General features: G+C 71.1%; 51 protein-coding genes and 1 pseudogene (2 of these 52 cut by a window edge). 34 read left to right on the top strand and 18 right to left on the bottom strand.

Annotation, left to right across the window (positions count from 1 at the left end; genetic code table 11):
- The 3 genes from FHR82_RS30470 to FHR82_RS30460 all read right to left on the bottom strand — a co-directional run.
- Positions 1-1,706: the 5' portion of an ABC transporter ATP-binding protein gene (locus FHR82_RS30470; RefSeq protein WP_311771343.1), read on the bottom strand. Its footprint begins 43 nt before the window's first position; 1,706 of the gene's 1,749 nt are visible here — the first part of the coding sequence; the start codon lies at positions 1,704-1,706; its stop codon lies beyond the left edge, outside the window.
- 73 nt (positions 1,707-1,779) lie between these two features.
- On the bottom strand, positions 1,780-3,453 hold the full coding sequence (locus tag FHR82_RS30465) for an ABC transporter ATP-binding protein (protein WP_184813991.1): 1,674 nt from the start codon (positions 3,451-3,453) through the stop codon (positions 1,780-1,782).
- Between the two features lie 47 nt (positions 3,454-3,500).
- Positions 3,501-4,346 carry an imine reductase family protein gene (locus FHR82_RS30460; RefSeq protein ID WP_184813990.1) on the bottom strand — a complete coding sequence of 282 codons (846 nt, stop codon included), beginning with the start codon at positions 4,344-4,346 and terminating at the stop codon, positions 3,501-3,503.
- Positions 4,347-4,388: 42 nt separating this feature from the next.
- Here FHR82_RS30460 and FHR82_RS30455 point away from each other — a divergent pair, with 42 nt between their 5' ends.
- Entirely contained in the window at positions 4,389-4,784 is a 396-nt protein-coding gene (locus FHR82_RS30455; RefSeq protein ID WP_184813989.1) for a MerR family transcriptional regulator, read from the top strand.
- A gap of 47 nt (positions 4,785-4,831) precedes the next feature.
- A complete protein-coding gene (locus FHR82_RS30450) occupies positions 4,832-5,506 on the top strand; it encodes a Clp protease N-terminal domain-containing protein (protein WP_184813988.1) in 675 nt (224 codons plus the stop codon).
- A gap of 9 nt (positions 5,507-5,515) precedes the next feature.
- Here FHR82_RS30450 and FHR82_RS30445 read toward each other — a convergent pair whose 3' ends face one another.
- A complete protein-coding gene (locus FHR82_RS30445) occupies positions 5,516-5,947 on the bottom strand; it encodes a hypothetical protein (RefSeq protein WP_184813987.1) in 432 nt (143 codons plus the stop codon).
- 92 nt (positions 5,948-6,039) lie between these two features.
- On the opposite strand from FHR82_RS30445, the gene FHR82_RS30440 reads away from it, so the two are divergent.
- Both FHR82_RS30440 and FHR82_RS30435 read left to right on the top strand, forming a co-directional pair.
- Positions 6,040-6,723 (top strand): response regulator transcription factor, encoded by a 684-nt coding sequence (locus FHR82_RS30440; RefSeq protein ID WP_184813986.1) that lies wholly within the window; start codon positions 6,040-6,042, stop codon positions 6,721-6,723.
- A gap of 1 nt (position 6,724) precedes the next feature.
- On the top strand, positions 6,725-7,990 hold the full coding sequence (locus FHR82_RS30435; RefSeq protein WP_184813985.1) for a HAMP domain-containing sensor histidine kinase: 1,266 nt from the start codon (positions 6,725-6,727) through the stop codon (positions 7,988-7,990).
- On the opposite strand, the gene FHR82_RS30430 is transcribed toward FHR82_RS30435, so the two are convergent.
- Positions 7,987-8,349 (bottom strand): hypothetical protein, encoded by a 363-nt coding sequence (locus FHR82_RS30430; RefSeq protein ID WP_184813984.1) that lies wholly within the window; start codon positions 8,347-8,349, stop codon positions 7,987-7,989. The genes FHR82_RS30435 and FHR82_RS30430 overlap by 4 nt on opposite strands.
- Here FHR82_RS30430 and FHR82_RS30425 point away from each other — a divergent pair.
- Positions 8,348-8,593 carry a PepSY domain-containing protein gene (locus FHR82_RS30425; protein WP_184813983.1) on the top strand — a complete coding sequence of 82 codons (246 nt, stop codon included), beginning with the start codon at positions 8,348-8,350 and terminating at the stop codon, positions 8,591-8,593. The genes FHR82_RS30430 and FHR82_RS30425 overlap by 2 nt on opposite strands.
- 20 nt (positions 8,594-8,613) lie before the next feature.
- Positions 8,614-9,195 (top strand): GNAT family N-acetyltransferase, encoded by a 582-nt coding sequence (locus FHR82_RS30420; protein WP_184813982.1) that lies wholly within the window; start codon positions 8,614-8,616, stop codon positions 9,193-9,195.
- Here the strand turns inward: FHR82_RS30420 and FHR82_RS30415 are convergent.
- Positions 9,137-9,685 (bottom strand): carboxymuconolactone decarboxylase family protein, encoded by a 549-nt coding sequence (locus FHR82_RS30415; RefSeq protein WP_184813981.1) that lies wholly within the window; start codon positions 9,683-9,685, stop codon positions 9,137-9,139. The genes FHR82_RS30420 and FHR82_RS30415 overlap by 59 nt on opposite strands.
- Positions 9,686-9,756: 71 nt before the next feature.
- Here FHR82_RS30415 and FHR82_RS30410 point away from each other — a divergent pair, with 71 nt between their 5' ends.
- Entirely contained in the window at positions 9,757-10,224 is a 468-nt protein-coding gene (locus tag FHR82_RS30410; RefSeq protein ID WP_311771342.1) for a MarR family winged helix-turn-helix transcriptional regulator, read from the top strand.
- A 3-nt stretch (positions 10,225-10,227) separates the two neighbouring features.
- On the opposite strand, the gene FHR82_RS30405 is transcribed toward FHR82_RS30410, so the two are convergent.
- Together FHR82_RS30405 and FHR82_RS30400 are read right to left on the bottom strand one after the other, a co-directional pair.
- The gene (locus FHR82_RS30405) at positions 10,228-10,617 is read right to left on the bottom strand and encodes a DUF5313 family protein (protein WP_184813980.1); all 390 of its coding nucleotides are present in this window, start codon (positions 10,615-10,617) and stop codon (positions 10,228-10,230) included.
- The gene (locus tag FHR82_RS30400) at positions 10,614-11,414 is read right to left on the bottom strand and encodes a hypothetical protein (protein WP_184813979.1); all 801 of its coding nucleotides are present in this window, start codon (positions 11,412-11,414) and stop codon (positions 10,614-10,616) included. The genes FHR82_RS30405 and FHR82_RS30400 overlap by 4 nt, the downstream gene beginning before the upstream one ends.
- Before the next feature lie 152 nt (positions 11,415-11,566).
- On the opposite strand from FHR82_RS30400, the gene dinB reads away from it, so the two are divergent.
- The 5 genes from dinB (at position 11,567) to FHR82_RS30375 (ending at position 16,273) form a co-directional block, all read left to right on the top strand.
- On the top strand, positions 11,567-12,760 hold the full coding sequence (dinB, locus tag FHR82_RS30395) for a DNA polymerase IV (protein WP_184813978.1): 1,194 nt from the start codon (positions 11,567-11,569) through the stop codon (positions 12,758-12,760).
- Positions 12,761-13,262: 502 nt separating this feature from the next.
- The gene (locus FHR82_RS30390) at positions 13,263-14,960 is read left to right on the top strand and encodes a sodium:solute symporter family protein (RefSeq protein ID WP_184813977.1); all 1,698 of its coding nucleotides are present in this window, start codon (positions 13,263-13,265) and stop codon (positions 14,958-14,960) included.
- A 10-nt stretch (positions 14,961-14,970) separates the two neighbouring features.
- Positions 14,971-15,234: a hypothetical protein gene (locus tag FHR82_RS30385; protein ID WP_184813976.1), complete on the top strand. Its 264-nt coding sequence runs from the start codon at positions 14,971-14,973 to the stop codon at positions 15,232-15,234.
- A gap of 9 nt (positions 15,235-15,243) precedes the next feature.
- Positions 15,244-15,606: a DUF1304 domain-containing protein gene (locus FHR82_RS30380; RefSeq protein ID WP_184813975.1), complete on the top strand. Its 363-nt coding sequence runs from the start codon at positions 15,244-15,246 to the stop codon at positions 15,604-15,606.
- A 34-nt stretch (positions 15,607-15,640) separates the two neighbouring features.
- Complete coding sequence (locus FHR82_RS30375; RefSeq protein ID WP_184813974.1) at positions 15,641-16,273, top strand: UdgX family uracil-DNA binding protein; 633 nt, start codon at positions 15,641-15,643, stop codon at positions 16,271-16,273.
- On the opposite strand, the gene FHR82_RS30370 is transcribed toward FHR82_RS30375, so the two are convergent.
- A complete protein-coding gene (locus FHR82_RS30370) occupies positions 16,258-16,698 on the bottom strand; it encodes a hypothetical protein (protein WP_225943925.1) in 441 nt (146 codons plus the stop codon). The two genes, FHR82_RS30375 and FHR82_RS30370, sit on opposite strands and share 16 nt — an antisense overlap.
- A 583-nt stretch (positions 16,699-17,281) precedes the next feature.
- Between FHR82_RS30370 and FHR82_RS30365 the strand changes: the two genes are divergently transcribed.
- Positions 17,282-18,307 carry an FUSC family protein gene (locus FHR82_RS30365; protein ID WP_225943924.1) on the top strand — a complete coding sequence of 342 codons (1,026 nt, stop codon included), beginning with the start codon at positions 17,282-17,284 and terminating at the stop codon, positions 18,305-18,307.
- Here FHR82_RS30365 and FHR82_RS30360 read toward each other — a convergent pair.
- Both FHR82_RS30360 and FHR82_RS48075 read right to left on the bottom strand, forming a co-directional pair.
- On the bottom strand, positions 18,297-18,953 hold the full coding sequence (locus FHR82_RS30360) for an NAD(P)H-binding protein (RefSeq protein ID WP_184813972.1): 657 nt from the start codon (positions 18,951-18,953) through the stop codon (positions 18,297-18,299). The genes FHR82_RS30365 and FHR82_RS30360 overlap by 11 nt on opposite strands.
- Positions 18,950-20,082 (bottom strand): annotated as a pseudogene (locus tag FHR82_RS48075) (YbfB/YjiJ family MFS transporter). Before FHR82_RS48075 ends, FHR82_RS30360 begins: the two are co-directional and overlap by 4 nt.
- 70 nt (positions 20,083-20,152) lie before the next feature.
- Here FHR82_RS48075 and FHR82_RS30345 point away from each other — a divergent pair.
- A complete protein-coding gene (locus FHR82_RS30345; protein ID WP_184813969.1) occupies positions 20,153-21,100 on the top strand; it encodes a GlxA family transcriptional regulator in 948 nt (315 codons plus the stop codon).
- Here FHR82_RS30345 and FHR82_RS30340 read toward each other — a convergent pair.
- Positions 21,064-21,927 (bottom strand): DMT family transporter, encoded by an 864-nt coding sequence (locus tag FHR82_RS30340; protein ID WP_184814163.1) that lies wholly within the window; start codon positions 21,925-21,927, stop codon positions 21,064-21,066. The genes FHR82_RS30345 and FHR82_RS30340 overlap by 37 nt on opposite strands.
- Positions 21,928-22,007: 80 nt before the next feature.
- Here FHR82_RS30340 and FHR82_RS30335 point away from each other — a divergent pair, with 80 nt between their 5' ends.
- From FHR82_RS30335 to FHR82_RS30315, 5 genes are all read left to right on the top strand, one after another.
- Positions 22,008-22,901: a LysR family transcriptional regulator gene (locus FHR82_RS30335; RefSeq protein WP_184813968.1), complete on the top strand. Its 894-nt coding sequence runs from the start codon at positions 22,008-22,010 to the stop codon at positions 22,899-22,901.
- Between the two features lie 180 nt (positions 22,902-23,081).
- Positions 23,082-25,679, top strand: a complete 2,598-nt coding sequence (lanKC, locus tag FHR82_RS30330) for a class III lanthionine synthetase LanKC (RefSeq protein ID WP_184813967.1) — start codon at positions 23,082-23,084, stop codon at positions 25,677-25,679.
- Positions 25,680-25,704: 25 nt separating this feature from the next.
- Complete coding sequence (locus FHR82_RS30325) at positions 25,705-25,851, top strand: SapB/AmfS family lanthipeptide (protein WP_184813966.1); 147 nt, start codon at positions 25,705-25,707, stop codon at positions 25,849-25,851.
- 130 nt (positions 25,852-25,981) lie between these two features.
- On the top strand, positions 25,982-27,592 hold the full coding sequence (locus FHR82_RS30320) for an ABC transporter ATP-binding protein (protein ID WP_184813965.1): 1,611 nt from the start codon (positions 25,982-25,984) through the stop codon (positions 27,590-27,592).
- A 402-nt stretch (positions 27,593-27,994) separates the two neighbouring features.
- Complete coding sequence (locus FHR82_RS30315; RefSeq protein ID WP_184813964.1) at positions 27,995-29,683, top strand: ATP-binding cassette domain-containing protein; 1,689 nt, start codon at positions 27,995-27,997, stop codon at positions 29,681-29,683.
- On the opposite strand, the gene FHR82_RS30310 is transcribed toward FHR82_RS30315, so the two are convergent.
- Positions 29,669-30,322: a response regulator transcription factor gene (locus FHR82_RS30310; protein WP_184813963.1), complete on the bottom strand. Its 654-nt coding sequence runs from the start codon at positions 30,320-30,322 to the stop codon at positions 29,669-29,671. The two genes, FHR82_RS30315 and FHR82_RS30310, sit on opposite strands and share 15 nt — an antisense overlap.
- Before the next feature lie 282 nt (positions 30,323-30,604).
- Positions 30,605-31,414 (bottom strand): SGNH/GDSL hydrolase family protein, encoded by an 810-nt coding sequence (locus tag FHR82_RS30305; protein ID WP_184813962.1) that lies wholly within the window; start codon positions 31,412-31,414, stop codon positions 30,605-30,607.
- A gap of 166 nt (positions 31,415-31,580) precedes the next feature.
- Here FHR82_RS30305 and FHR82_RS30300 point away from each other — a divergent pair, with 166 nt between their 5' ends.
- From FHR82_RS30300 to FHR82_RS30265, 8 genes are all read left to right on the top strand, one after another.
- Positions 31,581-31,859 carry a DUF2277 domain-containing protein gene (locus FHR82_RS30300; RefSeq protein WP_184813961.1) on the top strand — a complete coding sequence of 93 codons (279 nt, stop codon included), beginning with the start codon at positions 31,581-31,583 and terminating at the stop codon, positions 31,857-31,859.
- Between the two features lie 185 nt (positions 31,860-32,044).
- Entirely contained in the window at positions 32,045-35,869 is a 3,825-nt protein-coding gene (locus tag FHR82_RS30295) for a Pls/PosA family non-ribosomal peptide synthetase (protein ID WP_184813960.1), read from the top strand.
- Entirely contained in the window at positions 35,860-37,131 is a 1,272-nt protein-coding gene (locus FHR82_RS30290; RefSeq protein ID WP_184813959.1) for a M1 family metallopeptidase, read from the top strand. The genes FHR82_RS30295 and FHR82_RS30290 overlap by 10 nt, the downstream gene beginning before the upstream one ends.
- Before the next feature lie 71 nt (positions 37,132-37,202).
- A complete protein-coding gene (locus tag FHR82_RS30285) occupies positions 37,203-37,808 on the top strand; it encodes a hypothetical protein (RefSeq protein ID WP_184813958.1) in 606 nt (201 codons plus the stop codon).
- 86 nt (positions 37,809-37,894) lie between these two features.
- Positions 37,895-39,676 (top strand): ATP-binding protein, encoded by a 1,782-nt coding sequence (locus FHR82_RS30280; RefSeq protein WP_184813957.1) that lies wholly within the window; start codon positions 37,895-37,897, stop codon positions 39,674-39,676.
- Positions 39,677-39,790: 114 nt separating this feature from the next.
- Complete coding sequence (locus tag FHR82_RS30275) at positions 39,791-40,936, top strand: exonuclease SbcCD subunit D (protein WP_184813956.1); 1,146 nt, start codon at positions 39,791-39,793, stop codon at positions 40,934-40,936.
- A 63-nt stretch (positions 40,937-40,999) separates the two neighbouring features.
- Positions 41,000-43,435 carry an AAA family ATPase gene (locus FHR82_RS30270; RefSeq protein ID WP_184813955.1) on the top strand — a complete coding sequence of 812 codons (2,436 nt, stop codon included), beginning with the start codon at positions 41,000-41,002 and terminating at the stop codon, positions 43,433-43,435.
- A gap of 10 nt (positions 43,436-43,445) precedes the next feature.
- Entirely contained in the window at positions 43,446-44,390 is a 945-nt protein-coding gene (locus FHR82_RS30265) for a hypothetical protein (protein ID WP_184813954.1), read from the top strand.
- Here FHR82_RS30265 and FHR82_RS30260 read toward each other — a convergent pair.
- The 4 genes from FHR82_RS30260 to FHR82_RS30245 all read right to left on the bottom strand — a co-directional run bounded on the left by FHR82_RS30260 (position 44,337) and on the right by FHR82_RS30245 (position 46,582).
- A complete protein-coding gene (locus tag FHR82_RS30260; protein ID WP_184813953.1) occupies positions 44,337-44,930 on the bottom strand; it encodes a hypothetical protein in 594 nt (197 codons plus the stop codon). The two genes, FHR82_RS30265 and FHR82_RS30260, sit on opposite strands and share 54 nt — an antisense overlap.
- Before the next feature lie 5 nt (positions 44,931-44,935).
- Positions 44,936-45,505, bottom strand: a complete 570-nt coding sequence (locus FHR82_RS30255) for a TetR/AcrR family transcriptional regulator (protein WP_184813952.1) — start codon at positions 45,503-45,505, stop codon at positions 44,936-44,938.
- Between the two features lie 91 nt (positions 45,506-45,596).
- Positions 45,597-45,899, bottom strand: a complete 303-nt coding sequence (locus FHR82_RS30250; RefSeq protein WP_184813951.1) for an iron-sulfur cluster biosynthesis protein — start codon at positions 45,897-45,899, stop codon at positions 45,597-45,599.
- Between the two features lie 29 nt (positions 45,900-45,928).
- Positions 45,929-46,582 (bottom strand): TetR/AcrR family transcriptional regulator, encoded by a 654-nt coding sequence (locus FHR82_RS30245; protein ID WP_184813950.1) that lies wholly within the window; start codon positions 46,580-46,582, stop codon positions 45,929-45,931.
- 60 nt (positions 46,583-46,642) lie between these two features.
- Here FHR82_RS30245 and FHR82_RS30240 point away from each other — a divergent pair, with 60 nt between their 5' ends.
- The 7 genes from FHR82_RS30240 to FHR82_RS30210 all read left to right on the top strand — a co-directional run.
- A complete protein-coding gene (locus FHR82_RS30240) occupies positions 46,643-48,187 on the top strand; it encodes a flavin-containing monooxygenase (protein ID WP_184813949.1) in 1,545 nt (514 codons plus the stop codon).
- 253 nt (positions 48,188-48,440) lie between these two features.
- On the top strand, positions 48,441-49,262 hold the full coding sequence (locus FHR82_RS30235; RefSeq protein ID WP_184813948.1) for an alpha/beta fold hydrolase: 822 nt from the start codon (positions 48,441-48,443) through the stop codon (positions 49,260-49,262).
- A 122-nt stretch (positions 49,263-49,384) separates the two neighbouring features.
- Positions 49,385-50,272 (top strand): SRPBCC domain-containing protein, encoded by an 888-nt coding sequence (locus FHR82_RS30230; protein WP_184813947.1) that lies wholly within the window; start codon positions 49,385-49,387, stop codon positions 50,270-50,272.
- Positions 50,269-51,630, top strand: coding sequence for an MFS transporter (locus tag FHR82_RS30225; protein WP_311771341.1), 1,362 nt, complete (start codon positions 50,269-50,271; stop codon positions 51,628-51,630). The genes FHR82_RS30230 and FHR82_RS30225 overlap by 4 nt, the downstream gene beginning before the upstream one ends.
- A complete protein-coding gene (locus tag FHR82_RS30220) occupies positions 51,627-52,556 on the top strand; it encodes a phosphotransferase (RefSeq protein WP_184813946.1) in 930 nt (309 codons plus the stop codon). The genes FHR82_RS30225 and FHR82_RS30220 overlap by 4 nt, the downstream gene beginning before the upstream one ends.
- A 110-nt stretch (positions 52,557-52,666) precedes the next feature.
- Positions 52,667-56,170 (top strand): ATP-binding protein, encoded by a 3,504-nt coding sequence (locus FHR82_RS30215; protein WP_184813945.1) that lies wholly within the window; start codon positions 52,667-52,669, stop codon positions 56,168-56,170.
- A 16-nt stretch (positions 56,171-56,186) separates the two neighbouring features.
- Positions 56,187-57,132, top strand: partial view of a DNA gyrase/topoisomerase IV subunit A gene (locus FHR82_RS30210; protein WP_184813944.1) — the beginning only. Its footprint extends 1,544 nt past the window's final position; 946 of the gene's 2,490 nt are visible here — the first part of the coding sequence; the start codon lies at positions 56,187-56,189; its stop codon lies off the right edge, out of view.

Genomic DNA, 57,132 nt, shown 5'->3' with positions numbered 1-57,132 from the left:
AGCTCAGCGTAACGCCCGCCTGCGGCGACCAACTCGTCGTGGGTGCCGCTCTCGACCACCTTCCCGTGGTCCAGCACCAGTATCCGGTCCGCCATCACCGCCTGCGTCAGCCGGTGCGCCACGATCACCGTCGTGCGGCCCTCGGTGGCCGCGAGCGCGGCCCGCTCCAGGTCACGCGCACCCGCGCTGCCCGCCTCCGCGGTGGCCTCGTCGAGGATCGCGACCGTCGGGTCGGCCAGCACGAGCCGCGCCAGCGCCACCTGCTGCGCCTGCGCGGCGGTGAGCGCGTGCGCGCTCTCCCCGACCACGGTGTCCACACCGGACTCCAGTGCCCGCGCCCAGCCGTCCGCGCCCACCACCGCGAGCGCCGCCCAGACCTCCTCCTCGGTCGCGTCCGGTTTCGCGAGCCGCAGGTCCTCGATCAGCGGCCCGGAGAACACGTGCACCTCCTGGCTCAGCATCGCGACGTGCCGCGCCCGGTCCAGCTCACCGATCGGCACCCCGCCGAGCACGACCGTGCCGCGTTCCTGCTCCAGCAACCCGGCCGCGATCCCGGCGAGCGTCGTCTTGCCCGCACCGCTCGCACCCACGACCGCGAGCCGCGTCCCGGCGGGCACGGTCGTCGACACGTCGTCCAGCACGAGCGGTTCCTCGTAGCGGTGGGCGATCCCGGTCAGCGCGAGCGTGCCGTCGGCGGGCTCCCGGACCTCAGCCGGTCCGGTGGGACGGTCGAGGTCCGCCACCCCGACGAGCCGCGCGAGGCTCGCACCCGCGGCCTGCACCTCGTCGAACTCCATGATCAGCGCGCCGACCGGGTTGAACAGCCGGTGGAAGTACAGCGCCGCCGCGGTCACCGCGCCCACCGTCACCAGGTCCTCGCGCACCAGCAGGAACCCGGTCGCGAGGATCACGCCGAGGCCGACGAACTCGGCCCGGTTCATCCGTGCGACCAGCCGTGTGAACAGCCGGAACACCCCGATCGACAGGTCCATCGCGGCGCGGGAGCGGTCGTTGATCGCGGCCGTGTGACCGGCCTCGAGCCGGTAGGCGCGCACGGTCGGCGCCGACTGCAGCGCGGACACCATGGCCTGTGCGCGGTCGCCGATCGCGACCCTTTCCTTGGCGTAGAAGGGACCCGAGCGCGGCAGGTACCAGCGGACCGCGAGCACGTAGAACGGTGCGGCCGCCAGCCCGGCGAGGCCGAGGCGCCAGTCGAGCGCGAACATGCCGCCGCCGGTGAGCACGACGGTCAGCAGCGCGGCCGCGAGCGTCGGCCCGGTCTGGCTGATCGCGGTCGTCACCACCGACACGTCGTCGCCGACGCGCGACAGCAGGTCACCGGACTTGACCTTGTCGAGCGTCGGCGCGGGCAGGTGCAGCGTGCGGTCGAGGACCCGTTCCCGCAGCCGCGCGAGGACCGTCTCGCCGAGCCGGGAGATCAGGACCGCGGACAGGCCGGTCAGCACCCCGGCCAGCAGTGCAGCGCCGCCGATGACCGCGGCGTAGGTCAGCACGTCGCCGCGGTCCGCGCCCGCCGAGATGTCGTCGACGAGCAGGCCGAGCACCCAGGGCGCGACGAGCCCGGCGGCACTCGCGGTGACGGCGGCGACCGCGGTGAGGACGCCCAGCACAGGAAGAGCGCGGACCTCGGTCCACAGCGCGGCGGCGGTCCGCCGCGCGGAAGCGATCGGGAGAAGCTCGCTCACGACCGCTCCTCGCAGGCTCCGAGCCGCCGCTCGCGGCCGCCCCGCAATGTCTGGTTCACTCCGCAAGCTCCGTTCACCGCAGCACGGCCTCCTGGTAGCGAGCGTCCACTTCGGACAGCTCGGTGTGCGTGCCGGACGCGATGACGTGGCCGTCGGCGATCACCACCACCCGGTCGGCGACGGCGAGCAGCGCGGGGCTCGACGTGATCACCACCGTGCTCGCGTCCCGGCGCAGCTCCGCGATCCCGTGGGCGATCCGCTCCTCGGTCATGGCGTCGACGGCCGTGGTCGGGTCGCGCAGCACCAGCACCGGCGGGTCCGCGGCGAGCGCGCGGGCGAGCCCGATGCGTTGCCGCTGCCCGCCGGACAGCGTGGTGCCGCGGTCGGCGACGGGGTGGTCGAGCCCGTCGGGGTGCGCGGCCACGATGTCCTCCGCAGCGGCCGCCCGCAGCGCGGGCGCCGGGTCCTCGACCATGAGGTTCGTGCGCAGCGTGCCCTCGAACAAGGCCACGTCGTGGTGTTCGACCAGCACTTCGCGCCGTCCGGTGGCGAGGTCCAGCTCCGGCGCGGGCACCCCGCCGACCGTGATCGTGCCCTCGTAATCCTCCGGCGGCACCGCGCCGGACAACAGCTCGACGAGCGCGTCGCAGTCGCGTTGCTCGTAGCCGACGACGCCGACCGTCTCGCCTGGTCCGACCGTGAGGTCGAGGCCGGTCAGCGTGCGGTAGGTGACGCCGCGGAGGGTGACGCCGCGGTCGGGGAGCGGTCCGGTGCGCGTGCCCGGCGTCAGGACCGTCGGCGCGGACAGCAGGTCGGCCACCCGGTTCGCCGACGCGCGGGCGTTCGCGAGCATCTGGCCCGCGATGGCGAAGAGGCGCACCGGCTCTGCGATGAACTGCGCGAGCCCGACGACCGTGATCAGCTCACCGATCGTGAGCGTCCCGTCGACCGCCAGCCAGCCCGCGAACCCCGCGACCGCGGCGAGGAACAGCCCGCTGACCGCGGCCGACGTGCCCTGGTAGACGCCGTTGGTGGTGGCGGCACGCAGGCTCGCCCCCAGCGTGGCGCGGCTGGAGCGGCGGTACGAGGCGGCGGCGCTGTCCTGCGCGCCGATGCCCCGCAGCGCACGCACCCCGCGCACGAGGTCGGTCGCGAGCGCGGTGGTGTGGCCGGCCGCCTCCTGCGCGGCGGTGGCGCGGCGGGTGAGCAGCGGTCCGAGCACCTGCAGCACCGCGACCAGCACCGGCACCCCGATGAGCACGGCGAGCCCGAGCGGGACGTGGATCGTGAGCAGTACGACCGCGGCGACGGCCAGCGCGGTCGCCGCGGCAGGCACCAGCGTGAGCGCGTGCATGGCGTACATGGCGCGTTCGGCGTCGGACGTCGCGACCTGCATGATCTCGCCCGCGCGCCGGCCGGTGCGGTGGCCGCGCGGGTCCAGCACCCGCGACACCACCTCGATGCGGAGCTGGTGGGTTTCCCGTTGCTGTGCCACCACACCGAGCCGTGCCCCGAACCGCCAGCACAGCGTGAGACTGGTGAACAGTGCGGCCAGCACTCCGAGCCACAGCAGGATCCGCGTGGTGTCACCGGTGCTCACGGCCTGGTCGATCGTCACGCCGATCAGCACCGGGACCAGGGTTTCCGCCGCCTGGTGCCCGCAGAGGAGGGCTGTCGTCGCGGTCAGCCTGCCCCGGTGCCGTCGGAACGAACGGCGGAGCAGTTGCCCGCCCGTGAGTGCTGTCATGATCCCCCTCCAGGTGTTAGGTCACCCTAACCCGGTGGGGCCATGGGTCAGGAACCCGACGTGCGCTCCAGTTCCCGTGTCAGCCGGGACACGTCGTCGGCGCCGTGACCCGCGTCGATGGCGCGCGTGGCCAGTGCGTGCACGGCGCGCAGGACGCTCGCGTCGATCTCGTGCGCCGCCGCGGTCTCGATGATGTGGGCCATGCCTGCCGCCGCGGAGCTGATGTTCGACGAGCCGTCGCCGTGCTGGTCCGTCTCCAGGCGGCCGGCGATCTCGTCGACCACCCACGGGATCAGCGTGCCGATGCCGTTGGCGAACGGGGCGAGTTCCGCCGGGGTGATGTTCTCGGCGCGTGCCATGGCGAACGAGTGGATCACACCCGCCACAGAGGTCCAGAACAGGTCCAGCAGTGCGACGTCGTATCCCGCGGCCCGGCCGGGGTCCTCGCCGAGGAACCGCTGTGTGCCGCCGAGTGCGGCCAGGTCGACCTCGTGTCCACTGTGGAGGATCGTGGCCGCGTCGGTGCCGATGGACTCGGTCGGCGTCATGATCGCGCCGTCGGTGTAGGTGATGCCGTGATCGGCCGCCCATGCCGCCAGCTCGCGCGCCGACTCGGGGGAGCCGCTGGTCAGGACGACCAGGTGGCGGCCCTTCAGCTTGTCCTCGGCCTGCGCCAGCACCGCGCGCGTGGCGTCGTAGTCGATCAGGCACACCACGGTGAGCGGGCTCGCCGCCACCGCCTCCGCCACCGACGCGGCCCGGGTGGTGCCGTGCGGGGTCGGCCGGGTCGTCGTCCGGTTCCACGTCGTGGTGGGGTGGCCCGCCTGTGCGAACGCCGCGGCCAGGGCGTATCCCATCGGGCCGAGGCCCAGAACTGTCACTGCTTCGGTCATGAGCGCGACGGTAAAGCCTGACACCGGTGTTAAGGTCAAGTCATGCGGATCGGGGAGCTCGCGAAGCGGACCGGGGCCAGCGAGCGGTCGCTGCGCTACTACGAGGCGCAGGGTCTGCTGTCGCCGTCCCGCACCCCCGCCGGCTACCGGATCTACGCCGAGTCCGATGTGGACGTCGTGCGGCACGTGCAGACGCTGCTGGCCGCCGGGTTGAACACCGCGTTCATCAAAGAGGTCCTGCCCTGCATGGTCGACACCGGCGAGGGGCTCGCGCCCGGGTGTCCCGAACTGCTGCCGCACCTCCAGAAGGAACGCGCCCGCATCACGATGTCGATCGACGGCCTCGCCACCGCACGCACCCTCCTCGACGGCGTCATCTCCGCCACGCCGCCGGACAACACCGAGTACGAGGCGTGGGTCGCCAGGAGAACCGGCTGACGCCTGGACGTTGTCGTGTAACCCCCGAGGGGGGTATATATGGGGTCATGCCGAAGATAAACGTGTACCTCCCCGACGACCTGGCCGAGACCGTGAAGGACACCGGCCTCCCGGTCTCGGCCATCTGCCAGCGCGCGCTGGAGCAGTCGGTCAAACGCGTGACCGCGATCCGCGCCATCGGCGACCTGACCGCCGCCGACCCGACCGCGAGCCTGACGTCGTTCACCCAGCGCGCGAAGGACGTGCTGAAGGCGGCGATCGCGTCGGCGTCGGGTGAGGTGGGCACGCGTGACCTGCTGCGCGCCATGCTCGACGAGGGCACGAACCTGGCTCTGCACGTGCTGCGCTCGATCGACATCGACCCGGCGGCGGTGGCCGGCGCACTGCCGGCCGCCGAAGAGGGAACCGCGACGCGGATGAGCGCGACCGCGGCGAACGCACTGGAGTTGACCGTGATGGAGGCCCTGACGCTGGGCCACAACTACGTCGGCTGCGAACACCTGCTGCTCGGTCTGGTGGCGGAACCGGAGGGCACGGCGGGGCAGGTGTTGCGCGGCCTCGGTGCGGAACCACGCCAGGTGCGGCAGGTGGTGATGGCGGCACTGGCGGGTTACGTGCACCTGCGTGCCAACGAGGGCGGACTGGCCGCGGCGATGGGCCAACTGCTGGAGCCGGTGCTGCAGCGCCTCGACCGCCTCGAGGCGAACGCCGGCCTCAAGTAACCAGCCGGGTCAGTCGTCGTAGCGGATCTCGGCGGACGGGGTGCCGTCGACGCACCGCAGCCGCACCTCGATCTCCCGCTCACCGGACTGGAACTTCACCGAAGGGTGGTCGTCCACCTCGTCGTCGTCCGGATCGACCCGGAAGCCCTGCGCGGGACTCGCCGACATGATCCGCACGAGCGCGCCCTCGCAGCGGGCGATCACCGTGCCGCCCTCGGTCTTGGTCGTCTTCTCCTCCGGCGGCGGGGGTGTCGACGACGTGGTGGCCGCCGGTGGCGACGACGGCCTGCTCGCCAGCAGATCATCCACTTCGGACTGGCTGAGCGGGTCCTGCCCGGCGCCGAAGATGTCGGTGCCGATCGCGGACACGGCGACCAGCCCGACCGCGGTCGCGGCCACGGCGGCCACCACCCACAGGGCGAACCCGGTCGTCAGACGCATGCCGGCCAGTATGCCCAGCCGATGGTTAAGACACTCCTAACGCGTCCCTATCGCCCAGGACTCCGCCCCTGGCACCGGCTACGGTCGCACCCATGGCCCAGGTACTCGTCGTCGAGGACGACGCGACGATCCGCTCGTCGATCATCCGCGGGCTCACCGACCGCGGGCACGCGGTGGTCTCGGCGCCGACCGCGATGGCCGGGCTCGAACAGGCGGTGAGCGCCCGCCCGGACGTCGTCGTGCTCGACCTCGGCCTGCCCGATCTGGACGGCAAAGCCGTGCTGCGGATGCTGCGTGGCGTGTCCGACGTCCCCGTCGTCGTGGCGACCGCTCGCGACGACGAGGCCGAGATCGTCGCCGTCCTCGACGCGGGTGCCGACGACTACGTGGTGAAGCCGTTCGGCGTCGCCCAGCTCGACGCCCGCATCCGCGCGGTGCTGCGGCGCGGCGGTGAGGAGCAGGCCGACGCGTCCGTCACCGTCGGCGGCCTGACCGTCGACCCGCGTGCCCGCCGCGCGGCGCTGGGCGAGCAGGTGCTGGAGCTGACACCGCGCGAGTTCGACCTGTTGCACTACCTGGCCGTGCGCGCGGGCGAGGTGGTCTCGAAGCGCGAGCTGCTCACCGAGGTCTGGCAGCTGCCCTACGGCGGGGCCGACAAGACCGTCGACGTCCACCTGTCCTGGCTGCGCCGCAAGCTCGGCGAGACCGCGCAGCAGCCCCGCTACCTGCACGCGGTCCGCGGCGTCGGCGTCCGGCTCGCGGCCCCGGAGGCGTGACGTGCGGCGCCGTGTGCTGCTGCTGGTCGCGGCCACCACCACACTCGTGCTGGTCGCGTTCCTCGTGCCGCTGGCGTTGCTGGTGAAGAACGTCGCCGCCGACCGGGCCGTCCAGCGCGCCACCGTCGAGGCGCAGGCCATGACCTCGTTCGTCGCCACCACCGACCGGCAGGCGCTCGCCGCGAGCGTCCGGGAGGTCGACTCGAGCTCCGCCTACGACGTGTCCGTGTTCGTCGACGGGGAGGTGCTCGGCGCGCCCGCCTCCCGGTCGCCGCTGGTCACGCTCGCCGAAAGCGGCGTCAGCCAGTCCGGTGCGGTGGCGGGCGGCCGCGAGATCGTGTTCGCCGTCGACCGGAGCGACGGGCCGACCGCCGTGATCCGCACGTTCGTGTCCGACACCGAACTGGCGGCCGGGGTGCCGCGCGCGTGGCTGCTGCTCGGCGCGCTAGGCGTGGCGCTGCTGCTCGTGAGCCTGCTCGTCGCGGACCGGCTCGCCCGCACGTTCGTCCGGTCCACAGTGGACCTCGCGGCGGTGTCGCACCGGCTCGGCCGCGGTGAGCTGGCCGCCAGGGCCGACACGTCCGCCCCCGGCGAACTGGGTGTCGTCGCGACCGCCCTCAACGGGCTGGCGGGCCGCATCGACGGTCTGCTGCGCGAGGAACGCGAGACGATCGCCGACCTGTCCCACCGCGTCCGCACCCCGCTGACCTCGCTGAAGATGGAGGCCGACGCGCTGGGCGATCCCGAGGCGGCGGAACGCATCGGCGCACGCGTCGACGCCGTCAACCGGGTGGTCACCGACGTCATCCACCAGGCCCGCCGGCGCGGCGACCCACCGGCCGTGGCCGACGCGGCCGAGGTCGTCACCGACCGGGTCGCGTTCTGGGCGGTGCTCGCCGAGGACACCGAACGCGACCTGACCGTCGACGTCGCGGCAGGACCGCTGCCGGTCGCGCTGCCGCGCACCGACCTGGAGGCGTGCGTGGATGCCCTGCTGGGCAACGTCTTCGCGCACACCCCGCACGGCACGGCGTTCCGGGTCGCGCTCGCCGCGCGGCCGGCCGGGGCGGTGCTCACCGTCGAGGACGCGGGCCCCGGCCTGCCCGGTGGTGACGCGTTGCTGCGCGGGGTCAGCGGTTCCGGCTCCAGTGGCCTCGGTCTCGACATCGTGCGGCGCGCGGCGGAACGGACCGGCGGCACGGTGCGGTTCGACCGCGCCGGCACGGGCGGCCTGCGCGTGGTCGTCGAACTCTTAGGCCCGCGTTAACCGTCGGGAAGCGCGCCCATAGGCCGCGCGGCGGCACCGTTGCAGATACCTGAAACAGCAACGGAAGGAACCGGCATGACCAGGAAGCTGCTCGTCGGTGCGGTCGTGGCGGGCGCGCTGGCCGTCACCGCGGGCACCGCGTTCGCCCTCACGTCGAACGACCAGCCGTCGCCGACCGCGACGACCACACCGACCTCGACCAGCACACCGACATCGAGCACGTCGGACTCGACGTCGCCCTCGTCGCCTTCAGCGACCTCGTCGACCTCGTCGCCTTCGCCCACTTCTTCCGCCGGCGGTGCCCCGGCGCCCGGCCAGTTGTCCGCCGCCGACGCGGCCCGCCTCGTGCAGGAGCGCATGGGCGGCACGGTCCACGAGATCGAGCGTGAGGTCGAGCACGGCAGGCTCGAGTGGAAGGTCGAGCTCACCGCACGCGACGGGATCACCTACGACGTCCGCGTCGACGCCGCCACCGGTGACGTCACTCGCATCGACCAGGACGACAAGGACGGCGGCAGGGACGACGACGACCGCCACGGTGGCGATGACGACAGGTATGACGACAGGTATGACGACCACGGCGGGGACCGCGACGACGACTGAGTCCGCGTTAACCTGCGGGTGTGAGCCGTGACATCGCCGTCCGTTCCGTGGGCGCGTTCGAGTTGGCCGCCTACCGCGATCAGCTCGAACGCCTCTACCGGAAGTGCTTCTCCGCGCCGCCGTGGCACGAGTCGGAGGAACGGCTGGCGGCCTTCCAGGGCAGGCTCGACCGGCACCTGTCCAACAGCGGCGCGGGCGGGGTCGTCGTGGCCGACGTGGACGAGCTCGTCGGTGTCATCTACGGCTGGCCCGCGGGCCCGGAGCTCGCGAGCGGCTCACCGTTCGACGACGCGCTGGCCGCCGCCGTCACCCCGGACATCGCCCGCAGGCTCGTCGCGCCCGCGCTGGTCGTGGCCGAGCTGATGGTCGAGCCCAGCTACCAGCGGCGTGGCATCGGCCGCGCACTGCTCACCCGCTACGTCGAGGAGTGGCCCGCCGCCTGGCTCGCGACCCATCCGGAGGCGCCGGCCGCCATCCTGTACCGGCAGGAAGGGTGGCGGCAGGAGTGCGAGTTCTCCGTGGAGTACTACCCGATGGTGGTGTTCACGTGGCAGGCGCCCAGGCGAACGGGGTCATCGGCTCGTCGAGTGGCGCGCGGGTGAGGCGGTTCGCGAACGTCGACAGCGTGTAGGCGCCGATGCCCAGCACCACCTCGAGCGCCTGTCTCGTGGTGTAGCCCGCCGCGACGAACGCGGCCAGGTCGGCGTCCGGCACCTCGCCGCTCGTGGCCAGCGCGGTCAGCGTGAAGTCCCGCAGGGCCCGCAACCGTTCGTCCGGCAGCGGTTTGTCCTCCCGCAGCGCCGTGACAAGGGCGGGGTCCGCGCCGAGCCGCTGCAGCGCCGCGGTGTGCATCGCCACGCAGACGTGGCAGCCGTGGTGGGTCGCCATCGTCATGATCACGGTCTCGCGGGCGACCGGATCGAGGCTCGTGGTGTCGAACATGGCGCTGAGCTTGAGGAACCCGTCGAGCAGCTGCGGTGCCTCGGCGAGGCGCGCGACGGCGGCGGGCAGGTAGCCGAACTTCTTCTCCGTGGCGGCGAGCGTGCGGCGTGCGGCCTCCGGCGCCGTCTCGGCGGTGTGGTCGACGAACATGTCTCCCCTTAAGATGGACAACGTTGTTGACCAAATAGTAAACGAGGTTGTCTAAGTTGACAAACCCCCTTGTGCCCCCCGTGCCTCCCGGCTACGAGCTGCCGCTGCTGTTGTTCGGCGGCTTCCGCACGCTGATCGACCGGCTCCACGAGGAGCTGGCGCGGCAGGGGCACGCGGATGCGCGGCCGGCGCACGGTTTCGCGCTGCAGGCCATCGGCCCGGCGGGCGTCACCGCGTCGGAGCTGGGGCGGCGGCTCGGCGTGTCGAAGCAGGCGGCGGGCAAGACGGTGGACCGGCTGGTGCGGCTCGGGTATGTCGAGCGCGCGGCGTCGGAGGCGGACGCCCGCGCGAAGGTGGTCCGGCTGACGCCGCTCGGCCTGGACCTGCTGAACCGCTCGGCGGCGATCTTCGACGAGCTGCGGTCGGAGTGGGTGCGGGCGCTGGGCGCCGACCAGGTGGCGACGGTCGAGGCCGCGTTGCGTGCGGTGGTGCCGTCCGGTCTGCGGGTGGACGCGGTCGGGTGGTTCGCTGCCGAATGAGCGTTACTGCCACCTGTCCCGGTAACGCTTCTCCTCCTCGGCATGCGCGACCGCATCGGCTCGTTTCCGGACCGCGGACGCGTGCCCGCCGGGGAACCCGTACCGGACGAGCCGCGCGTCGACGCTCTCGACGGCGTTGGCCAAGGTGAGCCGCAGGCTGACGAGAACCCCGAGCAACAGCGCCCCGAGAGCGATGGCCCAGCCACCGTCGAACTGGAGGAGAACGACGAGCACCACGGCGAAGGCGGGCGCGAGCTGGACGAGCGTACGGATGAGAACGCGGGCCAGCCAGCTGCGACTGGTGGCGTCGTGCAGCACCCAGTCCCGATGCCGATCAGGCAGCCGAACGCCGTACTGGAAGAGCGCCCACCGCAGCGGCCCTGGCCGGCTCACGACCCGACGACCTCGATCCGGTCCCCGAGGATCGACAAGAGGCAGGGGACGACCTCGGCCGGGGGAGTCTCAGCGTCCCGGACCGCTCTAGCGACAACGTCCGCAGCCTCGCCATCAGCGGCGGCGACGTGGACGAGATCAGCGGAGAGCACCCCCACGACGAGCCGCTCGGCACCGAGGTGCTCGGAAACCCGCTGGTAGAACCCGGGCAGACAAGCGACGGCGGCAACAAGCCGCCCGTCCACGACCAGCACCCCGTCGTGGCGGCTGTCGATGGCAAGGTCCCCGACGAGATTCCGGCAGACGTCAGCCATGAGCGAGTCGAAGGAGGCGTCCCCAAGCTGTTCGTGGGTCACGTGGTAGGTCCCGGAGGGCGTGACAACGGCAAGCGCGAGATGCAGTCGTCCGGACGCGACGGGCCAGTGCGGGATGTCCACGAGCTGACCAGCCAAGGAAGACGACTCGCTCCAGAGCACGGGCCGCAACTCGGCTTGCAGGATGATCCGAGCGGCGGCGAGCGCGTCATCCCACCCCTCGGGCCCGGGCCGAACGAAGTGATGGGTGGCGGTGATCCCGGGAAAGGTGGCGGCGATGAACGCCGCGTCGGCGGGGGTGGGCTCCCACTCGGTGTGCAGACCCACGACGTGCCGGGCGCGAGCCTGATGTTCCTGCCCAACGGCGTCCCAGGCCTGCCGGACCCCGTCCTCGGCGAGCGTGGGCACCCGCCCGACGAGGTGCTTTTCCTGCCCCTTCCGCAATTGGAACACCACAACGTTGGTCCGGGGATCGATGTCCACCGCTCGACTTTACCCGTGCAAAGCCCCGAAAACCCACTCCCGACCTGGCGATCTTCCTCACCGCGTCACCACCCCCGAGTCGTCCCACAGCCGATCGAGCCACCGCCGTTCGACCCCGAGGACGTGTTTTTGTCGGTGGTCGATGCGAACATATGTTCGTGACAGCGGCGACGATCCTCCACGCGGACCTGGACGCGTTCTACGCGTCGGTCGAACAGCGGGACAACCCCGCGCTGCGCGGCCGCCCGGTGATCGTGGGCGGTGGCGTGGTGCTGGCAGCGAGCTACGAGGCGAAGCGCTTCGGGGTGCGGACCGCGATGGGCGGCGGCCGCGCGTTACGGCTGTGCCCGCACGCGATCGTGGTGCCGCCGAGGATGTCGGCCTACTCGGCGGCGAGCAAGGCCGTGTTCGAGGTGTTCCGGGACACCACGCCGCTCGTCGAAGGCCTGTCGATCGACGAGGCGTTCCTGGAGGTGGGCGGCCTGCGCAAGATCGCGGGCCCACCGGAGGTGATCGCCGAGCGGTTGCGCAAGGCGGTGCTGGAGCGGGTGGGGCTCCCGATCACCGTCGGCGTGGCACGCACGAAGTTCCTGGCGAAGGTCGCCAGCGCAGTAGCGAAGCCGGACGGTCTGCTGGTCGTGCCGCCGGCCGGGGAACTGGAGTTCCTGCACCCGCTGCCGGTCGAGCGGCTGTGGGGCGTCGGCAAGGTGACGTCCGCGAAACTGCGCGACCGCGGCATCACCACGGTCGGACAGGTCGCGAAGCTGAGCGAGTCGACACTGACCGCCATGCTGGGCAGGGCGTCGGGCAGGCACCTGCACGCGCTGGCGCACAACCAGGATCCCCGCCCAGTACGAGTAGGCAGACGACGACGGTCGATCGGAGCACAACGCGCGCTGGGCAGCAGACCAAGGCCGGCAGAGGACCTGGAAGCGACACTGGCACAACTGATCGACCGAGTGGCAAAACGCATGCGCAAGGCAAAGCGCTCGTGCCGAACAGTAGTGCTACGCCTGCGTTTCGCCGACTTCGCCAGAGCGACCCGCTCCCACACGCTGGTGCACCCGACCACAGACACCGAAGTACTGCTGGCAACAGCACGAACCCTGCTACGCACCGCCATGCCAACGATCTACGACCGGGGCTGCACCCTGGTGGGCATCTCACTGACCAACCTGGACGACAAGGATGCACTACAACTGATGCTCCCCTTCGACGAGGTCCCCCCAGGCGCACTGGACACAGCCCTGGACGACCTACGAGACCGCTTCGGAACAACCGCGGTAACCCGAGCAGTACTACTGGGCCGCGACCCGGGCCTGTCAGTGCCCTTGTTACCCGACTGAGCCCGCACCGCACCGGGTCCGGCCTCGCCGGGGCCGGGGCGCCGGATGGGCTGGACCGGGCCCGCGGATCAGGATGCATGGAGCCGACCGCGCCCGGGCAGACCGCGCCGGACTGCCGGACTGTGACTGCCGGGCCGCGCCGTGCCGTACCGGGCCGCGCAGTGACGCTCATGTGGGTCGTCCGAATTTCCCATCCCGTCGGGCTCGCCCGGGTCGTGCTCGGGTCGGATCTTGCTGACCGCCCAGGGCGCTAACGGTGCCGCGCCAAGCCGCACCACGCCGTGCCAGTTCGAGCCCGGCGGACCGTGCCACGGCGTTCATTTCGCCCATTCCGTGCAAGCCGGTCGGCTTTCCGGTTCGAGTCCCGCCGGTCATGCCCCGCCCGGCCCGGACGGTCGCAAACCGACCCGCGATCGTCGCCGAATCACGGCGACTCGCTCGTCAAGCGCGGAGATCACTTGTGGTGTTTGCTTTATACAGCGAATCTGGGAGGTGACTGGAGTTGCAGGTGGTTGCGGCGGATCTGCGCCTGGACGCCAACGCGGTCGACTACGTCCTGCTGGCGGTCTACTTCGCGCTCGTGCTCGGTATCGGGTACATGGCCAGACGACACGTGTCGTCGAGTATCGACTTCTTCCTCTCCGGGCGGTCGTTGCCGGCGTGGGTCACCGGACTTGCCTTCATCTCGGCGAACCTCGGTGCGATCGAGGTCATGGGCATGTCCGCCAACGGCGCCGAGTACGGCATGCCGACGGCACATTATTTCTGGATCGGCGCGGTACCGGCGATGCTGTTCCTCGGTATCGTGATGATGCCGTTCTACTACGGCTCGAAGGTGCGCAGCGTCCCGGAGTTCATGCTCCGCCGCTTCGGCAAACCGGCGCACCTCGTGAACGGCATCAGCTTCGCGGTCGCGCAGGTGCTGATCGCGGGCGCCAACCTCTTCCTGCTCGCCTCCGTCGTGAACCTGTTGCTCGGCTGGCCGATCTGGGTCTCGGTGATCGTCGCGGCGGTGATCGTGCTCAGCTACACCGCGCTTGGCGGGCTCTCCGCGGCGATCTACAACGAGGTGCTGCAGTTCGTGGTCATCGTGGCGGCGCTGCTGCCGCTGACGATCGTCGGCCTGTACAAGGTCGGTGGCTGGCAGGGGCTCGTCGACAAGGTGTCCGCGGGCCCGGGCGGGCCCGAGCAGCTCGACAGCTGGCCGGGTAACCAGCTGACCGGCTTCACCGACAACTTCCTGTCCGTGCTCGGCCTCGTGTTCGGTCTCGGGTTCGTCCTGTCCTTCGGTTACTGGACCACGAACTTCGTCGAGGTGCAGCGCGCGATGGCGGCCCGCAGCATGTCCGCGGCCCGCCGCACGCCGATCATCGGCGCGTTCCCGAAGCTGCTGATCCCGTTCATCGTGATCATCCCCGGCATGATCGCCGGTGTCGCGGTCACCGAGCTGCAGGGCGAGAACAAGGCAGCGCTCATGGCCGGTGACGAGGCACCCAGCGGCGCCACGTTCAACAACGCGCTGCTGCTGCTCATGCGTGACCTGTTGCCCAACGGCATGCTCGGCATCGCGATCGCGGGTCTGCTCGCGTCGTTCATGGCGGGCATGGCGGCCAACCTGAGCTCGTTCAACACGGTCTTCACCTACGACATCTGGCAATCCTACCTGCGCAAGGACCGGCCGGACGGCTACTACCTGACGGTCGGCCGGGTGGTGACGGCGATCGCGACCGTGCTGGCCATCGGCACCGCGTTCATCGCCTCCTCCTACGCGAACCTGATGGACTACCTGCAACAGCTGTTCTCGTTCTTCAACGCGCCGCTGTTCGCCACGTTCATCCTGGGTATGTTCTGGCGGCGCATGACACCGACAGCGGGCTGGACCGGTCTCGTCGCGGGCACACTGTCGGCGGTCACCGTGTTCATCCTGACCGAGAGCGGTGTCTGGAACCTGCCCGGCCAGGGTGGTGCGTTCGTCGGTGCGGGTGCCGCGTTCGTGGTCGACATCGCGGTCAGCGTCGCGGTGACGATGGTGACCCAACCGAAGCCGGCGTCGGAGCTGGCCGGTCTCGTCTACTCGCTCACACCCAAGGAGACGCGCACGCACGAAACCACCGGAGAGGACGCCGGCTGGTACCGCAAACCCGGCCTGCTCGCCGGCATCGTCCTGGTCATCACGATCGTGCTGAACTTCATCTTCTGAGAGAGGGCCGATGAGTACGGAAACACGCACGTCCGCCTTCGACATCCGGCTGATCATCGCCGTGCTGACCGGGGTCTACGGCATCGTCCTGACGGTGCTCGGGCTGTTCGTCACCTCCGCCGACGAGATCGACAAGTCGGCCGGTGTGAACATCAACCTGTGGACCGGGCTCGCGCTGATCGTCGTGACGCTGCTGTTCGTGGTGTGGGTGCGGCTGCGGCCGCTGCGCATCCCGGTGCACCACGACGAGGAGGACACGAGCGCGCCACACTAGGCTTCGGCGATGGACGTCGTCGCCAAGATCTTTGTCGCCCTCGTGGCGCTGATCCACGTGTACATCCTCGTGCTCGAGATGTTCCTGTGGCGCACCCCGAGGGTGCGCAAGGCCTTCGGCACGACGCCGGAGTTCGCCGAGGAGACCGCGGTGCTCGCCGCGAACCAGGGCCTCTACAACGGGTTCCTGGCCGCGGGCCTGGTCTTCGGCATCGTCGCGGGTGGCGCGGTCGGCTTCCCGGTGACCGTGTTCTTCCTGGCATGCGTGATCATCGCCGGGCTCTACGGCGCGGCCACCGCGAACAAGCGGATCATCGTCGTGCAGGCGTTGCCCGCCGCGGTCGCGTTGGTGCTCACCATCGTCGCGCACTGAGTTTTCGCCGGCCGCGTCGCGGGTAGCCGTCGGCATGGGCGCAGAGGAGTACGTACCGGACAAGGCGGGCATCCAGCAGCTGCGGAAGGCCGTGCACGACTGCCGGGGCTGCGACCTGTACAAGAACGCGACGCAGGCGGTGTTCGGCGAAGGACCCGCGGACGCGGCCGTGCTGGTCGTCGGCGAGGTACCGGGCGATCAGGAGGACCGTCAGGGGCACCCGTTCGTGGGGCCCGCCGGGAAGCTGCTCGACAAGGCGCTCGTCGAAGCGGGCATCGACCGGACGCAGGTGTACGTCACCAACGCGGTCAAGCACTTCAAGTACAAGCCCGCCGAGCGCGGCAAGCGGCGGATCCACCAGAAGCCCGGGCGGACCGAGGTCGTCGCGTGCCGGCCGTGGCTCATCGCCGAGCTGGACACGGTGCGGCCGGACCTGGTGGTGCTCCTCGGCGCGACGGCGGCGCAGTCGTTGCTGGGCACCACGTTCAAGGTCACGCAGGAGCGCGGCAAGGTCGTCGAACTGCCGGACCGCGCCGAGCGCGCGGTCGCGACCGTGCACCCGTCGTCGGTGCTGCGGTCGGACGACCGCGAGGCGGCGTACCGGGACCTGGTGGCCGATCTCCGGTCCGCCGCCTCCGTCCTCAGCGGACGTCAGCGCACGAGGTAGCGCCGCTGCACGCGCCGCGGCCCTGGCAGTGCGAGCCTGCGGATCAGGTAGGTGAGCAGCCCGCCGATGACGAGCCACGCGATGGCGGCGAGGCCGTCGTTCAGGAACGTGCGCACCTTCAGGTTCTCCGGCACGAACAGATCACGCAGACCGAGCGACACCGCGCTCGACCAGTCGTTGATGAGCGCCGCGAACCCGTTGCCCTGGTTGGCCTCGCCGATCACGAGAATGATGTGCAGAGCGAGTACGACGGCGAAGATGGCGCACACGGCGTTGATGATCGTGCACACCACGTTGACCGTGCGCCGGCGCGAGTGATCGGCATCGGCGATCTCCTCCGCGGCGACTGGTTGGGCAACCGCGGACGGGGGGTCGGCCGGATTCAGATCGAGGCGAGTTCTGTCCGGATCCACTGGCTGGTTCATGGGGAGCGACCTCTCGTGACCGATCCTGCTGCGTGACCGCAACCACCCAGGTACTACCCGAACGAGCGGTAACCGAAACCCCTCCCGATCACCGCGCGTGGCGGTTGCGCCTTACGGGAGCCTGTGCGGCGACCGCGCTCGCTCGTCCTGAATGGACTGATCTGAAGGGCAGCAGTGCGCCGAGCGGACTTGTCCACAGCCACCCGAGTTATCCACAGGCAAGATCGACAACGGCCTGGAGGTCGGTACCAGCCGATAGAATGGCAAGGCGGGACGCCCCCGGGATGGGTGGGGGTTGGGTAACGCGCGCGCGAGCTGATCGTGGTCCGGCCGGTTTCTCCACGAGGTGTTCGTCCTCGCCGGACGGGCTCTGCCTCCGGTGGCTCCTCCCGCCGGGATGGTGGGGTTTCGTTACTGCGCTGGGCCGCGCGAGCCACGTTTGCGCTGGTCAGGGCGCCTTGGCGGGGTACGGCACCGCGGTTGTGTGCGTTTGGCCGGTGTGTCCAATAGCGTGATCGCCGTGCGGGTGAGCAGGGCTCGGATGTGGGCGACGGTTCGGCGGCGTGGGCATGCGCTGCGGCTGATGGGGCTGCCCATCCTGCAGTGTTCGGTCGCCGCCGCGCTCGCGTGGCTCGTCGCGACCGAGGTGTTCGGGCACGCGCGGCCGTTCTTCGCGCCCATCGCCGTGGTCATCTGCATCGGGGTCGGGTTCGGGCAGCAGCGGTTGCGGCGGGTGGTCGAACTCGTCGTCGGGGTCAGTGTCGGGATCGGGGTCGGGGACCTGCTGATCTCGGCGATCGGCGCCGGGTGGTGGCAACTCGCGCTCGTGCTCGGGCTGGCCATGATGATCTCCGTCATGCTCGGTGGGGGCACGCTGGTCACGTTGCAGGCCGCGTCCTCCGCGATCCTGGTCGCCACGTTGCTGCCGCCGGGTGGCACCGGTGGGCTCGACCGGATGCTCGACGCGTTGATCGGCGGGTTGCTCGGGCTCGCGGCCATCGCGCTCCTGCCCGGTGACCCACCCGAGATCGTGCGGCGGCGGGGCCAAGAGCTGCTCGGGGAGCTGGCCGCCGCGCTCACCGCCACCGCGGACGCCATCGACCACCGGGATCGGGAGGTCGCGCAGGAGGCCCTGCGCCGCGCCCGTACCCAGAAGGCCGGTGACGACTACCGTGACGCGTTGCGGGCCGCGCGGGAGATCGCCGCCATCTCGCCACTGCACCGGCGGCAGCGCACCATGATCGAGCGGTACACGCGGGCCACCGAACCCGTCGACCTGGCCCTGCGCAACAGCCGGGTCCTCCTGCGGCGGACGCGGACGGCGCTCACCGACGACGAGACGTTCCCCCAGACGTTGCCCGTCGCGCTGCGGCGGCTCGCGGAGGCCGCCGCAGCGTTGGCCGACGCGCTGGGTACCGACGGTGACCTCGGTGACGTGCGGGAACGGGTCAAGGCCGCGGTGACGATCATCGACGCGGGCGGGATCGAGCACACCGGGTTCTCCGCGACCGTCGTCACCGCGCAGTTCCGGTCGATCGCCGTCGACCTGTTGCAGGCCACCGGGCTCAGCCACGAGCAGGCCCGCGGGTTCCTGCCGGCTATGGGGTGATGGCGTTGAACGCGTCGCTGTACAGGACGCGTTCCGGCGCGCCGTGGCGGGCGATGCCGAGCATGGCCAGCCCGATCTGCTCGGTCGACGACACGTACTTCGGCGCCACCCGCCGCAGCAGCGGGAACAGCAGCGCGAACACCGGGTACGCCACCCGGTACAGCAGCGTCCTGGACCGGGCGCCGTGCCGCGACTGGATGAAGCCCGGCCGCAGCACGTACGCGTCGAGGGACGTCGCGAACAGCGCGTTCTCCGTCTCGCCGCGCACCCGCGCCCACATGGTGCGGCTGTCGGCGTCGGCACCCGCTCCCGACACGTACACGAACACCGCCTTCGGGTTCTGCGCCGCGACAGCGGCCGCGGCTGCCATGGTGATGTCGTAGGTGACCTCGCGGTAGTCGTCCTCGTTCATGCCCGTCGACGACACGCCGAGGCAGAAGAAGCACGCGTCCACCCCGGCCAGCTCGGCCGCGAGCGGGGACAGGTCGAACAGGTCGTCCGTGAGCACCTCGCGGAACTTGCGGTCGGTCACCCCGCTCGCGCGGCGCCCGATCGACACGACCTCCTCGACCCCCTCGTCGAGCAGGCACTCGCGGACCACACCCTGGCCGACCATGCCGGTCGCGCCGAAGACCACCACCTTCATGGGCGAACCGTAGCGGGCCGCGCGGCGATCGTCGCGGCGGTGAGCCCGGCCGTGAGGAGGAACGCGGCGGGCAGGCCGTGCCCGGCGGCGAACGCGCCGAGCGTGGCCGGTCCGGCGATCGTGCCGAGGCCGAGGCAGAACACGACCGCGCTGAACCCCGCCGCGGGCCGTTCGGGGAACACCCGGTAGCTCCACACGGTCAGCACGGCGGCGACGGCCATGAACGCGGGCCCGTACAGCAGCGCGGACACCCCGATGGCGGGCAGCGCGCCGGGGGCGAGCGCGAGGACCGCCACCGCGGCCGCCAGCGCGCCGAACAGCAGCGTGTGGGTGCGGCGCAGCCCCAGCAGCGTGAGCGCGCGGTCGGTCAGCAGGCCGCCGAGGCCCGCGATGCCGATGAGCGTCCAGAACAGCGGTCCCACCGCGTCTCCCACCGTGTCGCCGGCGATCATGTCCACCGCGAACGTCCAGTACACCGACCCGACGATGCCGTAGGAGAACGCGGAGACGAACAGCGGCACCGCCGCCACCTCGGCCGGATCCGTTGTGCGGCAACGCGTTCCGGGCGGGGCAGGGCACGCAGCAGCCACGCGTTGTACAGTGTCACCGCGAGCGCGCCCGCCGCGAACAGCACCCACGCCGGCCGCCACGGGACCGCGAGCGCCAGCACTCCGGCGATCATCGTGCCGAACGCGGTGCCGTTGGGCACGATCGCGAGCACGCGTTCCCTGCGGTCCGGGTCGACCATCGCGCGCACCACGTCCGAGTACGGCGCCCACGCCCATCCCGAACTGGTCCCGGCGAGCAGCAGTCCGACGACCAGCACGGGCGTGCTGTCCGCGACCGACACCAGGGCCAGGCCGGCCGTCGCGCACGCGCCGGCGGCGATGATCAGCGGTCGTGGGCCCAGCCGCGCCGACAGCAGGCCGACGAGCGTGAGGGCCGCGAGGTAGCCGGCGTAGGTGCCGCTGCCGATCAGGCCGACGGTCGCGACGTCGAGGTCGAACGTGGCGCGCAGCTCCGGGAGGAAGAGCCCGAAACCGTAACGGGCGAAACCGAAACTGACGCCGATGGCGGCGAGCCCGGCGGCCGACAGGTGCCACACGGTGCGCGTCTGGGTGATCGTCATGGCTACAGCGTCCGTCAGCGGATCACCGCACAACAGTGGCGCGAACGTCACGGTGCGATAGATTTACGCCATGCGTGTCGTTGTGCCCATCCCCGGTACGGTCGCCCTGTTCGAGCTGGCCGTGCCAGTCGGCGTGTTCGGTGCCGTCGACCGGCACGACCTCGCCCCGGACTGGTACGAGCTGGTCGTGTGCGGTGCGGGCGCCCATCCGGCGTCGGCGGGGCTCACGCTGTCGACGCGCACGGGGCTGTCCGCGTTGCGCACGGCCGACCTGGTGGTCGTGCCCGCCTGTGTGATGCCGGACTGCGAGGCGCCGCCGGAGCTGTTGTCCGCGTTGCGGAAGGCCCACGCGCGGGGCGCCAGGATCGCGTCGCTGTGCACGGGCGCGTTCGTGCTCGCCGCCGCGGGCCTGCTCGACGGCCGGACCGTGACCACGCACTGGATGTACGCCGACGAACTGCGCCGCCGCTACCCGAAGGTGACGGTGGACGAGCACCCGCTGTACGTGGACGACGGCGACATCCTCACCAGCGCGGGGACCGCCGCGGCGCTGGACCTGTGCCTGCACATCGTGCGGCAGGACTTCGGTGCGGCCGTCGCCGCGGAGGTCGGCAGGCGGATGGTGCTCGCGCCGCACCGCGAAGGTGGGCAGTCGCAGTACATCCCGGCGCCGCTGCCCGCCCATGCGGACGGGTTCGCGCCGGTGCTCGAGTGGGCGGTCCGCCACCTCGACCGGCCGCTGACCATGGCGGAGCTGGCCGACCGGGCGGGCATGAGCCTGCGCACCTTCGGCCGCCACTTCGCCGACCGGGTGGGGGTGACGCCGCTCGCGTGGCTGAACCAGCAACGTCTCGCCCGTGCGCGGGAGTTGCTGGAGACCACGAACCTGCCCGTCGAGGTGGTGGCCCAGCGGAGCGGTCTGGGCACGGGAAGCGGCCTGCGGCAACACTTCCAGCGCGCCTACGCCACGACCCCCGCGACCTACCGGCGCACTTTTCGCGCCACCGCGGCGGGTTGACGCGTGAGGGCGACGCCCGCCAGCACCACTCCCATCCCGGCGATCACCCGGACGCCGACCTCCTCGCCGAGCACCACCGCGCCCAGGACCACCGACACCACCGGCAGCAGGTAGCCGACGGTCGCCGCCGCGGTGGCGCCTTCCGTTGCGATCAGGCGGTTGTTGAGGTGGAACGTCAGCCCGGTGGCGACGATCCCGAGCACGCCGACAGCCAGCAGCGAGCCGGTCGTCACCCTCGACCAGTCGAGGCCGCCCGCGGGCAGCCCGACCGCCGCGAGCCCGGTCGCGACCAGCAGCTGCGCCGCCGACATGCCGAGCGGGTCACCCCGGTTGACCAGGTGCCGCCCCATGTAGGCGAACGCCACCGCGTAGCTGGCCGCCGCCGCGAGCAACGCCAGTGCGCCCCAGCTCGCGAGGCCGTGCTGCTGCCACGGCGCGAAGATCACCACCACGCCGCAGAACCCCAGGCCGAGCCCGGCGAGCCGCACCCCGGTGAAGCGTTCGCCGAGCGCGAGGCCGATCACCGTGGACCACAGCGGCGTGGTCGCGTTGAGCACGCCCGCGACCCCGGAGTCCACGGTCTGCTCGCCGATGCTGAACAGCGCGAACGGCAGCGTGTTGCAGAAGAACGCGGCGATCACGAGCCGCCGCCAGGTCGGACGGTCGGACAGGCCGGGCAGCCGGTGCCGCGCCCACCACGCCAGGACCAGCAGCACCAGCGCACCGAGCACGCACCGCAGTACCGTCACCTGCGCGGGGCTCAACCCGGTCAGGGCCAGCTTGATCCACAGGAAACCCGAGCCCCACAACAGGGCCAGCACACCCATTCGCACCACGTGTCCACCGTCGCCCAGGCAACTCGACAGGACAAGTGAAATGATCTGCACCAACCGTTAAGGTGAGCTACATGCTGGACGTGCGAAGAATGCAGGTACTGCGCGCGGTCGTCACGAGCGGCTCGGTGACGGCGGCCGCCACCAACCTCGGCTACACGCCCTCGGCGGTGAGCCAGCAGGTGGCGGCTCTCGAACGGCAGGCAGGCGTGCCGCTGCTGGAACGCATCGGCCGCGGCGTGCGCCCCACGGCGGCGGGGCGGCTGCTGACCGAGCACGCGGCGATCATCGCCACGCATGTCGCGGAGGCGGAGACCGCGCTGGCCGACCTGCGTGCCGGGCGCACCGGGCGGCTCGCGATCCGCTACTTCGCGACCGCGGGTGCCGCGCTCGTGCCGCCCGCGCTCGCGAAGCTGCGCGCGGACCACCCCGGCGTGCAGGTGGACCTGAAGCTGATCGACCCGCAGGACCCCATGCACGAGGTGGAGCAGGGGCGCGCGGACCTCGGGATCGTGGTGACGCCACGGGGCGAGGCGCGGGACGGCATCCGCCTGGTGCACCTGCTCGACGACCCGTACCACGTGGTGCTGCCGAGGGGGCACCGCCTGGCGGCGAAGCGGACGCTGGACCTCGCGGACCTGGCGGACGAGCCGTGGGTCAACAACGAGCTGAGCGCGGGGCCGTGTATGGAGATCATGCTGAGCGCCTGTGCGTCGGCGGGCTTCAGCCCGAACTTCGTCGTGGAGAGCGACGACTACGCGACGGCGCAGGGGTTCGTCGCCGCCGGGCTGGGCGTGACGCTCATCCCGAGGATGGGTCTCGGGCAGCGCCACCCGGCGGTCGTGGTGCGCCGAGTACGCAAGCCGGAGCCCTTCCGCGCGATCTACGCGGCGGTGCGCGAGACGGCGCTCGCGCAGCCCGCGCTCGCCGGTCTGCTGAACGCGTTGCGGGCCGCCGCTGCCCAGTGAGAAAGAAACCATCCAAATTTGTTGGGCTGCACGGGAATCCGCACAGGCGCGTTGACGTGGCACACGCAGAGTGATGTGACATACGCGTGGTCGGGCAGTGACAGTTTGCACTAATTCCAGGGCCTTCCGTAGCGGCACGATTGCTCTCGGCTTCCCCACCGACGAGCGGAGCGACCGAGGATGGACCAGGACTACCAGCCGTTCTGCATGGCGGATCCGTCGTTCTACGACGCCATGTACTCGGAGGCGACGGCAGGAGAGTCGTTCGCCACCGCCTCGCGCTCGCTGCCGGCTGGGTGGACGTTGCGCGAACAGGACGACTGGTTTGTCATCAACCCACCTGTTCGGCAGAACCATCCCTTGCAGGGCTGGAAGATCCACGCCTCGGCGACCCAGGACAACGCACCCCGGGTGCTCGACACGGTGTGGGACTACTGCGTCGAGCGCGGCATCTCGTTCAAGTTCCTGAGATCGTCGTCCGCACTGCTCGCCAGGGTGTCGAAGTACGCGCCGCGCGGTTACGCCGGCAAGCTCGTCACGATCTACCCCGAGGACGACGCCGCGTGCGAGCGCATCCTCACCGAACTCGGCGCGCGGCTCGACGGCGAACCCAGCCCGTACATCCTCTCCGACCTGCGCTGGGGCACGGGCCCGCTGTACGTGCGGTACGGCGCGTTCGCCAATCGGTACACAGTGGACAGTACCGGTGTCGTGGTGGACGCGATCGCGGATCCCGACGGCAACCTCGTCGCCGACCGCCGCGACCCCGTCTTCTACGTGCCGCCGTGGGTGACGCTGCCCGTGTTCCTCGAGCCGCACCTGGCCGCCCGCAACGCGGTCACGATCGGCGACCTGCCGTACACGATCGAGCGGGTGCTGCACTTCTCCAACGGCGGCGGCATCTACGCGGGCCACGACACCCGCACCGGCAACGAGATCGTGCTCAAGGAGGCCCGCCCGCACGCCGGTCTCGACTCCTACGGGCACGACGCGGTGCGGCGCCTCATCCGCGAACACGAGACGCTCACCGCGCTCGCAGGCATCCCGGGCGTGCCTGCCGTGCACGACCGGTTCACACTCGGCGAGCACCAGTTCCTGGTGATGGAGCACGTCGAGGGCGAGGTGCTCGGCAAGGCGATCGTGCTGCGCTACCCGCTGATCGACCCGATGTCCACGCCTGCGGACTACGCGGACTTCACGCGGTGGGCGGTGGACATCCACCGCCAGGCGAGCGAGACCATCGAGAAGATCCACGAGCGCGGCATCGTGTACGGCGACCTGCACCTGTTCAACATCGTGGTGCGCGAGGACGACACGATCGCGCTGCTGGACTACGAGGTCACCTCGCCGGTCGAGGACGCGACCCGCCCCGGCCTCAACAACCCGGGCTTCGCGCCGCCCCGTGACGTGCACGGATTCGACATCGACCGCTATGCGCTCGCGTGCCTGAGGTTCGCGCTGTTCCTGCCGATGACCAACCTGCTCGGCCTGCACCGGCTGAAGGCACGGCACTTCGCGGAGATCATCACCGAACACTTCCCGGTGCCCATGGACTGGCTGCGGCCTGCGGTCGACATGGTGGTGCCGCTGGGTACTCCGCGCGTGCCCAGTCCGCGCATCGAACCGGATCCCGCCGCGTGGCCGGCGTTACGCGACGACCTGGTCCGGTCGATCCGCGCGAGCGCCACCCCGGACCGCGACGACCGGTTGTTCCCCGGGGACCCGCAGCAGTTCGCGGTCGGCGGGCTCGGGCTCGCGTACGGCGCCGCGGGTGTGCTGTACGCGCTGGAGGTCACCGGCGGCGGCCGCGTGGAGGAGTACGAGCAGTGGCTGCTGCGGCGGGCGACCAACCCGGTGGGCGGCAGCAGGCTCGGCCTCTACGACGGGCTGCACGGCGCCGCGTTCACGCTGGCGCACCTCGGTCATCGGCAGGAGGCGCTCGACGTCGTCGACATCTGCCTGCGCGAGAACTGGGAGAGCATGGGGCACGACCTGTTCGGTGGTGTGCCCGGGTTCGGTCTCAACCTCCTGCACCTGGCCGATTCGACGGCCGAGCCCGCGTTGCGGGTGGCGGCACACCGCGCGGCCGAACTCGTCGCCGACGCGCAGGGCCCGGAGGACGCCACCGACGACACCCCGATCAGCGGGTCGGGTCAGCCGTGGGCCGGCTTGTTCCGAGGGCGGTCGGGTGCGGCGCTGTTCCTGATCCGCATGTACGACGACACCGGCGACACCGTCTACCTGGACCGCGCCGCGGACGCGTTGCGGTTCGACCTGCGGCGGTGCGTGCGGCGGGACAACGGCACGCTCGAGGTCAACGAGGGCTGGCGGTCCATGCCCTACCTCGACGGCGGCAGCATCGGCATCGGCGTGGTGCTCGACGAGTACCTGCGCAGACGCCACGACGAGCAGTTCGCCGACGCCGCCGCGGCCGTGGCACGCACCGCCCGCTCACCCATGTACATCCTCCCGGGCCTGCTCACCGGTCGCGCCGGTGTGCTGCTGTACCTGGCAGGCCGCGCCGACGACCCGGCCACGGATCCGGACGTGGCCCGGCAGGTCCGCAACCTCGCGTGGCACGCGCTGCCGTTCGGCGAGGGCATGGCGTTCCCCGGCACCGGGTTGCTGCGGCTGTCCATGGACTTCGCGACGGGCACCGCCGGGGTGCTCCTCGCGCTCGGCGCCGCGATGCACGGCCGGCCGGTACAGGCGCCGCTGTTGACCTTGTCCCGGCCGGCCACACCACAGACCCCCACGCCTGCTGGCGTGGGTCAGTAGAAAACCCCCGAAAAAGGAGCCAACAATGGCACTTCTCGACCTCCAGGGCATGGAAAACGCACCGCAGACGGGCGGCCACGGTGGCAGTGGCAGCAGCCAGTCGTGCCCGTCGAACCTGTCCGTCACCCTGTGCGGCGGCGGCTCCGGCCTGAGCGTGCTGATCTGCCACTGAGCATTCGTAGCGAGCATCGCTACTGAGTGACGAGCATCGCTCTGACGTCCATCGGGGCGTAGGAGCGGGACGCGGTCCCGGACAACTGGCGTTTGTCCGGGACCGCGACCCTTGTGGAGAAGGGTAACCCGTGGAGGCCTTCGGCGAGATCGCCAGGAAAGCCGGTGGCTGGCTGCCGCTGATCGGAGCCAGCGCGCTGCTCGGCACGCTCGGTGCGCTGGCGTTGCCGCTGGTGCTGGGCCGCGCGGTCGACGCGATCGTGTACGGCGGGTCGCCGGTGTGGTTCTGGCTGGCGGCCGGGTTGATCGCGCTCGGGATCGCGGCCGACCTGGTCGACGCGTTCGCGGGCACCGCGTGTGTCGCGGGCACGACGGCGTGGGTGCGCGACCGCCTCGTGCGGCACGTGCTGTCGGCCGGGCCGCGGCACGGGTTCGCGACGGGTGATCTGGTGAGCCGGGTGTCGGGCAACGCGGCGGAGGCCGCGAACGCCGGGCCCGCGCTCGTGACGGTGTGGACATCGGTGCTGCCGCCGGTCGGCAGCCTCCTTCTGTTGGCGTACCTGGACATCTGGCTGGCGGTGGCGTTCCTCGCCGGCATCGGCATGGTGGCGGTGGTGCTGCGGCTGTTCACGGTGCGGACCGCGTCGGTGGTGACGGCGTACCTGACGGTGCAGGGCCGGATCGCGGCACGGCTGTCGGAGTCACTCGCCGGTCTGCGGACGATCGCGGCGGCGGGCACCGCTCCGCGCGAGGAGCGCCGGGTGCTGGCGTCGCTGCCGGAGCTGCACGAGCAGGGCATGCGGAGCTGGCGGGTGCTGTCGGGGGCGGCGGCGCAGGGCGCGGTGGTGGGGCCGCTGGTGCTGGTGGCGGTGCTGGGGACCGGGGGATGGGCGTTGTCGGCGGGGCGGGTGACGCCGGGTGAGCTGTTCGCGGCCGGGCAGTACGCGATGCTCGGCGCGGGGCTGGGTTCGTTGACGAGCGTGTTCGGCAGGCTGGCGCGGGCGCGGGCGGGTGCGTCGCGGGTGGGTGAGGTCCTCGCGGTGTCTCCGGTGTCCTATGGCGACGGGACGCTGCCGTGGGGGCGGGGGAGGTTGGCGTTCTGCGGCGTGTCGGTGGACTCGCTGCTCACGGAGGTGACGTTCACGGTGCCGGGCGGGTCGTCGGTCGCCGTGGTGGGCCGGTCGGGTGCGGGGAAGTCGGTGCTCGCGGCGGTGGCGGCGCGGTTGCGCGACCCGTCCGCGGGGACGGTGCTGTTGGACGGGGTGCCGCTGTCGTCGTTGTCGCACCGCGAGTTGCGGTCGGCGGTGGGGGTGGCGTTCGAACGGCCGCGGCTGGTCGGCGCTACGGTGCGCGCGGCGATCGGCGACCACGCGGAGGAGGCGGCGCGGGCGACCTACGCCCACGATTTCGTGTCGCGGCTGCCGTCCGGGTACGACACACCGCTGTCGGCGGCACCGATGTCGGGTGGCGAGCTGCAGCGGCTGGGGCTGGCGCGGGCGTGGGGGGCGTCGCGGTTGCTGGTGCTCGACGACGCGACGTCGAGTGTGGACATGGTGACGGAGCTGCGGATCAGCCGGGCGATGATCGAGGCGGGCGGGCGGACGCGGCTGGTGGTGACGCACCGGTTGTCGACGGCCGCGCGGGCGGACCTGGTGGTGTGGCTGGAGGGCGGGGGCGTGCGGGCGGTGGGGACGCATGAGGAGCTGTGGGCTGATCGTGGGTACCGCGAGGTGTTCGGATGAGCCGCGGGTTGTCGGTGGACACCGATAACGTGAAAACCGGGGGGCCACCGGGCGCGCGAATGGACCGTTCGCCCGGCCTGGTGATCGCTGGGCTGTGGACAACTGGTTCGCGCGGCCCGGTTTTGTCGGTGGCCGTTGATAGCGTTGCTATCGGGGGGCCCCCGAGCGTGCCAATGGGACATTCGCTCGGTTTCCTGTCGGCGGGGTTGGGGAATTTCCGGAGAGCTTGTGATATTGCGGCGGGTGAGGGTGTCCATGGGGGCAACGTCGAGATGTTCAACGGTCCTTTAGGGGCATTGCGGCGGCCCAATCTGTCGGTGGCCGTTGATAGTGTGAAAACCGGGGGCCCGTCCGCCGCACGGATGGGACACTCGTCCGGGTTCGTGGGTGGCGGGTGTTGACGTGAAACGGGAACTTCGTTACGCCGTCGGGTCGCTTTCCGCGCGGCCTACCACCGCTCTCCTGCTCTGGTCCCTGCCGGAAGCACTGCCCGCCGCCGTGTCCGGAGTCGCCGTCGCCAACGCCGTCGACCGCGGGTTCCTCGCCGGGCGGACCGACGTCGGACTGCTGTGGCTCGCGTCCCTCGTCGTCGTCTCGCTCGTCGGAGCGGTCGGGACGCGCATGGTGTTCCGGCGGCTCGGGGACCTCGCGGAACCCTTCCGGGACACGCTCGTCCGGCGGGTCGTCGGTGGCGCGTTGCGCAACGGCGCCGACGGACGACCAGACCACGGCGCGCTCGCCCGGCTCACCCGTCAGGTCGAGATAGTCCGGGACACCTACGCCGGGCTGGTCATCGTCGTCCGGGGGTTCGTCGTCACCGTTGCCGGGGTGGTCGCCGGGTCGCTCTCCGTAGCGCCCGTCATCGCCCTGCTGATCTTGCCGCCGTTCCTGCTCGGGCTCCTCGCCTTCCTGGCCGTGCTCGGGGTCGCCGCCGCGCGGCAGCGGGCTTCCGTGCTCGCCGACGAGCGGCTCAGCGACGCCGCCGACCGGGTGTTCTCCGGGGTGCGCGACGTCTCCGCATGCGGTACCGAAGACAAGGCCCGTGCGCTCGTCGCCGTGCCCATCGCCGAGCAGGCCGCCGCCGAGCGGGCACTCGCCAAGGTCGCCGCCCTGCGGACCGCCTGTTTCGCCATCGGCGGCTGGCTCCCCCTGCTGGTCCTGCTCTTCGCCGGGCCCTGGCTCGTCGGCAACGGGCTCACCGCCGGTGCGCTCATGGGTGGCGCCACCTACGTGCTCTTCGGACTCCAGCCCGCACTGCAGAACTTCGTCGCCGGGGTCGGGGGAAGCGGGTTGCGGTTCGTCATCACCCTCGGGCGGGTACTCGCCGCCACGGACGTCGTCGCCGGGCCACGGCGGGACGAGACGGGTGACGGGCACGCCGTCCGCCTCGACAACGTCACCTTCGCCTACGGGCCGCACGCCGAGCCCGTCATCGACCGCCTCGATCTCACCGTCGCGCACGGTGAGCACCTCGCCGTCGTCGGGCCCAGCGGTATCGGGAAATCCACGGTGGTCAGCCTGCTGTGCGGGTTGCTGCGGCCGGACCGGGGCGAGGTCACCCTCGGTGGGGTGCCCGCCGCCGACCTGGCACGTCCAGAACACGTGCGGGTGCTGATCCCGCAGGAGGCCTACGTCTTCACCGGCACCCTGCGGGAGAACCTCACCTACCTCAACCCGGACGCCACGACCGCGGACCTGGACGCCGCCGCCTCGGCGGTCGGCGCCGACCTCGGTGACTACGACACCGAACTGCGGCCAGGGGACATGTCCGCCGGGGAACGACAGCTCGTCGCACTCGTGCGGGCCTACCTGTCACCCGCACCCCTGGTCGTCCTCGACGAGGCCACCTGCCACCTCGATCCGGTGGCCGAGCGGCGGGCCGAGGACGCCTTCGCCGACCGCGGCACATTGATCGTGATCGCGCACCGCATCAGTTCCGCCCTCCGGGCCGACCGGGTGCTCGTGCTCGACGGAGCCGGTGCGGCCATCGGTGACCACACCACCCTGCGCCGCACCTCGCCGCTCTACCGGGACCTCCTCGGTCACTGGGAAGCGGGCCGTGACACGCGGAAGGCGTCACAGCCAGCCTGACTCGGTCGCGATGCGGATCGCGTCGATCCGGGTCCGGGCCCCGGTCTTGTTCATCGCGTTCGACAGGTAGTTGCGCACCGTCCCCGGCGACAGCGACAGCTGCTTCGCGATCTCGGGACCGCTCGCGCCCTCGGCCGCCAGCTGCAGCACCGACAGCTCCCTCGGGGTGAACGGGTTCCGGCCGGCGGACAGCGCGGCGATCACCAGGTTCGCGTCGATCACGGTCCCGCCCTGCGCGACGCCGCGGATCGCGTGCAGCAACCGCGCCGCCGGTGCGTTCTTGTCGATCAGACCGGACACATCGGCCGCGAGCAGTCGTTTCAGCAAACCAACCGGCCGCTTCACCGTCAGGGCCACGATCTGGCACTCCGGCAGCCGCTTGCGCAGCTCGTGGACAGTCGTCAAACCCTTGTTCTCCGGCAGGTCGGCGGAGACCACCGCGACATCCGGTCGCAACCGGACCGCCACCGACACCGCCCTCTCGTTGCATTTCAGATCGGCGATGACCTCTATGTCCTCCTCCACCGACAACAAGCTCACCAAGGCCGTGCGGAGAAGATCCATGTCTTCCGCAAGCAGGACCCGGATGGATCTTCCCTCATCCTGTGCCTCCGAGTCGCCGGAACTGCGACGCGCCATGCCTCCTCCTGGGGACGGTAATCAGCCTGGTGCGGCGACCCCTATCCGATCGCCGTCCCACAGAGAAGGTCACGGCTGACCGAATTCTTGTTACAGATCGTCCTTCACATGGAGCAACGAGGGAAACAATGAACTGGATACGGCGCGAGAATGCTACAGAAAATAGGTTCCGTAATTCTCGGACGGGGTAGCGAAGACCCAGTCGGGGGATTTTCACACAAGCGCCCATCTGGTGCAGATGCACTACGGCATCCGCACCAGACGGTTGGTCTCCTGGCTGGTTCAGACCTTTGTCACGGCTGCGCTGAGTGCATTCGCGACGAGCGGGGTGTAGCCGGACGTGTGTCCGGCGGCATTCGGGTGATAGGACTCCAGCACCGGGTTCGAGAGCCCGTTGAGCCACTCGGCGTCGTCGCACACCGCGTGCCCGGTGAACGCCGGGCGCACGTCGACGAACCGGAACCCGTACGCGGCGGCCCGGCCCGCGATGGTCGTCGCGAGCAGGTCGGCGGTGGCGTTCAGCGCGGACTGTTCCGACGGGCTGATCCGCGCGCCGACGTTGCACTCCTCGCCGTTGAACAGCCGCGGGTAGCCGACCACGACCACCCGCGCGTTCGGTGCCCGCGTGCGGATCTGGTTGTACAGGTTGTTCAGTGCGCCGGGCAGTGTGTTGCGGATGTAGTTGTTAGCGCCTGTGATGTCGGTGGTGCAGGTCCACGGCCACGGCAGGGCGCACTGGGTGATCACGTCGGCGAACCCGGCGTCGTTGCCGCCGACCGACACGGTCACCAGCGCGGTGCTCGTGGTGAGGCTGCCGAGCTGGTTGAGCACGTCCGGGACCCGCGCCCCGGAGCACGCGGCGAACGTCAGCGGCGCGCCGAGCCGCGCGGCCACCTGCACCGGGTACGCCTTCGGCCCGCGGTAGCAGGAGCCGCTGTCCGAGTAGTAGGTGCGGGTGCCGACGCCGGAGGAGTACGAGTCGCCGAGCGCGGTGTACGGGCCGGGTGCTGCCCCAGCCTGGCCGCCGACTCCGATGAGGGTGAGCAGGGTGGCGATGGCGGTCGCCAACGCCAGTCGTGTGCCGGATCGCATGGTCTGCCTCCACACGTAGCAGGGGGACGTCCGGGAGGCCGGACATGATCAGCGTGGGGGCCTTTTCGGCGACCGGGCAATCGGCCGAATCGGTAGAAGTTTTCGGCTATTCGAGAGAGTTCGCGACTTTCTGTCGCCTCTAGGTCGAGGGGTTAGAGTCGGGCGCATGTGCCGCAACATCACCCCGCTCCGCGGGCTCGAGCCAGCCGCCACCGATGAGGAGATCACGGCGGCGGCGCTGCAGTTCGTCCGCAAGGTGTCAGGCGTCGCCACCGTCACCGACAGCACCCGCGCCGCGATCGAGCAGGCCGTGGCCGAGATCTCCGCGACCACCAACCGCCTGCTGGCCGAGCTGCCGCCGCGCAAGCGGCCGCCGACGACCGTGCCGCCGCTGCGCAGGCCGGAAGTCCGCGCCCGGATCGCGGCACGGGCGGCCAAGGACTAGCAGGCCCGTTCTAACCCTCTGTGACCTCTCGCACGGTCGAGTAGCGCGATTGGGTACTCAGCGTGATCCCGAGGTAAAGTCGCGGGTCGCCCGTCTGTTCGCCAGCCGGGTCTGCTGCCCCGTACACCGTCGGACGCAGCACTGACTGCGGAGGACCCGTTGCGCCTGCGTCCGGCCGGTGATCGATGACTGCCGTCTGTACCGAGTCACTGCTCGATACCCTCACCACACCGCTCGCCCTCTTCAGCGGTGCCGCGGCCGCGGCACCGCGCACCCTGAACGACGTGCTCGCCGACACCGCGGCCCGCCACCCGGCGGCGTCCGCGATCGACGACGGCACGACCGTCCTCACCTACACCGGTCTGCTGGCCGCGGTCGACGAGCTGCGGCAGAAGCTCACCGCCGAGGGCATCGGCGCCGGTGACCGCGTCGGCATCCGGGTGCCGTCCGGCACCGCCGACCTGTACGTCGCCATCCTCGCGGTGCTCGCGGCGGGCGCGGCGTACGTGCCCGTCGACTTCGAGGACCCCGACGAGCGCGCCGACCTCGTCTTCACCGAGGCCGCCGTGTGCGCGGTGCTGGGTGAGGGCCGCGAGCTGGTCGTGCTCGACACCCCGGCGGGCCGCGGCCAGGCCGGGCTCGGCGACGACGCGTGGATCATCTTCACCTCCGGCTCCACCGGCAGGCCCAAGGGCGTGGCGGTCAGCCACCGCGCCGCCGCCGCGTTCGTCGACGCCGAGGCCGACCTGTTCCTCGCCACCGATTCGGTCGGCCCGATCGGCCCGGACGACCGCGTGCTCGCCGGGCTGTCCGTCGCGTTCGACGCCTCCTGCGAGGAGATGTGGCTCGCGTGGCGCAACGGAGCGTGCCTGGTGCCCGCGCCGCGCTGGCTCGTCCGCACCGGGGTGGACCTCGGACCGTGGCTGGTGGAGCAGGAGATCACCGTCGTCTCCACCGTGCCGACGCTCGTCGCGCTGTGGCCGGCCGAGGCGCTGCTGGACGTGCGGCTGCTGATCCTCGGCGGCGAGGCGTGCCCGCCCGACCTGGCGGCACGTCTCGCCCAGGACGGTCGCGAGGTGTGGAACACCTACGGCCCGACCGAGGCCACGGTCGTCGCGTGCGGCGCGAGGATGACCGGCGAGGGCCCGGTCCGCATCGGGCTGCCGCTCGCGGGCTGGGAGCTGGCGGTCGTCGACCAGGCAGGCGAGGTCGTGCCCATGGGCGGCACGGGTGAGCTGGTCATCGGCGGTGTCGGCCTCGCGCGCTACCTCGACCCCGCCAAGGACGCCGAGAAGTACGCGCCGCTGCCGTCGCTGGGCTGGACCCGCGCCTACCGCAGCGGCGACCTCGTGCGTGCCGAACCCGAAGGGCTGCTGTTCCTCGGCCGCGCCGACGAGCAGGTCAAGCTCGGCGGCCGCCGCATCGAGCTGGGCGAGATCGACGCCGCGCTGCAGGCACTGCCGGGTGTCTCCGGCGCCGCCGCGGCCGTCCGCACCACCGCGAGCGGCACCCAGCTGCTCGTCGGCTACGTCGTCGTGGCCCCGGACTTCGACGCCGACAGCGCGCTGACCCGGCTGCGGGAGGCCATGCCCGCCGCGCTCGTGCCGCGGCTCGCGGTCGTCGGCACGCTGCCCACCCGCACGTCCGGCAAGGTCGACCGGAACGCGTTGCCCTGGCCGCTGGATCTCGGCGAGGTGGCCGCCGGGGAACTGCACGGCACCCAGGCGTGGCTCGGCGAGCGCTGGGCCGAGGTGCTCGGCGCGCCGCCCGCCGGACCCGGCGCGGACTTCTTCGCGTCCGGCGGCGGCAGCCTCGCCGCCGCCCGGCTCGTCTCGCTGGTCCGCGCCGACCACCCGTCGGTGTCGGTGAGCGACGTCTACCACCGGCCGACCGTCGCGGCGCTGGCCGCGCGGCTCGACGAGCTGGCAGGCCCACAGGCCTCGACCCGCGAGATCGCCCCGGTGCCGCGGCGCGCCGCGGTCATCCAGACCCTCGCGATGCTGCCGCTGCTGACGATCGTCGGTCTGCGGTGGACGGTCGTGCTCGCCGCGCTCGGCAACCTCCTCGGCTACCCGTTCACCACGTCGTGGTGGCTCGTCGGCGCTGGCTGGCTGCTGCTGTTCAGCCCGCCGGGACGGCTCGCGATCGCCGCCGGTGGCGCGCGGATGTTGTTGCGTGGCGTCAAACCCGGCACCTATCCGCGTGGCGGCGGTGTCCACCTGCGACTGTGGGCGGCCGAGCAGCTCGCGGAACGGTCCGGTGCCACCGACCTCGCGGGCTCCTGGCTCACCCACTACGCCCGCGCGCTCGGTGCCCGCGTCGCCGACGGTGCCGACCTGCACTCGTTGCCGCCGGTCACCGGCATGCTCAAGGTGTGCCGCGGCGCCGCGATCGAGCCCGAGGTCGACCTGTCCGGCACGTGGGTCGACGGCGACCTCGTCCACATCGGCAAGATCCGCGTCGGCGCGGACGCGACCGTCGGCGCCCGCAGCACCCTGTTCCCCGGCGCCCGCATCGGCAAGCGCGCCGAGATCGCGCCCGGCTCCGGTGTGGTCGGGTCCGTCCCGACCGGACAGCGCTGGTCCGGTGTGCCGGCGGCCAAGCAGGGCAAGGCCGCGCACCGCTGGCCCAAGGCCCGCCCGGCCCGGCCCCGCACGTGGCTCGCCGTCTACGACGTCACGTCCGTCCTGCTCGGACTCCTGCCCGTCGTGTCGGCCCTGCCCGCCCTGTGGGTGTTCACGCTGTTCCTCGGCGGCACCCCGACGCTCGGTGCCGCGCTCGCGGCCGTGCCGGCGGTGACGGTGACGTGGCTCGTCACGCACGCGCTGCTGACGCTGGTGTCCGTGCGGCTGCTCGGGATCGGCCTGCACGAGGGGCACCACCCCGTGCGCGGCCGGGTCGCGTGGCAGGCGTGGACCACGTTGCGGCTCATGGACTCCGCCAGGAGTCTCCTGTTCCCCTTGTACGCCAGCCTGTTCACGCCGGTCTGGCTGCGGGCGCTCGGCATGCGCGTCGGCAGGCACGTCGAGGCCTCGACCGTCGTGGCGCTGCCCGCGATGACGACCGTCGGCGACGGCGCGTTCCTCGCCGACGACACCATGGTCGCCTCCTACGAACTCGGCGGCGGCTGGCTGCGGATCGCGGCCGTGCGGGTCGGGAAACGGGCGTTCGTCGGCAACTCCGGCATGGCCGCACCCGGCCGGTCCGTGCCCAAACGCGGTCTCGTCGGGGTGCTGTCCGCGGCGCCGAAACGCGCCAAGGCCGGCAGTTCCTACCTGGGCATGCCGCCGATGAAGCTGCCGCGCGTCGCCGAGCGCGGCGACGCCGGGCGCACCTACGAGCCGCCGCGGCGGCTGCTGGTCGCCCGCGCACTCGTCGAGCTGTGCCGGGTCGTGCCGATGATGTGCTCTGTCGCGCTCGCCGTGCTCGTGTTCGCGGCGATCGGCGAGGTCGGCTTCCCGCTCGGGCTGCTGGTGAGCGGCGTGCTGCTCATCGGTGGCGGACTCGCCGCGTGCGCGGTGGCGGTGGCCGCGAAGTGGCTGCTGGTCGGCCGCTTCCGGGCGCGCAACCACCCGCTGTGGTCGTCGTTCGTGTGGCGCAACGAGCTCGCGGACACGTTCGTCGAGGTCCTGGCGGTGCCGTGGCTCGTCGGTTCGGTCGGCGGCACCCCGCTGATGTCGTGGTGGCTGCGGGCGCTGGGCGCGCGGGTCGGCCGCGGCGTGTGGTGCGACTCGTACTGGCTGCCCGAGGCAGACCTGGTCCATCTGGGTGACGGGGCGACCGTCAACCGGGGGTGTGTTGTACAAACGCACCTGTTCCATGATCGGATCCTGCGCATGGACCAGGTGACATTGGCGGCGGGCGCGACGCTCGGCCCGCACGGGATCGTGCTGCCAGGAACCACCGTCGGGGCACACACGTGTGTCGGTCCCGCGTCGCTCGTCATGGCGGGAGAGCAGATGCCCGCGGGGACCCGCTGGCTCGGCAACCCCGTCGCCGCATGGCGTTGAGCGACACCGGCCTGCTCGGGCACGGCAACCACGGCTACCGGGTCTCGCACTACGACCTCGAGCTGGCGACGAAACCGGCGACCGGGCGGCTGTCGGGGAAGGCGCGACTGACCGTGGTCGCGGCCGCCGCGGACACCCCGCTCGTGTTCGACCTCGGACCGTTCCGCATCGAGCGCGTGCTGGTGGACGGCAAACCCGTGCGGTGGACCCACCGCGGCGGGAAGGTGCGCATCCGCGGCCGGTTCCTCGTGGACACCCCCTTCCCGGTGGAGATCCGGTACGCGGGACGGCCGACGCCGGTCCGCACCCGGTACTGGGGCGAGGTCGGCTGGGACGAGCTGACCGACGGGGTCATCGTCGCGAGCCAGCCCGTCGGCGCGCCGTCCTGGTTCCCGTGCGACGACCACGTCGGCGCCAAGGCCACCTTCCGCATCGAGGTCACCGTCCCGACCGCGTACACCGTGGTGGCCAACGGAGTGCTGTCGGCACGCACCTCCGGCGGCTCCACCGCCACGTGGACCTACGTGGCCGACGAGCCGATGGCGCCCTACCTCGCGACTGTCCAAATAGGACTCTACGAGCGGATCCTGTTGTCGCCGGGGCAGATCCTCGCGGTGTCGCGGGGACTGTCCCGCGCCGCCCAGCACGACTTCGCCCGCCAGCCCAAGATGATGCGGGTCTTCACGGAGCTGTTCGGGCCGTACCCGTTCGCGGAGTACGCGGTCGTCGTGACCGACGACGAGCTGGAGGTGCCGGTCGAGGCGCAGGGCCTGTCGATCTTCGGTGCCAACCACGTCGACGGCCACCGAGGTCACGAGCGGCTGGTCGCACACGAGCTGGCGCACCAGTGGTTCGGCAACAGCGTCGGGCTCGCGGACTGGCAGCACATCTGGCTCAACGAGGGCTTCGCCGCGTACGCGGAGTGGCTGTGGTCGGAACGGTCGGGCGGCCCCCGCGCGGAGACCCTCGCGGCCCGGTCCAGGGCCCTGCTGGCGACCATGCCGCAGAACCTCCGCATCGGCGACCCCCCGGCCCGCGACATGTTCGACGACCGCCTCTACCAGCGGGGTGCGCTCACGTTGCACACCCTGCGGACGCTCGTCGGCGACGAGGTCTTCTTCCCGTTGCTGCGCGAGTGGACCGCCACCCACCGGCACGGCACGGTGGTGACGTCGGACTTCGCAGCCCTGGCCCAACGGCACGCCGGCCGCTCGCTGACGGCGTTCTTCGACCAGTGGCTGTACCAACCTTCTTTGCCGTGACGTGCACAGTCGTGTTCTCTCCGCGCACATCCGATCGCTCTGCGTGAAAGTCGTCCGTAGCGTCGGATGACATGCTGAAAGTGCTCCTGGCGGCCGCGATCGCACTGGTTCCGGCCGCCGTCCCCGCCAGCGCCGACGTGTCCGTCCAGGACACGCGGCCACCGGAATGCGCCAGCCACTTCAAGGACCCCAACCCCCGGCAGCGGACCATCAACCGCGACACGAACCTGCACGAGATGTCGAACCCGCCGGTCTGCTCGCCGCACGGCCCGTACCTTGGCGCGTTGCGGGCCGGGTCGACGTTCATCGTCTACCACGCCGACCCCTACGAGCCGCTCTGGTGCTACGGCTACTCGTGGCAGCTCGCGCGGACCGGGTACATCCTGTGCGAGGCCTATGACCTGCCCGCCGCGCCCGCCGAACCCACCACCGCCGAACTCCGTGAGCCCTGCAACGGCACCTACACGCACTGCGAGACCAACCGGTGCGAGGCCGGCCGGTTCTACCGCAACTACGACCCGACCGCCGACCACTTCTCCTGGGAGTGGGGCGACCCGCTCGTGAAGGGCGAGCAGGGCGACATCCGCGACGAGCCCTACCGCCGCTACGGACCGCGTGGCGTGCGGGCCATGCACGCTGGACAGTGGGGCTTCTACAGCACCGCCTGTTTCCCGTAGACGCGCAACGCCCACGTTCGGGGGTCCCGGGCTGTGTCCGAGGGCGGACATAGACTGCGGGCCTCTCGAACGTCTAAGGAGCGCGTGTGCCAGAGCCGAACGGCGCGACGGACCTGGCGGTGGGGCCGAACGGGCAGGCCAGGCCGGTCGGCCTCGTGGTCGGCACCGTCGCCGCCAGTCCGCTCGAGTTCTCCGTCGGGGTCGCGGCCGACCAGTACCTGCAACTCGACGACGTGGTCGTGACCAAGCGCAAGCTGCCGGACGGCAGCGAGGTGCAGATCGCCGGGGTGGTCACCCAGATCGAGGCCGGGCACGAGGGTGCGCGGTTCGCGTCCGACGTGTTCCTCATCGAGCAGGGCGCGTTGCCCGCCGAGGTGTCCGAGGTCGCCGAGGTGACGGTCACCCGGGTCGAGCCAGAGGTGTACGTGCCGCCGCGGCCCGGCAGTCCGGTGATGCGGGCCGAGGGCGACGCCCGTGACTCGGCGCTGTACTTCGACACGATGGCCGACGCGAAGGTGCCGATCGGCATCGGGCGTGACGGGCAGCCGGTGTACCTCAACTTCGAGTTCGTCGACGGCACCCGCGGCGGCCACGTCTCGATCTCCGGTGTCTCCGGCATCGCGACGAAGACCTCGTTCGCCACGTTCATGCTGCACTCGATCTTCAACTCGGGGGTGCTGCACGGCGAGGCGCACAACACCAAGGCGCTGATCTTCTCGGTCAAGGGCGAGGACCTGCTGTTCCTCGACTACGAGAACTCCCGCCTCACCGACGCCATGCGCGCGAAGTACGGCGTGCTCGGCCTGCCGTCCTCGTCGTTCCGCAACGTGCAGGTGTTCGCGCCGCCGCGGCCGGGTGACCCGAGTGGCACCCCGGACGTGCGGGCCCGCGACCGCGCGGTGTCGCCGTTCTACTGGACGCTCGCCGAGTTCTGCGAGCAGGAGCTGATGCCGTTCGTGTTCGCCGACGGCGAGGACGAACGCGCCCAGTACACGATGCTGATCGGCCAGGTCGCCGCCCGGCTCAAGCGGGACTACACCAAGGTCGGCGCGGACGGGGCCATCTCGATCTCCGGGGTGGAGGCGGTCAACGGCGGCCCGATCCGCACCTTCGAGCAGCTCGTCGGGCTGATCGAGGACGAGCTGCTGGACGAGGAGCTGCGCCGCGACTGGGTGGCCGGGTCGACGTCGACCGGCAGCGTCAACGCGTTCCTGCGTCGCCTCCGCTCGGCCGTGAAGCCGCTCGAGCGGCTGATCCGGTCGGACCTCAAGGACCGGGGCGACCGGTCGCTCACCACGTCGAAGGCGCAGGTCACGGTCATCGACCTGCACAACCTGCCGGACCGGGCGCAGCGGTTCGTGGTCGGTGTGTCGCTGCGGCAGGAGTTCCGCCGCAAGGAAGAGCAGGGCACCGCGCGGCCGCTGATGTTCATCGTGCTGGACGAGCTGAACAAGTACGCGCCGCGTGACGGTGACAGCCCGATCAAGCAGATCCTGCTCGACGTCGCCGAGCGGGGCCGGTCGCTGGGCGTGATCCTCATCGGCGCGCAGCAGACCGCGTCCGAGGTGGAGCGGCGCATCGTCGCGAACTGCTCCATCCGCGTCGCCGGACGGCTCGACCCGGCCGAGGCGTCGCGGCCCGAGTACGGCTACCTGCCGCCCGCGCAGCGGCAGCGTGCGACGATCGCGAAGCCCGGCACGATGTTCGTCTCACAGCCCGACATCCCGGTGCCGCTGGCGATCGAGTTCCCGTTCCCCGCGTGGGCGACGCGGCCCGCGGAGAAGGGGGCGTGGACCGGTGTCGACGACGGTCCCGCGCCGCCCGCCGACCCGTTCGCCGGACTGGACGACGACCCACCACCGTTCTGAGCGGAGCTTGCGGAGCGAATCGACAGCACTGAGCGGAGCTTGCGGAGCGAATCGACAGCACTGAGCGGAGCTTGCGGAGCGAATCGACAGCACTGAGTCGTACAGAGGGGCCTCATGAAGATCCTGCACACGGCCGACTGGCACGTCGGCAAGGTGCTCAAGAACCAGCCACGCATCGACGAGCAGCGTGCCGTCCTCCGCGACCTCGTGCGGGTCGCCGACGAGGAGGACGTCGACCTCGTCATCGTCGCAGGCGACCTGTTCGAGACCGCCGCGCCCAGCCCACAGGCGCAGGGCCTGGTCATGCAGACGCTCATGGCGCTCCGTGCCGAGGGCAGGCACGTGGTGGTGCTCGCGGGCAACCACGACAACGCGCGGCTCGTGCAGGACGTGTACCGCCCGGTGCTCGGTGAGCTGGGCATGCACGTCGTCGGCACGCCGCAGCGGCCCGACCGCGGCGGCAGCGTGACGCTCAAGGCCCGGTCCGGTGAGCAGGCCGTGGTCGCCGCGCTGCCGTTCCTGTCGCACCGGGTAGCGGTCCGCGCCGCCGAGGTCCTGCTGCACGCGCCGTCGCAGCACAACCAGGACTACGCCAACCGCATGCGGTCGATCATCGGCATGCTGTGCGCGGACTTCAGCGGCGACACGGTCAACCTCGTCACCACACACGCCACCATGCTGGGCGGCCGCTGGGGCGGCGGCGAGCGGCAGGTGCAGTTGCTCGGCTACGAGGTGCCACCGGACACGTTCCCCGTCAGCACGCACTACGCCGCGCTCGGGCACCTGCACCGGTACCAGGAGATCGGCGGGCCGTGCCCCATCGCGTACTCGGGGTCGCCGATCGCGCTGGACTTCGGGGAGGAGGACAACACGTCGGTCGCGCTGATCGTGCACGTCACGCCGGACACCCGCGCCACGGTCCGGCCGGTGCCGCTGACCGGCGGCCGCCGCCTCGCGACCCTGCGGGGCACGTTCGACGAGGTGGTCGCCGCGGGGGAGGAGGCGGGGGACGCGTTCCTGCGGGTGATCCTCAAGGAGAAGGCCAAGGCCGGGATCGCCGACATGGTCCGCGAGAAGCTGCCGAACACGCTCGACGTGCAGATCGACGAGAACTTCCGTGCCAGGGCCCAGTCCGGTGCGGTGAAGTCCCGGGTGGGCCGGTCGCCGACCGACCTGTTCGCGGACTTCCTGTCGGAGAAGGAGATCGACGACCCCCGGCTGGGCGCCATGTTCGCCGAGCTGCTCGAAGAGTCGACATGAGCGGGAGCGACGGCGTGCCGCCGGAGGAACGACGCGAACGATTCCACACGGGAGGCCGCTGACATGCGTCCGTTGCGCCTGATGTTCGAGGGCTTCGGCAGCTACCGCGACGAGACCGACGTGGCGCTGCACGACGTCGACTTCTTCGTGCTCACCGGTCCGACCGGTGCCGGCAAGTCGACGGTGATCGACGCCCTGTGCTTCGCGCTGTACGGCACGGTTCCCCGGTGGGGCAAGGGGAACGTCATCCGCAACGCGCTCGCGCCGTCGGTCAACGAGGGCAAGGTGTGCCTCGTGTTCGAGGCGTCGGGTGGCCGGTACGCGGCCGTGCGGCTGCTGCGCCGCAGCGCACAGGGCAACGTGCAGACCAAGGAGGCGCGGCTCGACCGGCTCGACCCGTCGGTGCCGCCTGACGCGGACCTCACGAAGATCCTCGAGGCGGTCGCCGAGTCCGTGGCCGAGGGCGACAAGGTCACCGGCGCGGTCAGTGAGCTGCTGGGCATCGGGTACGAGCAGTTCACGCAGTGCGTCGTGCTGCCACAGGGCCGGTTCGCGGAGTTCCTGCAGGCCAAGGCCGGTGACCGCCAGGACCTGCTGATCAACCTGCTCGCCTTCGCGGTGTACGAGGACATCGGCAAGAAGGCCCGCGAGCGGGCGAGTGTCGCCGCGAGCAGGCTCAAGGACCGCGAGAAGCAGCTGGCCGAGCTGGGCATGGTCACCGACGAGGTCGTCGCGGCGGCGTCGGAGCGGGTCGACCGGCTGGCCGGTCTGGTGCCCGCGGTCGACGAGTCCGTGGAGAAGATGGCCGAGGTCCGCGCTCGCTGGGCGGAGGCCAACGCCGCCACGAAGATCGCGCGTGAGCAACTCGCCGACCTGTCGGGGCTGCGCCGTCCCGGCGACGTGGTGGACCTCGCCACCCGGCTCGCCGACGCCGACGAGCTGATCACCCGTCGCGTCGCGGAGAAGGCCGAGGCGGAGGAGGCGGAGACGAAAGTGGAGGCCGCCCGCGCCGGGCTCCCGGAGCAGGCGGAGCTGGTCCGCTGGCGCGACGCCCACACCCGGCTGGCGACGCTCACGTCCCGGCTGGAGCGGCTGAGCGCGGCCGCCGCGGAGTCGGACGCGGCGGAGAAGGCCGCGGCCGCCGAGCTGGTGGCCGCCGAGCAGGCCCTCGCCGACGCCGAGACCGCGCAGACCACCGCCGACCGCGCGCACCGGGCGGTCGCGCTCGCCGCCGACCTGGTCGAGGGTGAGCCGTGCCCGGTGTGCCGCCAGCAGGTCCACGACCTGCCGCACCACGCCGTCCCGGCCGACCTCGGCGACGCCCGCGTCGCGGTGAAGACGGCCAAGTCCCAGGTCACGGCCGCGCGCAAGGCGCACGCCGACACCGCTCGTGCCGCCGCGACCGCCAAGGCGGAGGTCGAGGGCGGGCAGCGGCAGTCCGCCGAGCTGGCCGCCGAGCTGCGGTCCGCGCCGCCGCTCGCCGAGGTCGAGACCGCGCTGGAGAAGCGGGAGGCGGCCGATGCCGCCGCCGAGCGCGCCAGGACCCGGGCCAGGGCCGCACGCCGTGCGGTCGACGACGCGCAGAGGGAACGCACCGCGCTCGGTGACGAGGAACAACGCGCGTGGGCGGCGCTACGCGCCAGCCGCGACCAGTTCGTGGCGCTGGGTGTGCCGCCGGTGGAGGGCGCCGATCTCGCCGCGGCGTGGCAGGCGCTGCTCACCTGGGCGACCACCCACCGCGACGAGCTGACCGCCCGCGTCGACGACCTGGACCGCACGGAGCGGGAGCTGGCCGCCGAGGGCACGGCCGCCAGGACGGCGGTCGCGACGCTGCTGGCCGAGCACGACGTCCCGCTGCCCGACCGCGCGAAGGCGGATGTGGTGCTCGGCACCGCGCTCGAGGGCGCCCGGCGCGACCTCGCGGACCTGACCGGCAAGCGGTCCCGGTCGGCGGCGCTGGTCGAGGAGCTCGCGCAGGCGCGCGAGGAGCAGCGGGTCGCACACCTGCTCGGCCAGCTGCTGAAGTCCAACGGGTTCGAGGCGTGGCTGTGCGCCGAGGCGCTCGAGTCCCTGGTGACGGAGGCGTCGGAGATCCTGATGCAGCTGTCGGGCGGGCAGTACGAGCTGCACCGCGACAGCCGCAACGACCTCGTCGTGCTCGACCACAACGACGCGGGCACCACCCGGCCGGTGAACACGCTGTCCGGCGGGGAGACGTTCCAGGCGTCGCTCGCGCTGGCGCTGGCGCTGTCCCACCAGGTCGTTGGCCTCTCGGGCGGGAAGCGGGACCTCAGCTCGATGTTCCTCGACGAGGGTTTCGGCACCCTCGACGAGGCCACGCTCGACACGGTCGCGGCCACGCTGGAGCGGCTCGCGGCCGAGACCGACCGGATGGTCGGCATCGTCACGCACGTCCCGGCGCTGGCGGAGCGGGTGCCGGTGCAGTTCGCGGTCACCCGCGACGGCGCGTCGTCGCGACTGCGGCGCGTCGAGGTGTGAGGGTGCAGCCATGACCGGACTGCTGGCGCCGACCTACACCGTCGATCCGTGGGATCCCGGGTACGGGGTCGCGCGCGGGGACGAGCTGGACGGCCGCGAGTCCACCGCCCGCCTCGACGTCGGCCTGGAGGTCCCCGCGGAGCGGTGGCAACCGATCACGCCGGCACCGGGACCGCTGCCCGGCTCGGTGCTGTTCCTCGACGGCGTCCAGCGGATCGACGCCCGGATCTGGCACCACGGGGACGGTCCCGAGCCGGTGCCGGGCATCGCCGCCTCGGTCGCGGCGGGGCTGGTCCGCTGCGACGGCGCGGCGCAGATCGTCGACTGGAAGGTCGACCGCGGCTTCTTCGCCGAGCAGGGCGAGGACATCAAGACCCGGCACGCCACCTACGCGTTCCACCGCACGCTCGGCGGCCTCGACAAGCTGACCTTCGGGGTGACGCACCGGATGTCCGAGCTGGAGGTGGAGCTGGCGGCCCGGTGGCGCGAGCAGTCGGGTGCGGAGGACGACCTGCTGGTCGTCGACGGCCCGCTACGCGGCCGCACCCACCTCGCCAGGACCGTCGGGTACGTCAAGACGCACCAGAAGTCCTACCTGCAGCGCGAGCAGGCGGTGGTGATCGGCGCGCTCGGGCCGGGGCAGCGGAGCCCCGTGTTCGGCATGGGCACCTCGTGGGAGCGGCGCTCCTGGTACCTGCGCCTGCCGGGGGCCACGCGCGCGCCGTGGGCGGCGGTCGTGCGGCTGGAGTGCTCGGCCGATCTCGCGGTCGAGGAGGCGGTGGCGCTGGCCGACGTGACGGCGTTGGTGCTGCCCGCCCTGGCAAGCGTCCCGCACAAGGACCCGCGAGCCCCGCAGAACCTCGTGCCGATCGGTGGTCTGGAGCGTCAGCTGAAGCACCGCCTAGGCGACGCCGGCCTGCTGTACCGGTCGCTGCGCGGTGCGTTCGCCGCCTAGCGAGACCGCGAACCACACCAGCCCGGCCAGCATCAGCACTCCGTGCGCGATCCGCACCGGCGCCGGGGTGAAGAACTGCGGCAGGAACAGCACGAACCCGGCGGCGAACACCCACGCGCCCGGCTGCCGGACCTTGAGCGCGACCAGCACCGCACCGACCGCGAGCGCGACCAGCCCGGCCCCGAACGCCGTGACGGCGACCGGGTGGTAGCGCGTGGCCTCCGCGACGGCGAGCAGGTCGGTGCCCGCGGTGGTGGCGGCCGCGTGCAGACCGAAGTCCTCTGCGCCGTAGTAGGTCAGCGTCAACCCGGCACCGGCCCACATGACCGCGACCGCGGTGGTGCCGACCAGGTCCCGTAAGCCCAGCAGCGCGAGCCCGATGAGGATGAACCCGACCATGGCGAAGAGGTGGGAGGCCACCCACGCACCGGAGGCCATGGCGGCGTGCGCCCCGGCGGCGGTGGTCTCGTCGTCCCACGGCCGGACGACGGGGTAGAGCAGGAACAGCACACCGGCGACGGCGAGCGCGATTCTGGGCATGGCCTTCACTCCGGTCTGGGGGGTGGTCTCAGGGTGGCGATGACGGTGCTGACCAGCTGGTCGTAGGTCTGGTCGAGGTCTTCCGGCAGGCCGAAACCGCCGCCCGCCTCCAGCGAACTGAACCCGTGGGCGACGGCCCGCAGGCAGCGGGTGGCGTGGATGGCGTCGGAGCCGGCCAGGCCGTAGGCCCGCAGGGCGGCGAGCACGACGTCGAGGAGTTTGCCGCCCGCGGCGGCGAGGGCGGGGTCGTGGAGCGGGTCGAGCGGCATGGCCGCGTACCGGGCGGGGTACTGGCGCACGTAGTCGCGGTAGGCGTGCATGAGGGCGGCGACGGCGTCGTCCCCACTGCGGCCGAGCACCGTTCTCGTGAAGTGGTCGGCCATGTCGCCGATGACCCGGGCGCCGAGCAGCGTGCGCAGCTCCCCGAGCCCTGCGACGTGCTTGTACAGGGACGGGGTCGCCACCCCGGTCCGCTGCGCCACCGCGGCGAGGGTGAGCGCGTCGACCCCGTGCTCGTCGGCCACGGCCAACGCCGCGTCCACGACAGCTGTCGTGGAGAGGCCGGCCCTAGGCATGCTCGCTACCTTGCATAGCCCAAAAGCTAATGGCAGTAGTCAGCGGCGTCAAGGGGCCGGTCTGTGTCAGCTGTGCTGGTTTCCGGTGTGGTCAGTCGCGGTCGGAGATGCCCTGTTCGGTCAGTGCGAAGCGGGCTGTGCTCTCGACGGTGTCGGCCACGTCCAGGGTCTTGTCGTCGACGTAGTCGGCGGTCAACGCGTCCAGCATCACCCGGGCGCCGGTCGTCTCCTCGGTGACGACGGAGTCGGTGTCGTCCGGGATGGGGGCGACCGACATCTCGAAGTCCGGCTCGCCGGCGCGTGCCTCCACGCGCAGGCCACCACCCGCGCCAACGCCCTGGGCGTTGACGAGCTTGTTGATGGCCAGTCCTGCCTCCGGCGTGATGTGCAGCATGGGTGCTGGCTGCCCTCGCCGGGTGCTGGTCAAACCACCGGTGCGGGTGACGTGGTCTGGTAGATCGCGTTCAGCCAGATCGTGTGCAGGACTGTGACCACGTCGGACTCCGCCAGGGCTGGTTCGTCGCCTGCCAGGAGTGCGTGCATCGACCGTTCGTTCATCGTGCTCAGGGCGATCGCCAGGTCGCGGGCAGGCAAGCCGGGCGGGGCCGCGCCCCTGGCGCGTTCGCTCTCGATCGCGGTGGCCGCGCGGTCGGTCCACGCCGCCATCACCGACGACCACAGGACGCGGACCTCGTCGTTGGTGCACCGGGCTTCCGCGGCCGCCAGCGTGACGGGCCGGTGGTCGCGGAACGTCCGGTAGAACGCCGAGATCACCTCGCGCCAGAAGCGGGGCGGGTCGGTGACCAGTTCGCTGTCCGGCACGACGGTCGCCGCCGCGTCGGCCTCCTGCACCACCCGGTCCAGGAGCGCCAGCAGCACGGCTTCCTTGGAGCGGAAGTAGAAGTAGAACGTCGGCCGCGAGATACCGGCGCCCTTCGCCAGGTCGTCGATCGAGATGTCGCGCAGTGCCCGTTCGCCGAGCAGCCGTTCCGCGGTCGCGAGGATCGCGTGCTCCCGGTCGTCCCCGGTGGGACGCGAGGCGCGGCGACCACGGACGGGACGAGCGGCGGCAGTCATGACGCCACGGTATCAACAGCGTGTTGACTGAGTCGACACCCTGTCGATAGCGTGCTCGACATGGCAACGGAGCACGTCGATGTCCTGATCGTGGGCGCTGGTCTTTCCGGCATCGGCGCCGCATGTCACCTGCGTCAGCACTGTCCGGACCGCACGTTCACGATCCTCGAGGCCCGTGACGCCATCGGCGGCACGTGGGACCTGTTCCGCTACCCGGGGGTCCGGTCGGACTCCGACATGTTCACGCTCGGCTACTCCTTCAGCCCGTGGAAGGAGGCGAAGGCCATCGCCGACGGTGACGCCATCCGCGAGTACGTCCGGCGCACGGCCCGTGAGTTCGACGTGGACTCCCGCATTCGCTTCCACCACAAGGTGATCGCCGCGGAGTGGTCCAGCGAGGACGCCCGCTGGACGGTGACCGCGGAACGCTCGCCGGCTGCCGAGAGCGACGCGGAGTCCGAGACAGCGGCAGGGACAGCGGCAGGGACACCGGCCGAGACAGCGGTCGAGACGGTGACCCTGACGTGCTCCTTCCTGTACGTGTGCTCCGGCTACTACCGCTACGACAAGGGCTTCACCCCTCCTTTCGAGGGTGTCGAGGACTTCGAGGGCCAGGTGGTGCACCCGCAGCACTGGCCGCGGGACCTCGACTACGCGGGCAAGCGCGTGGTCGTCGTCGGCAGCGGCGCGACCGCGATCACCCTGGTGCCGTCGATGGCGCCGACGGCCGAGCACGTGACGATGGTGCAGCGCTCACCCAGCTACGTGCTCTCCCTGCCGGGCAAGGACATCATCGCGGACAAACTGATCGGCAAGGTCCCGCCGAAGCTGCTGTACCCGGCGTTGCGCTGGAAGAACGTACTCATGGCGATGGTGTCCTTCCAGCTGTCCCGCCGCGCCCCGAAGGTCATGAAGGCCTTGCTGCGCAAGGGAGTCCTGGCCCAGGTCCCGACGGGTTACGACGTCGACACGCACTTCGCGCCGCAGTACGACCCGTGGGACCAGCGCATGTGCTTCGTCCCGGACGGTGACCTCTTCACGTCGCTGCGCTCGGGCAAGGCGTCGATCGTCACCGGCGCCATCGACCGTTTCACGCCGGGTGGCCTGCGCATGCGATCCGGCGAGGAACTGCGGGCGGACATCATCGTCACCGCCACCGGCCTGAACGTCCTGGCGGTCGGCGGCATGACGCTGATCGTCGACGGCAAGCCCGTCGACCTCGGCGACACGGTGGCGTACAAGGGCATGATGCTGTCCGGGGTGCCGAACTTCGCACTGACCATCGGCTACACGAACGCGTCGTGGACGTTGAAGGCCGACCTGGTGGCCGGGTACGTGTGCAGGCTGCTGAACCACATGGCCGCCCGCGACTACCAGGTGGTCACCCCGGTACTGGCCGACCCGGAGGTCGACACGGTGCCACTGATCGACCTGAAGTCGGGCTACGTGCTGCGCAGCCTGGAGAAGCTGCCGAAGCAGGGCCCAGCAGCCCCGTGGCGCCTCTACCAGAACTACCCGAGGGACGTGTACCTGATGCGCCGCGGCCCGGTGGACGACGACGTACGTTTCGACCGAGTGCGAACGACGGCCCACCAGCCGGCGTAGTCGCAAGCCCCACACCACTCCCGAGGCAAACCACCGAAAGAGGTCCTTGCCAAACCAGCTCCGTTGCCACCCCCGGCCATCCCGGAGACCTGCCCTCCGGCGAGGAGGCCCGTCCGGCGAGGACAAAGCAGGAAGTGGGGAAGAGCCGAGAGTCAAGGTTCGGTGGGGAGCGCGGGATTCCGGCGGGACCCGCGAGGGAGAGACCAAAAGCTGAAACGTGCCGGAAAGCCAGCGCGGAAGGTAAGGACCCCCGATGAGCGAAGTCCGAGTAGACGGCCTGCGTACCCGATACCGCGTCGACGGGACCGGTGATCCTGTCGTGCTTCTGCACGGCATCGCGCGTACGCATGCCGACTGGAGCGCTCAGCATGAACTCCTCTCCGACCGCTTTCGGGTCTACAGCGTGGATCTCGCGGGTTTCGGCGGTTCCGACCCGTTGCCCGGCCGGTACAGCCTTCAAGCGCTCGCCGACTTCGTCGAGCGGTTCCTCGACGCGGTGGGCCTGACCGAACCCGTGCACCTCGTCGGCAACTCGCTCGGGGGAGCGGTCGCCATGCGCGTTTCCGTGCAGTCGCCGGAGCGGGTGCGCACGCTGGCCCTCGTGAACAGTGCGGGCTTCGGCAAGGAAGTCACGATTGCCTTGCGGCTGCTGGCCGTCCGGGGGTTGGCCGCGTTGTTGCTGCGCCCGTCGCGGGCCGGGGCGCGGCAGGTGGAGCGGTCGTTGTACGTCGACCGGGCGTACGTGACCGACGAACGGGTCGAGTACGGGTACCGGATCGCCACGCGGCCGCACGGTGCGCGGGTCATGACCGACCTCGCGCGCAACCTCGGGAGCCTGCGCGGGGTGCGGCAGGCCTGGCGGGACGAGTTGCTCACCGCCGTCGCCACGGCCAAGGTGCCGACGCTGGTGGTCTGGGGAGACCGGGACCTGATCCTGCCCGCCGCCCACCTCGAGGCGGCCAGGACCTTGTTGCCGCACGCACGTGTCCACCTCTTCCGCGACACCGGGCACATGCCGCAGGTCGAGCGGGCGGAGGAGTTGAGCGAGCTTCTCGTGGACCTCTGGCGCAGCTGAATCGAACATATGTCCACATTATGTGGGCATTGCGGACCTGGCCAGGGGCATCACCGGATCGTGTGATGCGGGTGGGGCACGGGCTATTGACAAAATAGTCTTTTACGTACAAGACTCTTCTCATGACGAACCAGATGAGGATCCGTGGCAGGACCACGGCTCCGCTCGCCACCGTTCGTGCCGCGCTCACCGACGCCGCCGCGCTCGAGGTCTGGCTCGCCGAGCGGGCCGAGGTGGACCTGCCGCACACCTTCGCGTTCTGGGGCCGCCACACGCCCGACGGCGAGGAGCCAAGTCAGCGCCTCCTGCACGCCGACGACCACAACCTGCGCTTCGAGTGGCACCTGCACGGCGTCACCACCACCGTCGAGGTGGCACTGTCCGAAGAGGACGGGGACACGGTGATCGCGTTGTCGCAGAGCGATGTTCCGCTGCACGCGGACGCGGTGGCCAACAACACCCCGCTCTCGATCCTCGGCACGTTCTGGTCACTGGCCATCGCCAACCTCGTCGACCACGTCGAGGGCCGCGAGACCACCCCGAAGTGCGACTTCACGCAGAAGGAGACCTTCCGCGCGGAGCTCACCGTCGGTGCCGAGCCGGACGACGTCTACGCCTCCCTCATGGAACCCGAGCGCTTCCGCCAGTGGTTCCTGGCCAACATGTCCGTCGAACCGCACGTCGGCGGCCGGTGGGCCATGGGTGACAACTTCGACGACGAGGACGCCACCGCCCGCATCGTCGACCTCGAACCCGGCAGGCGCGTCGGCCTCGACTGGGGCGACATGGTGTCGACCTGGGAGCTCGAAGGGTCGCGGGGCAGGACCCGGCTCACGTTCGTGAACAGCGGCTTCGACGGCGACAACCCGCCCTACGCCGACTGGACGGGCTGGCTCAGCGGCCTCGCGGCTCTGCGCCGGTTCCACGAACTGGCGGACCCCCGGCCCATCTGGCTGTCCATCGACTGGCCAGGCATGGGCGACGGCGTGCTCGTGGAGGGACTGCGGTGACCACGCTCGCTTCGCCGAGAGCCGGCCGCCGCGAGTGGATCGGCCTCGGCGTCCTCGCCCTGCCCACGATCCTCGTCGCGCTCGACATGAGCGTGCTCTACCTCGCCATCCCGCACCTCGCCACGAGCCTCGGCGCGAGCGACATCCAGCAGTTGTGGATCACCGACATCTACGGGTTCGTGCTGGCCGGACTGCTCGTGACGATGGGCCACGTCGGCGACCGCGTCGGCCGCAAGCGCTTGCTGCTCATCGGCGGCGCCGCGTTCGCCGTCGCGTCCGTGCTCGCCGCCTGCTCGACGTCGCCGGAGATGCTCATCGCCACCAGGGCACTGCTCGGCGTCGCCGGCGCGACGATCATGCCGTCCACGATGTCGCTGATCCACACCATGTTCACCGACCGCAAGCAGCACGCGACCGCGATGGCGATCTGGATGGGCTGCTTCATGGGCGGTTCCGCGCTCGGACCCGTGCTCGGCGGCGCCGTGCTCGAGTACTTCTGGTGGGGTGCCGCGTTCCTGATCGGCGTGCCCGTGATGGTGGTGCTGCTCGTGCTCGGGCCGGTGTGGCTGCCGGAACACCGCAACCCCGGCCCCGCCCGGCTGGACGTGCCGAGTGTCGCGCTCTCGCTCGTCGCGGTCCTGGCCGTGGTGTACGGCCTGAAAGAGCTGTCCCGCAATGGTTTCGGTGCCGGATCGGCCGGGGCGGTCGTGGCCGGGCTCTGCGCGGGGTACGTGTTCGTCGCACGGCAGCGCAGGCTCACCACGCCGCTGCTCGACCTCGGGCTGTTCCGCAACCGCGTCTTCCGCGCCGGGTTGCTCCTCACCGTCGTCGCGGGCCTGACCGCGGGCAACACGCTGTTCGTTTCCCTGTACCTGCAACGGGTCGAAGGGCTCTCGACCCTCCAGACCGCGCTGTGGCTGCTGCCCAGCACGCTGGCGATGCTGCTGGTCATCCAGGTGTCACCCCTGCTGACCAGGCACATCCGCACCCCGCTCGTGATCGGTGGCGGGCTCGTGGTCGCCGCCGCCGGCTTCCTCCTGCTCACCCAGGTCGACGGCGGACTGCCGCTGATGATCACGGGCATGGTGGTGCAGAGCATCGGGATCGGGCCCATGGGCGGACTGTGCGCGATCATGGCGATGCAGGCGGTACACACGGAGGAGGCAGGCGCCGCGGCCGCGCTCACCGAGACCGCCGGGGAGCTGGGACTCGCGACAGGCGTCGCCGTCCTCGGAGTGGTCGGCATGGCCGTGGCGCGAGGCGACGGCGGGCTCGTCGGCGGCCTGAACGCGTCGGCGGCCATCTGTGCCGGCGTGGTGCTGCTGGCCGCGGCCCTCGTGGTGCGGTTGCGGACATGAGCGACCGCGCGGAGTGGCTCGACCAGCGGCTCGCGGCCGCCGGGTTGCGCAGGACCGGGGAGATCACCTGCCCGCACGACCGACCGTGGGGCACCGTGCACACCGCACCGACCACCGGCGGCCCGGTCTGGCTGAAGGCACCCGGCACGGGCACGGTGTTCGAGGTGGCCCTGTACGAGCTGCTCCCCAGGGTCGCCCCGGACCACGCACTGCGGCCGATCGCCGTCGACGTCGACCGCGGCTGGGTCCTCCTGCCCGACGGCGGCACCACCCTCGGCGACGCGGGCACCGACCTCGTCGCCGGGCTCGTCACGGTCCTGCCGCAGTACGCCGCCCTGCAACGGGATCTGGCCGCGCACACCGGCGCACTGCTGTCCTACGGGGTCGCCGACATGCGCCCGGAGACCATGCCGGCCCGGTTCGACGAGGCTGTGGCCGCGGTCACGGCCGGGCCCGAGGTCCGTGCCCTGCGCGGCACCTACGCGAAGTGGTGCGCCCGGCTCGCCGCGTCACCAGTGCCCGCGAGCATCGACCACAACGACCTCCACCCCCGGAACGTGTTCCTCGACGGCGACCGCGCCCGCTTCTACGACTGGGGCGACGCGGTCGTCGCGCACCCGTTCGCGAGCATGCTGGTGACCGCCGCCGTGGTCCGCGCCCGGCTCGGCGTCGGCCAGGACGATCCCGCCGTCCGGCGCGTCCGCGACGCCTACCTGGAGGTGTGGAGCGACCTCGCGCCACCTCGGGAACTCGTCGCCGAGCTGGAGCTGGCATGCTGGGTGGGGAAAGTCGCACGGGCGCTCATCTGGGACCGCGCACTGCGCGAGCAGGGCCATGACCAGGCACGAGAGTTCGCGGACGCCCCGCGTCAGCATCTCGCCGCACTCCTCGCGGACGGTTGGTCGGACCTCACGGAGGGCGAATGAGCAGTCAAATGCCGGGGGTTGTCGGGGGTAGCGGATAGGCTCTCCTACGGTGGTGGACGCCTGAGGCGGGTGGTCGCACGGGCGCGCCATGAATCGGGAGACGACCAGACGTGACTGCGGGAACCTTTTACGGTGCCGACGATCTGACCCACCTCGAAGGTCTCGAGGCGGTGCGGAAGCGGCCGGGGATGTACATCGGCTCGACGGACAGCCGGGGCATCAACCACCTCTTCAACGAGATCGTGGACAACTCGACCGACGAGGGCATCGCCGGGCACGCGAGTCGCGTCGTGGTGGTCCTGCACGCCGACGGCAGCGTCCAGGTCGACGACGACGGCCGCGGCATCCCGACCGGTGTCCACACCAAGTCCGGTTTGTCCGGCGTCGAGCTGGTGCTCACCCGCCTGCACGCGGGCGGCAAGTTCGGCGGCTCCGGCTACAAGACCTCCGGCGGCCTCCACGGCGTCGGCGCCTCCGCGGTCAACGCGCTGTCCCACCGCTTCGACATCACCGTCAAGCAGGACGGCAAGGTCCACCAGATGTCGTTCGCGCACGGCGTACCCGGCGAGTTCGACGGACCGGGCCCGAAGGCCAAGTTCGCCAAGAAGTCCGGCCTGGCCGTCGCCCGCCGGATGAAGCGCGGCGAGTCCACCGGCACGTCCATCCGCTACTGGCACGACCAGCGGTACTTCGAGAACAGCGCCGCGCTGGACATCGAGGCCGTGCGAGCGAAGCTGCGCAACACCGCGTTCCTCGTGCCCGGCGTCACCTACGTCCTGCGCAACACCACCGAGGGCGCGATCGAGGACGAGACCTTCCACTACCCCAACGGCCTCGTCGACATGGTCGAGTTCCTGAGTCCGACGGCCGACAAGCCGGTGTCCGGCACCATCATGATCAACGGCACCGGCACGTACCGGGAGAACGCCGCCGACGAGAACGGCGTCATGCAGTCCAAAGTGGAGCGCACGGCCGAGGTCGAGATCGCGATGCGCTGGGGCACCGGCTACGAGCGCACCATCGAGTGCTTCACCAACACCATCAGGAACATGCACGGCGGCACCCACCGCCGGGGGTTCGACCGCGCCGTGGTGAAGGCGGTCAACGAAGCCATCGGCAAGACCCGGGGCCTGCTCAAGCCCAAGGAGGACCCGCCGACGCTCGAGGACGTGGAGGAGGGCATGACCGCGGTCGTGCACGTCCGCCTGCCGGAGCCGCAGTTCACCTCGCAGACCAAGGACGAGCTGTCCACCGCGGGCATCACCAGGGTGCTGCAGTCCATCGTGGAGCGTGAGATCCGCGCGTGGACGGAGAACCGCAAGACCAAGACCGAGGCGAAGACCGTGCTGCAGAAGGTGGTCGACGCCTCACGCGTCCGGCTCACCCAGAAGCAGCAGAAGGACGCCGCCCGCCGCAAGACCGCCCTCGAGGGCGCGGCCATGCCACCGAAACTCGTCGACTGCCGGTCTACCGGCATCAACCGCAGCGAACTCTTCCTCGTGGAGGGCGACAGCGCATTGGGCTGTTTTACCGGCGACACCATGGTGGCGCTGGCCTCGGGAAAGAGCCGCTCCTTCGCCGACCTGGCGGCCGATTGGGAGAAGGGCATCACCCACTTCGGCTACACGACCAACAAGGCGGGCCGGGTCGTGGTGGCTCCGCTCGTCGAGCCACGGCTCACCAAGCGCAACGCGCCGCTCGTACTGGTCACCCTGGACAACGGCGAGTCGGTCCGCTGCACGCCCGACCACTTGTTCCGCCTCCGCGACGGTTCCTACCGGCGCGCGGACCAGCTCGCCGCGGGCGACTCGTTGATGCCGCTGTATCGGTCGGTGTCGGCCCGGTCCGCCGGTGACAAGCTGGACGGGTACGAGCGCGTGTGGATGAACGACCGCGAGGAATGGGTCTACACCCACTACCTCGCGGATGCCTACAACCTGCGGCATGGCCTGGACAGCGCCGACAATGGCTCCGTTCGCCACCACGTCGACATCAACAAGCGCAACAACGATCCGCGCAACATCCGCCGGATGACCTGGGACGACCATGCGGCGCTGCACGCGGCGATGATGGGTGAGCACGTGCACGAGGGCTATCGCGCGTGGCTCGCCGCGGGCGGGCTCGAGTTCAAGTCCGCGATGCTGTCCCGGCAGTGGGAGGACCCGGAGTTCCGGGCCGCCTGCCTCGCCCGGCTCGCGGCTCGCAACGCGGACGCGGCGTTCCGGGAGAAGGTCGAGCAGGGCTTCCGGGACTGGTACGCGTCGCTGAGCGAGGACGAGCTCGTTGCCTACGCCGAACGCCTGCGCCAGGTGCAGGCCGACTACGGGGCCAACCCCGAGCACCGCGCCGCCGCTGCCGAACGGGTGCGGACCTTCTTCGCTGATCCCGTTCGCCGGGCGGAGTGGAGCGAGCGTTCTCGCCAGCAGTGGCAGGACGAGAACCTGTTGAGCTGGCGCAGGCAGACCACAGTCGCCCAGTTCGCCGACCCTGCCGAGCGCGCCCGGCAGGGTGCCGCTGTGCGCGCGTGGCACCGCGACAATCCGGGGTTCGGCGAGCGCCACTCGGCGTACATGAAGCTCCGCATGAGTGACCCGAGCACGGGTCATCTGGCGAAGGTCCAGGACGGTCGGCGGAACTACGTCGAGTCGGTGCCGCGTGCGGAACGTGTCGCTCAGCAGAACAAGGGCCGCAAGCTCGCGGCGCTCAAGCGCGTCTCGGCGTTCCTCGAGTTGTCCGACGCGGAGATCGGTGCCGCGTACGACGCCGAGCGGATGCACACCGCGCGTACCGGCTTGCGTTTCGACCGTCTCATCGCTTACTTCGACGGTGACTACACACGTCTGCGCGATGCCGCGCGGATGGCCAACCATGCCGTGGTGGCGGTGGAGGTCCTCGACGAGACCGCCGACGTCTACGACCTGACCGTCGACGGCTACCACAACTTCGCGCTCGCAGCAGGCGTCTTCGTGCACAACAGTGCGCGCATGGCGCGCGTGTCCGAGTACCAGGCGCTGCTTCCCTTGCGTGGCAAGATTCTCAACGTCCAGAAGGCGAGCCTCGCCGACACCCTGCGCAACGTGGAGATCGCGTCGATCGTGCAGGTGCTCGGTGCGGGGAGCGGGCGCACCTTCGACCTGTCGACGATGCGCTACGGCCGGGTGATCCTGATGGCCGACGCGGACGTCGACGGTTCGCACATCCGCACGCTGCTGATCACCTTGTTCGCCAGGTACATGCGGCCGGTGATCGAGGACGGCAGGCTGTTCGCCGCGATGCCGCCGCTGCACAAGATCACCACCAAGGGGCGCAACCCCGAGACGCACTTCACGTTCTCGCAGCGCGAGATGGAGACCAAGCTCGCCGCGCTGGAGAAGGCGGGCAAGCAGGTCGTCACGCCGGTGCCGCGGTTCAAGGGGCTCGGTGAGATGGACGCCGAGGAGCTGTGGGACACCACGATGAACCCGGCGACCCGCTCCGTGCGCCGCATCACGCTCGACGACGTCGAGGCCGCGGAACAGGCGCTGGAGCTGCTGATGGGCGAGAAGGTCGAACCGAGGCGGGCGTGGCTGGTCGAGTCCTCGGTGCGGGTGGACCAGTCGGCGATCGACTTCTGAGAGAGAGCAACGAGGAATGGCACGCCGCAAGGGCCCTTCGACGACCAAGGTCGACCCCAACGCGTTCGACAAGGCTGGCGCGAAGGTCTTCGACAATTCGCTGAAGACCGAGATCGAGGACTCCTACCTGGAGTACGCGTACTCCGTCATCCACTCGCGTGCGCTGCCCGACGCGCGGGACGGTTTGAAGCCGGTGCACCGCCGGATCCTGTACTCGATGAACGAGAACGGCTACCGGCCGACGCACGCGTACGTGAAGTCGTCCCGCGTGGTCGGCGACGTGATGGGCAAGTACCACCCGCACGGCGACACCGCCATCTACGACGCGATGGTGCGGCTGGCGCAGGACTTCTCGATGAACGCGCCACTGGTCGACGGGCACGGCAACTTCGGTAGCCCGGACGACGGACCGGCTGCGTCGAGATACACCGAGTCGCGGCTGTCCCACGAGTCGATGCTCCTGGTGGGGGAGCTGGGTGAGGACACCGTCGACTTCCGGCCCAACTACGACGGTTCGCTCGACGAGCCGTCGGTGTTGCCCGCCGCGTTCCCGAACCTGCTGGTGAACGGGACGTCGGGCATCGCCGTTGGTATGGCCACCAACATGATCCCGCACAACCTCGCCGAGGTGATCGGGGCGGCGCGGTGGCTGATCCACCACCCGGACGCCTCGCTCGACAAGCTCATGGAGTTCGTGCCCGGGCCGGACCTGCCGACCGGTGGCATGCTGCTGGGGCTCGACGAGGTGCGGCGGGCCTACGAGACCGGCCGTGGTGTCGTGCGCATGCGCGCGAAGGTCGAGATCGGGCCGCTGGAGGGGAGCCGGGGGCGGCAGGCGATCACGATCGTCGAGCTGCCGTACGCGGTGGGGCCCGAGAAGATCATCGAGAAGATCACCGACGAGGTGACGAAGTCCAAGCGCCTCACCGGGATCGCGGACGTCAAGGACCTCACCGACCGCG

Source organism: Actinophytocola algeriensis (assembly GCF_014203735.1).
Classification (GTDB): domain Bacteria; phylum Actinomycetota; class Actinomycetes; order Mycobacteriales; family Pseudonocardiaceae; genus Actinophytocola; species Actinophytocola algeriensis.
This window is presented reverse-complemented; position numbering and strand designations above follow the sequence as displayed.

Coding starts and splice junctions, on each gene's coding strand:
- FHR82_RS30465 (WP_184813991.1), bottom strand. CDS start 3,453: ATGACAGCACTCACGGGCGGGCAACTGCTCCGCCGTTCGTTCCGACGG.
- FHR82_RS30460 (WP_184813990.1), bottom strand. CDS start 4,346: ATGACCGAAGCAGTGACAGTTCTGGGCCTCGGCCCGATGGGATACGCC.
- FHR82_RS30455 (WP_184813989.1), top strand. CDS start 4,389: ATGCGGATCGGGGAGCTCGCGAAGCGGACCGGGGCCAGCGAGCGGTCG.
- FHR82_RS30450 (WP_184813988.1), top strand. CDS start 4,832: ATGCCGAAGATAAACGTGTACCTCCCCGACGACCTGGCCGAGACCGTG.
- FHR82_RS30445 (WP_184813987.1), bottom strand. CDS start 5,947: ATGCGTCTGACGACCGGGTTCGCCCTGTGGGTGGTGGCCGCCGTGGCC.
- FHR82_RS30440 (WP_184813986.1), top strand. CDS start 6,040: ATGGCCCAGGTACTCGTCGTCGAGGACGACGCGACGATCCGCTCGTCG.
- FHR82_RS30425 (WP_184813983.1), top strand. CDS start 8,348: ATGGGCGGCACGGTCCACGAGATCGAGCGTGAGGTCGAGCACGGCAGG.
- FHR82_RS30430 (WP_184813984.1), bottom strand. CDS start 8,349: ATGCGCTCCTGCACGAGGCGGGCCGCGTCGGCGGCGGACAACTGGCCG.
- FHR82_RS30415 (WP_184813981.1), bottom strand. CDS start 9,685: ATGTTCGTCGACCACACCGCCGAGACGGCGCCGGAGGCCGCACGCCGC.
- dinB (WP_184813978.1), top strand. CDS start 11,567: ATGTTCGTGACAGCGGCGACGATCCTCCACGCGGACCTGGACGCGTTC.
- FHR82_RS30385 (WP_184813976.1), top strand. CDS start 14,971: ATGAGTACGGAAACACGCACGTCCGCCTTCGACATCCGGCTGATCATC.
- FHR82_RS30380 (WP_184813975.1), top strand. CDS start 15,244: ATGGACGTCGTCGCCAAGATCTTTGTCGCCCTCGTGGCGCTGATCCAC.
- FHR82_RS30375 (WP_184813974.1), top strand. CDS start 15,641: ATGGGCGCAGAGGAGTACGTACCGGACAAGGCGGGCATCCAGCAGCTG.
- FHR82_RS30370 (WP_225943925.1), bottom strand. CDS start 16,698: ATGAACCAGCCAGTGGATCCGGACAGAACTCGCCTCGATCTGAATCCG.
- FHR82_RS30365 (WP_225943924.1), top strand. CDS start 17,282: ATGGGGCTGCCCATCCTGCAGTGTTCGGTCGCCGCCGCGCTCGCGTGG.
- FHR82_RS30360 (WP_184813972.1), bottom strand. CDS start 18,953: ATGAAGGTGGTGGTCTTCGGCGCGACCGGCATGGTCGGCCAGGGTGTG.
- FHR82_RS30345 (WP_184813969.1), top strand. CDS start 20,153: ATGCGTGTCGTTGTGCCCATCCCCGGTACGGTCGCCCTGTTCGAGCTG.
- FHR82_RS30340 (WP_184814163.1), bottom strand. CDS start 21,927: ATGGGTGTGCTGGCCCTGTTGTGGGGCTCGGGTTTCCTGTGGATCAAG.
- FHR82_RS30335 (WP_184813968.1), top strand. CDS start 22,008: ATGCTGGACGTGCGAAGAATGCAGGTACTGCGCGCGGTCGTCACGAGC.
- lanKC (WP_184813967.1), top strand. CDS start 23,082: ATGGACCAGGACTACCAGCCGTTCTGCATGGCGGATCCGTCGTTCTAC.
- FHR82_RS30325 (WP_184813966.1), top strand. CDS start 25,705: ATGGCACTTCTCGACCTCCAGGGCATGGAAAACGCACCGCAGACGGGC.
- FHR82_RS30310 (WP_184813963.1), bottom strand. CDS start 30,322: ATGGCGCGTCGCAGTTCCGGCGACTCGGAGGCACAGGATGAGGGAAGA.
- FHR82_RS30305 (WP_184813962.1), bottom strand. CDS start 31,414: ATGCGATCCGGCACACGACTGGCGTTGGCGACCGCCATCGCCACCCTG.
- FHR82_RS30300 (WP_184813961.1), top strand. CDS start 31,581: ATGTGCCGCAACATCACCCCGCTCCGCGGGCTCGAGCCAGCCGCCACC.
- FHR82_RS30295 (WP_184813960.1), top strand. CDS start 32,045: ATGACTGCCGTCTGTACCGAGTCACTGCTCGATACCCTCACCACACCG.
- FHR82_RS30290 (WP_184813959.1), top strand. CDS start 35,860: ATGGCGTTGAGCGACACCGGCCTGCTCGGGCACGGCAACCACGGCTAC.
- FHR82_RS30285 (WP_184813958.1), top strand. CDS start 37,203: ATGCTGAAAGTGCTCCTGGCGGCCGCGATCGCACTGGTTCCGGCCGCC.
- FHR82_RS30275 (WP_184813956.1), top strand. CDS start 39,791: ATGAAGATCCTGCACACGGCCGACTGGCACGTCGGCAAGGTGCTCAAG.
- FHR82_RS30270 (WP_184813955.1), top strand. CDS start 41,000: ATGCGTCCGTTGCGCCTGATGTTCGAGGGCTTCGGCAGCTACCGCGAC.
- FHR82_RS30265 (WP_184813954.1), top strand. CDS start 43,446: ATGACCGGACTGCTGGCGCCGACCTACACCGTCGATCCGTGGGATCCC.
- FHR82_RS30260 (WP_184813953.1), bottom strand. CDS start 44,930: ATGCCCAGAATCGCGCTCGCCGTCGCCGGTGTGCTGTTCCTGCTCTAC.
- FHR82_RS30255 (WP_184813952.1), bottom strand. CDS start 45,505: ATGCCTAGGGCCGGCCTCTCCACGACAGCTGTCGTGGACGCGGCGTTG.
- FHR82_RS30250 (WP_184813951.1), bottom strand. CDS start 45,899: ATGCTGCACATCACGCCGGAGGCAGGACTGGCCATCAACAAGCTCGTC.
- FHR82_RS30245 (WP_184813950.1), bottom strand. CDS start 46,582: ATGACTGCCGCCGCTCGTCCCGTCCGTGGTCGCCGCGCCTCGCGTCCC.
- FHR82_RS30240 (WP_184813949.1), top strand. CDS start 46,643: ATGGCAACGGAGCACGTCGATGTCCTGATCGTGGGCGCTGGTCTTTCC.
- FHR82_RS30235 (WP_184813948.1), top strand. CDS start 48,441: ATGAGCGAAGTCCGAGTAGACGGCCTGCGTACCCGATACCGCGTCGAC.
- FHR82_RS30230 (WP_184813947.1), top strand. CDS start 49,385: ATGACGAACCAGATGAGGATCCGTGGCAGGACCACGGCTCCGCTCGCC.
- FHR82_RS30220 (WP_184813946.1), top strand. CDS start 51,627: ATGAGCGACCGCGCGGAGTGGCTCGACCAGCGGCTCGCGGCCGCCGGG.